The sequence below is a fragment of the Bacteroides sp. AM07-18 genome (assembly GCF_003602695.1).
In the GTDB taxonomy this organism is placed as follows: domain Bacteria; phylum Bacteroidota; class Bacteroidia; order Bacteroidales; family Bacteroidaceae; genus Bacteroides; species Bacteroides uniformis.
The window spans coordinates 1-57671 of sequence record NZ_QTLM01000008.1; the positions used below are offsets into that span (position 1 = coordinate 1).

General features: G+C 48.8%; 41 protein-coding genes and 1 tRNA gene (1 of these 42 running past the window's edge). 12 read left to right on the forward strand and 30 right to left on the reverse strand.

What is annotated here, in order from left to right; genetic code table 11:
- Window positions 1–76 precede the first annotated feature (76 nt).
- Window positions 77–517, reverse strand: a complete 441-nt coding sequence (locus DW096_RS11345) for a DUF6078 family protein (RefSeq protein WP_005834355.1) — start codon at window positions 515–517, stop codon at window positions 77–79.
- Window positions 518–763: 246 nt separating this feature from the next.
- Here DW096_RS11345 and DW096_RS11355 point away from each other — a divergent pair, with 246 nt between their 5' ends.
- The 3 genes from DW096_RS11355 (at window position 764) to DW096_RS11365 (ending at window position 3524) form a co-directional block, all read left to right on the forward strand.
- Window positions 764–1672 (forward strand): DUF6268 family outer membrane beta-barrel protein, encoded by a 909-nt coding sequence (locus tag DW096_RS11355; RefSeq protein ID WP_118931117.1) that lies wholly within the window; start codon window positions 764–766, stop codon window positions 1670–1672.
- 63 nt (window positions 1673–1735) lie between these two features.
- Window positions 1736–2494 carry a LytTR family DNA-binding domain-containing protein gene (locus DW096_RS11360; protein WP_005834358.1) on the forward strand — a complete coding sequence of 253 codons (759 nt, stop codon included), beginning with the start codon at window positions 1736–1738 and terminating at the stop codon, window positions 2492–2494.
- Between the two features lie 10 nt (window positions 2495–2504).
- Window positions 2505–3524: a sensor histidine kinase gene (locus DW096_RS11365; protein ID WP_057088721.1), complete on the forward strand. Its 1020-nt coding sequence runs from the start codon at window positions 2505–2507 to the stop codon at window positions 3522–3524.
- Here DW096_RS11365 and DW096_RS11370 read toward each other — a convergent pair.
- On the reverse strand, window positions 3511–4443 hold the full coding sequence (locus DW096_RS11370) for an acyltransferase (protein WP_035447239.1): 933 nt from the start codon (window positions 4441–4443) through the stop codon (window positions 3511–3513). The two genes, DW096_RS11365 and DW096_RS11370, sit on opposite strands and share 14 nt — an antisense overlap.
- 168 nt (window positions 4444–4611) lie before the next feature.
- Here DW096_RS11370 and DW096_RS11375 point away from each other — a divergent pair, with 168 nt between their 5' ends.
- A complete protein-coding gene (locus DW096_RS11375) occupies window positions 4612–6675 on the forward strand; it encodes an acetate--CoA ligase family protein (protein ID WP_120028763.1) in 2064 nt (687 codons plus the stop codon).
- A 63-nt stretch (window positions 6676–6738) separates the two neighbouring features.
- On the opposite strand, the gene DW096_RS11380 is transcribed toward DW096_RS11375, so the two are convergent.
- From DW096_RS11380 to xerD, 4 genes are all read right to left on the reverse strand, one after another.
- Window positions 6739–8277: a YifB family Mg chelatase-like AAA ATPase gene (locus DW096_RS11380; protein WP_005830774.1), complete on the reverse strand. Its 1539-nt coding sequence runs from the start codon at window positions 8275–8277 to the stop codon at window positions 6739–6741.
- A 37-nt stretch (window positions 8278–8314) separates the two neighbouring features.
- Entirely contained in the window at window positions 8315–9388 is a 1074-nt protein-coding gene (locus DW096_RS11385; protein WP_117878805.1) for a TlpA disulfide reductase family protein, read from the reverse strand.
- Window positions 9389–9499: 111 nt separating this feature from the next.
- Entirely contained in the window at window positions 9500–11194 is a 1695-nt protein-coding gene (locus tag DW096_RS11390; protein WP_005834370.1) for a tetratricopeptide repeat protein, read from the reverse strand.
- 136 nt (window positions 11195–11330) lie between these two features.
- The gene (xerD, locus tag DW096_RS11395) at window positions 11331–12284 is read right to left on the reverse strand and encodes a site-specific tyrosine recombinase XerD (RefSeq protein WP_005830767.1); all 954 of its coding nucleotides are present in this window, start codon (window positions 12282–12284) and stop codon (window positions 11331–11333) included.
- Window positions 12285–12402: 118 nt separating this feature from the next.
- Here xerD and aroQ point away from each other — a divergent pair, with 118 nt between their 5' ends.
- From aroQ to DW096_RS11410, 3 genes are all read left to right on the forward strand, one after another.
- Window positions 12403–12822: a type II 3-dehydroquinate dehydratase gene (aroQ, locus tag DW096_RS11400; RefSeq protein WP_005834372.1), complete on the forward strand. Its 420-nt coding sequence runs from the start codon at window positions 12403–12405 to the stop codon at window positions 12820–12822.
- A 20-nt stretch (window positions 12823–12842) separates the two neighbouring features.
- A complete protein-coding gene (gene pyk / locus DW096_RS11405) occupies window positions 12843–14300 on the forward strand; it encodes a pyruvate kinase (protein WP_005830765.1) in 1458 nt (485 codons plus the stop codon).
- A 118-nt stretch (window positions 14301–14418) separates the two neighbouring features.
- Window positions 14419–15048, forward strand: coding sequence for an O-methyltransferase (locus DW096_RS11410; RefSeq protein WP_005830764.1), 630 nt, complete (start codon window positions 14419–14421; stop codon window positions 15046–15048).
- A gap of 8 nt (window positions 15049–15056) precedes the next feature.
- Here DW096_RS11410 and DW096_RS11415 read toward each other — a convergent pair whose 3' ends face one another.
- The 3 genes from DW096_RS11415 to DW096_RS11425 form a co-directional block, all read right to left on the reverse strand.
- Window positions 15057–16292, reverse strand: coding sequence for an FtsX-like permease family protein (locus DW096_RS11415; protein WP_005830763.1), 1236 nt, complete (start codon window positions 16290–16292; stop codon window positions 15057–15059).
- Window positions 16292–16624: a 30S ribosome-binding factor RbfA gene (gene rbfA / locus DW096_RS11420; RefSeq protein ID WP_005834378.1), complete on the reverse strand. Its 333-nt coding sequence runs from the start codon at window positions 16622–16624 to the stop codon at window positions 16292–16294. The genes DW096_RS11415 and rbfA overlap by 1 nt, the downstream gene beginning before the upstream one ends.
- 692 nt (window positions 16625–17316) lie before the next feature.
- Complete coding sequence (locus tag DW096_RS11425) at window positions 17317–19827, reverse strand: YfhO family protein (protein WP_117963208.1); 2511 nt, start codon at window positions 19825–19827, stop codon at window positions 17317–17319.
- A 244-nt stretch (window positions 19828–20071) separates the two neighbouring features.
- Here DW096_RS11425 and DW096_RS11430 point away from each other — a divergent pair, with 244 nt between their 5' ends.
- Both DW096_RS11430 and DW096_RS11435 read left to right on the forward strand, forming a co-directional pair.
- The gene (locus DW096_RS11430) at window positions 20072–20776 is read left to right on the forward strand and encodes a 5'-methylthioadenosine/adenosylhomocysteine nucleosidase (protein WP_005830756.1); all 705 of its coding nucleotides are present in this window, start codon (window positions 20072–20074) and stop codon (window positions 20774–20776) included.
- Window positions 20777–20800: 24 nt separating this feature from the next.
- Entirely contained in the window at window positions 20801–21292 is a 492-nt protein-coding gene (locus tag DW096_RS11435; RefSeq protein WP_008662549.1) for an S-ribosylhomocysteine lyase, read from the forward strand.
- A 105-nt stretch (window positions 21293–21397) separates the two neighbouring features.
- Here the strand turns inward: DW096_RS11435 and DW096_RS11440 are convergent, their stop codons facing one another.
- The 6 genes from DW096_RS11440 to rpsO form a co-directional block, all read right to left on the reverse strand.
- Window positions 21398–23044 (reverse strand): AMP-binding protein, encoded by a 1647-nt coding sequence (locus tag DW096_RS11440; RefSeq protein ID WP_009037622.1) that lies wholly within the window; start codon window positions 23042–23044, stop codon window positions 21398–21400.
- An 87-nt stretch (window positions 23045–23131) separates the two neighbouring features.
- Entirely contained in the window at window positions 23132–23707 is a 576-nt protein-coding gene (locus tag DW096_RS11445) for a helix-turn-helix domain-containing protein (protein WP_005830747.1), read from the reverse strand.
- Between the two features lie 176 nt (window positions 23708–23883).
- Entirely contained in the window at window positions 23884–26208 is a 2325-nt protein-coding gene (locus tag DW096_RS11450) for an outer membrane beta-barrel family protein (RefSeq protein WP_118931118.1), read from the reverse strand.
- 143 nt (window positions 26209–26351) lie between these two features.
- Window positions 26352–26840, reverse strand: a complete 489-nt coding sequence (locus DW096_RS11455) for a DUF4251 domain-containing protein (protein ID WP_117963210.1) — start codon at window positions 26838–26840, stop codon at window positions 26352–26354.
- Between the two features lie 13 nt (window positions 26841–26853).
- Window positions 26854–27741 (reverse strand): helix-turn-helix domain-containing protein, encoded by an 888-nt coding sequence (locus DW096_RS11460; protein ID WP_005830741.1) that lies wholly within the window; start codon window positions 27739–27741, stop codon window positions 26854–26856.
- 92 nt (window positions 27742–27833) lie between these two features.
- A complete protein-coding gene (gene rpsO, locus DW096_RS11465) occupies window positions 27834–28103 on the reverse strand; it encodes a 30S ribosomal protein S15 (RefSeq protein ID WP_005830737.1) in 270 nt (89 codons plus the stop codon).
- 159 nt (window positions 28104–28262) lie between these two features.
- Between rpsO and typA the strand changes: the two genes are divergently transcribed.
- Window positions 28263–30062 (forward strand): translational GTPase TypA, encoded by a 1800-nt coding sequence (gene typA, locus DW096_RS11470; protein ID WP_005830735.1) that lies wholly within the window; start codon window positions 28263–28265, stop codon window positions 30060–30062.
- 90 nt (window positions 30063–30152) lie between these two features.
- On the opposite strand, the gene DW096_RS11475 is transcribed toward typA, so the two are convergent.
- Both DW096_RS11475 and pckA read right to left on the reverse strand, forming a co-directional pair.
- The gene (locus DW096_RS11475) at window positions 30153–30800 is read right to left on the reverse strand and encodes a nitroreductase (RefSeq protein ID WP_022400767.1); all 648 of its coding nucleotides are present in this window, start codon (window positions 30798–30800) and stop codon (window positions 30153–30155) included.
- A 137-nt stretch (window positions 30801–30937) separates the two neighbouring features.
- Window positions 30938–32545, reverse strand: a complete 1608-nt coding sequence (gene pckA / locus DW096_RS11480; RefSeq protein ID WP_008662559.1) for a phosphoenolpyruvate carboxykinase (ATP) — start codon at window positions 32543–32545, stop codon at window positions 30938–30940.
- Between the two features lie 293 nt (window positions 32546–32838).
- Here pckA and upp point away from each other — a divergent pair, with 293 nt between their 5' ends.
- On the forward strand, window positions 32839–33498 hold the full coding sequence (upp, locus tag DW096_RS11485; protein ID WP_005830723.1) for a uracil phosphoribosyltransferase: 660 nt from the start codon (window positions 32839–32841) through the stop codon (window positions 33496–33498).
- On the opposite strand, the gene DW096_RS11490 is transcribed toward upp, so the two are convergent.
- The 8 genes from DW096_RS11490 to DW096_RS11525 all read right to left on the reverse strand — a co-directional run bounded on the left by DW096_RS11490 (window position 33441) and on the right by DW096_RS11525 (window position 46670).
- Window positions 33441–34529 carry a hypothetical protein gene (locus tag DW096_RS11490; RefSeq protein WP_005830721.1) on the reverse strand — a complete coding sequence of 363 codons (1089 nt, stop codon included), beginning with the start codon at window positions 34527–34529 and terminating at the stop codon, window positions 33441–33443. The two genes, upp and DW096_RS11490, sit on opposite strands and share 58 nt — an antisense overlap.
- A 12-nt stretch (window positions 34530–34541) precedes the next feature.
- Window positions 34542–35930 (reverse strand): MBOAT family protein, encoded by a 1389-nt coding sequence (locus DW096_RS11495; RefSeq protein WP_008662563.1) that lies wholly within the window; start codon window positions 35928–35930, stop codon window positions 34542–34544.
- A gap of 3 nt (window positions 35931–35933) precedes the next feature.
- A complete protein-coding gene (locus DW096_RS11500; protein WP_005830717.1) occupies window positions 35934–36176 on the reverse strand; it encodes an acyl carrier protein in 243 nt (80 codons plus the stop codon).
- A gap of 8 nt (window positions 36177–36184) precedes the next feature.
- Complete coding sequence (locus DW096_RS11505) at window positions 36185–37693, reverse strand: amino acid adenylation domain-containing protein (RefSeq protein ID WP_008662567.1); 1509 nt, start codon at window positions 37691–37693, stop codon at window positions 36185–36187.
- Between the two features lie 301 nt (window positions 37694–37994).
- Complete coding sequence (locus DW096_RS11510; protein ID WP_008662569.1) at window positions 37995–39677, reverse strand: SusD/RagB family nutrient-binding outer membrane lipoprotein; 1683 nt, start codon at window positions 39675–39677, stop codon at window positions 37995–37997.
- 31 nt (window positions 39678–39708) lie between these two features.
- The gene (locus DW096_RS11515) at window positions 39709–43089 is read right to left on the reverse strand and encodes a SusC/RagA family TonB-linked outer membrane protein (RefSeq protein ID WP_369904476.1); all 3381 of its coding nucleotides are present in this window, start codon (window positions 43087–43089) and stop codon (window positions 39709–39711) included.
- Between the two features lie 629 nt (window positions 43090–43718).
- Window positions 43719–44723, reverse strand: coding sequence for a 2-oxoacid:ferredoxin oxidoreductase subunit beta (locus tag DW096_RS11520; protein ID WP_005834397.1), 1005 nt, complete (start codon window positions 44721–44723; stop codon window positions 43719–43721).
- Window positions 44724–44822: 99 nt separating this feature from the next.
- On the reverse strand, window positions 44823–46670 hold the full coding sequence (locus tag DW096_RS11525) for a 2-oxoacid:acceptor oxidoreductase subunit alpha (protein WP_057256557.1): 1848 nt from the start codon (window positions 46668–46670) through the stop codon (window positions 44823–44825).
- A 165-nt stretch (window positions 46671–46835) separates the two neighbouring features.
- Between DW096_RS11525 and DW096_RS11535 the strand changes: the two genes are divergently transcribed.
- Window positions 46836–46907: transfer RNA gene (locus DW096_RS11535), tRNA-Arg, on the forward strand.
- A gap of 246 nt (window positions 46908–47153) precedes the next feature.
- Here DW096_RS11535 and DW096_RS11540 read toward each other — a convergent pair.
- From DW096_RS11540 to DW096_RS11560, 5 genes are all read right to left on the reverse strand, one after another.
- A complete protein-coding gene (locus DW096_RS11540) occupies window positions 47154–49454 on the reverse strand; it encodes an alpha-L-rhamnosidase C-terminal domain-containing protein (protein ID WP_070101232.1) in 2301 nt (766 codons plus the stop codon).
- Window positions 49455–49459: 5 nt separating this feature from the next.
- Window positions 49460–51982: a glycoside hydrolase family 3 protein gene (locus tag DW096_RS11545; protein WP_057256555.1), complete on the reverse strand. Its 2523-nt coding sequence runs from the start codon at window positions 51980–51982 to the stop codon at window positions 49460–49462.
- A 22-nt stretch (window positions 51983–52004) separates the two neighbouring features.
- Window positions 52005–53417, reverse strand: a complete 1413-nt coding sequence (locus DW096_RS11550; protein ID WP_057256554.1) for a glycoside hydrolase family 5 protein — start codon at window positions 53415–53417, stop codon at window positions 52005–52007.
- Between the two features lie 25 nt (window positions 53418–53442).
- On the reverse strand, window positions 53443–55764 hold the full coding sequence (gene bglX, locus DW096_RS11555; RefSeq protein WP_057256553.1) for a beta-glucosidase BglX: 2322 nt from the start codon (window positions 55762–55764) through the stop codon (window positions 53443–53445).
- An 86-nt stretch (window positions 55765–55850) separates the two neighbouring features.
- Window positions 55851–57671, reverse strand: partial view of a glycoside hydrolase family 3 N-terminal domain-containing protein gene (locus tag DW096_RS11560; RefSeq protein WP_057256552.1) — the 3' portion only. The gene runs 570 nt beyond the window's last position; the window shows 1821 of its 2391 coding nt (coding positions 571–2391); the start codon falls outside the window, past its right edge; it ends in the stop codon at window positions 55851–55853.

A 57671-nucleotide genomic window follows, 5' to 3' on the forward strand; every position in this document is an offset into this window, starting at 1 on the left:
TATTAGTTTGTAAATGTGTCTACCTATATCAGGATAAGACAGTAACCGGAGTTATCATGTGAGGTGACCGGAGTCGTCATGTGAAGTCGTACTCTTCTACATAAGCGTCGAAGTACTCCGCCCGTTGGAGTCCTAAGTTACGGGCAATTGCAATGACTTGTTGCTGCTCGGTTGGTGAGAGCAAAGTTTCCCCTTTCCGCTTCTGATAATATCTTCGGATACCCCATAAGCCGATGAGCCGGTAGCGGAACGTGCCGGACTGGCCGACAGAGATGGCTTCTGCCGTATGGATAAAGCCTTTGGCATAGCGCACTTTCTTATTCGAGCAATAATATTTGCATTTTCCCGCTGTGGACTCTATTGCTTTCGGATTCAGTACATATAGGAAGATGTTGTTTGAGGGTGCATACGTATATGCAATCCGGCGCAGGCAGGTGTCAGTATAAGGGCATGTGTCAGTAGCGCATAAGCCGAAGTTATGGGGAACTTTGGAATAATCGAAAGTTTCTTCTTTCATCATTTTTTTGTTTAAAGTTCCGCAAAGGTACAATTAGTTTGGAGATTGATGGGTGCTTCACCTGATATTTGTTTTATCCCGAAAATATTATGTATTTTACGTAACGTGAAATGCGTAACGTAAAACATGGAATCATTCCGCCTTCCGGTTTCCGCATTTCGTCCTCCCCATTCCGCACCCCGTCCGTAAATGCTTCCCGCTTACTTGCCGCAGGACTATATTTGCAGAAAACATTTGCATATTCCCATGAAGACAAACTCTGTGATTCTATTGGTGTTGTGGCTTGCGGCGTGGCCGTTCTGCTGCCGGGGGCAAGGCTATATCAGTTACGACTATCTGCCCGAAAGTTCGTTGAAGGATGACCTCGGCAACGAGTATGGTTCGGGCAGCCTGATGATGGTATCGGGAAGGTATAACCTGCCGCTTTCCGTCAGGCATGACGACAAGGGCAGGCTGGTGGCGTGGTCGGCAACCGTCAATGCTGCCTATGGCGTATTCCATAATAAGGGGCAGGCGCGGGAGTTGAATCCGGACAATCTGCTGAATGCCAGTCTGAATATCTCCCACATCCGTCCCCTGTCCGACAAGTGGAGTATCATAGCCTCTGTGGGCGGCGGTGTCTATGCCCCGTTGGACGGGGTTTCCATGAAGACCCTACTGGCTAATGGAGCAATCATCTTTGTCTATAAACTGCGGAAGAACCTCGACTTGGGCATCGGTGCGGGGTTGACGAACTCTTACGGTATCCCGATGATACTGCCCATGATGTACTTCAGTTGGAGGAATGCCGGCAGGTATGAGCTGAAAGTGGATATGTCCAGCGGCATGAAAGTGTCCGTCGCCACCTGGCTGAACAAGAAGCTGAAGCTGGAACTGACCGCCCTCGATATGGACGGCATGTCTGCCGTGATGGAAGTCGACGGGAAATCGAAAATCTATTCTACCGTCATGCTGAGGTCATACATCAGTCCTTCGTACCAGTTGAGTAAGAAGACGGCTGTTTATCTGGGAGTGGGCGGTAACTGGATACGCGGAATAAGTATGTCGGACCGTAGTTTGAAAGGTTTTCTCAATAACTTCAAGAATGATGAGGACGAGCCCTGCTTCAGACCCACTCTGCGCCTGACGGCGGGATTCAGGTATACGTTGAAATGACAAATGCCATTTTAGTAAAGACGAGAGGGAAAATAGTATCTTTGTCGCAATAACAGACGTTTTATGGTAAAGTATTTATTAGTAGAAGATGAGCGCTTCGCCTACGAAGAGCTGAAGCGTATGATGCAACGGCTGCGCCCTTCCTGGCAGTTGGCGGGCTGGGCAGAGAGCGTGGAGCAGGCTGTACTGCTCTTGCGTCAGGGCAGCCTGGACTTGATGATTGTAGATATCCGCTTGTCCGACGGGTTGAGCTTTGAGATATTCGAGCAGTGTCCCGTCGATTTGCCCGTTATCTTCACCACCGCCTACGACGAATATGCCATCAAGGCTTTCAAGGTAAACAGTATCGACTATCTGCTGAAACCCATTGAAGAAAGCGACCTAGAAGCAGCCTTGTGCAAGTTCGAGCGCAACAGTGCCCTCCGTTCTGCGGCTCCCGAATATCGGCAACTGGAACTCGGCTACTTGGCAGCCAACAAGAAGAACCGTTTTCTGGTGCAGGTGGGCGATACCTTCCGCTACGTAGAAACTCCGGATGTCGCTTTCTTTTATAGTGAGGACAAGCTGACTTATCTGCACCTCTTCTCCGGGAAACGGTATATCATCAGCTACTCGCTGGACCAGTTGGAGGGAATGCTGGATAGGGATGTTTTCTTTAGGGTTTCAAGGAGCTGCATATCCAACATTAGGTCCATCCGGAAGAGTTCCAGGTACTTCGGCAGTCGCTTGAAGCTTTACTTCGAGCCAGAGTGCCCGCACGAGGTATTGGTGAGCCGCAGTCGCGTGGCCGATTTCTTGAAATGGGTGGACGGAGTGGTATGAGTTATAAGTTATGAGGCATAAGAGATACATATTCCTTTTTATACTGACGGTTTCCGTCTCGTTGCTTGTCATAGGGTGCGTTTATAACGTCATCAGCGGTAAGCCGTGGTATGCGAATATCATGGTGCAGTTCTTTCTGAATCTTCCTTTGTGCATAGGGCTGGGGTTCATCGACTTTGGGGTTATCAACTTGATATATAAAAGACTGAAACAGCGCAACAATGCGGTGAGGATTCTGGTGGATATCGTGTTGACCACTGCACTGGCTGTTCTGTTGACGTACATCTTGAACTTCCTGCTGATGGGCGGGCATGGAAATTTCTGGCATATCCTGAGAAACTCCCTGCCGGTAGTGCCGTGGAACTGGATTATCGTTCTGCAGATAGAGATATTCTTCTATAGCCTGCAACGTTCGGAGATGGAGAAGCAGATGGCTGTCATCGAGAAGGAGAAGGCGCTGTATCAGTTCGAGGTGCTGAAAAACCAGATTAATCCCCATTTCTTATTCAATAGTCTGAATGTCCTTGCCTCCCTTGCTTATCAGGATACCGAAAAGACGAACCGGTTTGCCAAGAAGCTGTCTACGGTGTACCGTTATCTGCTCACTACGCATGGCAGAGCTACGGTGACCGTGCAGGAAGAACTGTCGTTCGTAGAGTCGTATTTATACCTGGAGCATATCCGCTTTGGCGATGCGCTGCATGTGGAGATAGAAGATGATTTGCGGAATCATCATTGTCTCGTCATTCCTGCCAGCATACAGATGCTTGTGGAGAATGCCTTGAAGCATAATATCAGTACAAAGAAGTCGCCGCTGATAGTCCATATATCCATAGGAAACGAAGGGATTACGGTACGCAACAATCTTCAGTTGCGCAACTATGTGGCCAGTAATGGAGCGGGATTGAAGAACCTGCAACGGCAGTATGCCCTATACGGCACGCTGGTGGAGATTCTTAAGGACGAAAAGGAGTTTGTGGTGAAACTTCCCTTTGTGTGCGAAGACGTGAACCGTCTCAGCACAATATAGTCCTCTTCCCGAAGAAGAATCTGGAAACGTGCATCTTGTCCATAGCCCACGCCATACCCATGCAGCCGCTAAGAGTGAAGGCGGTGGCAGTGACAAGGAACAGCATCCCCGTAGGGTCGAAGGCGAACACGGGCAGAAACGCCTTGGACAGAATGGTGAAAATGGGTGAGAAAAGGAGTATGACCAGCGTATTGCGCCCTATAAAGAAGGAAAGCCGTTTGGCTTGTACCGGCAGATAGCCGTAGGCTGCCAACAGCAGGCTGATGGAAAGCCAGGTGATGGCGACTCCTGCCAGAGTACCCCTATCCAGATTGGCGGGAAAACAGCATAGTATTACGAATGGAACAATGGCGAAGGTTGTGGCGCGAAAGACTTGTGTAAAACGAAGCCCGCTTTGGCTCACTGTCATGCCGATAAGGAAATAGAGGGCATTGGAGAAGTTCATCAATCCTCCCCAATGGGAAAGGGCAAACAGGCAGACACCGGTCACAACCAGCCGGGAGACAACCGACAGCCTTACATAGCGGAATGTGATATAATAGATGAGGCTGCACAGAATCAGTGTATGCAAATACCAGTAAGGCCCCATCGGATGGAGGAATATCTTGTCGAGCAATACGGTAGGAGTAATGGCATCTACACTTTCGCGTACGGGCAGGAAATGCGACATCACCGTATAGGCCGCCTCCATGCAGGCATACGGAATGAAAATCCATAGAAACTTGCGGAGAAAGCTTCGGGCATCCTTCCGGTTATTGGCCAGATAGCCCGAAATAATCAGGAAAGCGGACATGTGGAACGTATAGACGATTTGTTTCGCATACGGATACTTGTCGCCTATATATACAAGGTGGAAGATAATCATCAGGGTGATGAAGATGCATTTCAGATAATCTATCTCTTTGACACGGCTTTCCATATAGGGTAGTTTTCTGCGTATTGTTATTGATGGCACAAATATATATACTTCCGTAAACTTATTTATATTTTGCAAAGGGATTAAGCTTATTTTCTCTTTTACCGATTGCTTTTATGTATGGAAAATGTATATTTGTGCATGAATCATTAACTTAATGTAAAACAGACTATGATAACAAGCCAATTACTTCACCCGGCCAGTATTGTGGTAGTGGGGGCATCCAACAATGTACACAAACCCGGAGGGGCTATCCTGAAAAATCTGCTTAGCGGCGGATATACCGGTGAGCTTCGTGCCGTGAATCCGAAAGAGACTGAAGTGCAGGGTGTTGCTGCCTTTGCGGATGTGAAGGACATTCCCGATACGGACCTAGCCATCCTTGCCATACCTGCCGCGCTTTGTCCCGATGCGGTGGAGATGCTTGCTGCGGAGAAGCAGGTGAAGGCGTTCATTATCCTTTCTGCCGGTTTTGGTGAGGAGACCCATGAGGGTGCTGTGCTGGAAGATCGCATACTGGAAACGGTGAACCGGTATGGAGCCTCTCTGATAGGCCCCAACTGTATCGGTTTTATGAACTCGTGGCATCACAGTGTATTCAGCCAGCCCATCCCGCAACTGCATCCGCAAGGGGTAGACCTGATTTCCAGCTCCGGTGCCACAGCGGTGTTCATATTGGAGAGCGCCGTGACCAAGGGATTGCAGTTCAACTCTGTATGGTCTGTGGGCAATGCCAAGCAAATCGGCGTGGAGGATGTGTTGCAATACATGGACGAACACTTCAATCCGGAAGCGGATTCCAGAATAAAACTTCTTTATATAGAGAGTATCGGTGACCCCGACCGTCTGCTGTTTCATGCATCCTCGCTCATCAAGAAGGGCTGCAAGATTGCGGCCATCAAGGCGGGCAGTAGCGAAAGCGGCAGCCGGGCGGCGAGTTCGCATACGGGGGCCATTGCCAGTAGCGATTCGGCGGTAGAGGCTTTGTTCCGTAAGGCGGGTATTGTGCGTTGCTATTCGCGCGAGGAGTTGACGACCGTAGGTTGTATCTTCACACTGCCGGAACTGAAAGGGAAAAACTTCGCCATCATTACCCATGCCGGCGGTCCGGGAGTGATGCTGACCGATGCATTGAGTAAGGGTGGACTGAATGTTCCGAAACTGGAAGGACCGGTGGCGGAGGAACTTAAGGGTAAGCTTTTCCCCGGTGCGGCTGTGGGGAATCCCATTGATATTCTGGCTACGGGTACGCCGGAACATCTGCGCCTCTGTCTGGAGTATTGTGAGGAGAAGTTTGACAATATTGATGCTGTAATGGCTATTTTCGGCACTCCGGGGCTGGTGACCATGTTTGAAATGTATGATGTGCTGCACGAGAAGATGCTGCATTGCAAGAAGCCGATTTTTCCGATTCTTCCTTCCATCAATACGGCAGGAGCCGAGGTTGCTGCTTTTCTGGCAAAGGGCCATGTGAACTTTGCCGATGAAGTGACTTTGGGTACGGCACTTTCGCGGATAATGAATGCCCCGCGGCCTGCCAATAATGAAATCGAGCTCTTTGGAGTGGATGTTCCCCGTATCCACCGGATTATAGATTCCATTCCTGCGGACGGTTATATCGCCCCGCACTATGTGCAGGCATTGCTCCGCTCTGCAGGTATTCCTATTGTGGAGGAGTTTGTTTCGGACAACAAGGAAGAAGTGCTTGCCTTTGCGCGTCGCACGGGGTTCCCGGTGGTGGCAAAGGTGGTGGGGCCGGTGCATAAGTCGGATGTGGGCGGTGTTGTGCTCAATATCAAGAGTGAACAGCATTTGGCATTGGAATTCGACCGTATGATGCAGATTCCCGAAGCTAGTGCTATCATGGTGCAGCCGATGTTGAAAGGGACGGAATTGTTTATCGGTGCCAAATATGAAGAGAAGTTCGGACATGTGGTACTCTGCGGCCTGGGCGGTATTTTTGTGGAGGTGCTGAAGGATATATCTTCCGGTCTTGCACCGTTGTCCTACGAGGAGGCTTACTCCATGATTCACTCGTTGCGTGCCTATAAGATTATCAAAGGTACGCGTGGGCAGAAGGGAGTGAATGAAGATAAATTTGCCGAAATTATTGTACGGCTTTCCACCTTGCTGCGCTTTGCAACGGAAATCAAGGAGATGGATATCAATCCATTGTTGGCGACTGAAAAGCAGGTGATAGCGGTGGATGCACGTATTCGGATAGAGAAACGATGATTAATGTTTAATGATTGCTCTCAATGAGCAGCCCATTAATCACTAATCATTAATCATTAACCGTCATCCTGCCCAATCCTCCCTATCCAGATTTCTATATCCGATAGCTTCCGCCAAGTGTGCCGGCTGTATCAATTCGCAGCCTTCCAGGTCGGCGATGGTGCGTGATACTTTCAATATACGGTCGTAGGCGCGGGCCGAAAGGTTTAGGCGGTTCATGGCAGTTTTGAGCATGGCAAGTCCTTTGTCATCCGGACGGGCGTGGCGAGCAAGCAGTTTACTGTTCATCTGGGCATTACAATATATGCCGGGAATGTCTGCATACCTTGCTTCTTGAATTTGTCGGGCACGTATCACACGCTCGCGTATGGTGGCGCTCGATTCGCCGGGGCGAGAATCTGCCATCTCTTCAAAGGGGAGTGGGGTGACTTCAATTTGCAGGTCGATACGGTCGAGCAAAGGTCCGGATATGCGGTTCAGGTACTTTTGTACTTGTCCAGGACTGCATACACAAGCCTTGGTGGGATGCGTGTAATACCCGCATGGACACGGATTCATAGAGGCTACCAGCATAAAACTTGCCGGGTACTCTACATTGCATCGGATGCGTGACACGGTAATCTTCCTATCTTCCAGCGGTTGGCGAAGAACCTCCAATACGTTACGGCTGTACTCTGGCAGTTCATCAAGATATAAAATTCCGTTATGTGCCAGACTGATTTCACCGGGCTGGGGGAAACTTCCTCCACCGGTCATCGCTACCGTAGAAATGGTGTGGTGAGGGGCGCGGAACGGGCGTTTCGAGATGAGTCCACCGTCTTTGCCCAACTTTCCGGCAACAGAATGAATCTTGGTCGTTTCCAGACTCTCTCCCAAAGAGAGGGGAGGAAGTATAGACGGCAGACGCTTGGCAAGCATGGACTTACCGCTGCCCGGCGAACCGATGAGAAGTATGTTGTGGCTGCCCGAAGCAGCTACCTCCAAGGCTCGTTTCACATTTTCCTGTCCTTTTACTTCTGCAAAGTCGAAATCAAAGTTGCTCTGCTGGGAATAGAATTCCTCGCGGGTGTTGACTAACGTAGGGGTTAATTCCTGCGTGCCATTAAAGAATTCTATAACTTCCTTGATGTTTCCCGCTCCGTACACTTTCAGATTGTTTACTACTGCCGCTTCGTGGGCATTCTGTTGCGGTACAATCATACCCTCAAACCCCAGTTCTCTGGCCTTGATGGCAATGGGGAGTGCTCCTTTGATAGGTTGCAGGCTGCCGTCAAGGCTTAGTTCACCCATCAGCAGATAGCGTTCCAGCTTATCGGACTGGATAACTTCGCTGGCGGCAAGTATGCCGATGGCTAAAGGTAAATCGTAAGCTGCACCTTCCTTGCGGATGTCAGCCGGAGCCATGTTGATGACAATATTGCTGGTCGGCATCCGGTAGCCGTTGACCTGCAAAGCAGATATGATACGTTGATGGCTTTCTTTGACCGCAGAGTCCGGCAAACCGACTAAATAGAACATACAGCCTCTGGAACTGTTGACTTCAATGGTGATGAGGGTTGCGTCAATACCTTGAACAGCCGCTCCAAAAACTTTTATGAGCACGTTTTTAGTGATTAGGGGTTAGTGATGGCAGGATAGGCTACCGTCGGTTTTGTTTTTTGAGTTTCTTTTCACTCTTTTTCTTCTCTTTTTCCTTTTGCTCTATCTCCTCCAGTTTCTTTTTGATGTCTTCCTCACTCATATTCTTCCCTTCAATTTTTCCGGAAGGGCTAAGGAACAGATTGGCAGGCAATGCTTGTATGGCGAGCTGTTTGATGGGCGCTGTGTTCCATCCGGAGAAATCACAACTCTGTTCCCACTTCAGGGTATCTCTTTTGATTGCTTCTTCCCATTCCTTTCTGTCGATATCCAAGGAAATGCCCCAGAGTGCGAATAGCTTGTTCTTTTCTTCTTTCTTGTAAATCCGACGCAGGGCAGCGTTGGCCTCCATGCTTTGTGGGTCCCAGGATGCCCAAAAATGTATCAACAGATATTTATCTTTAAAGCTAGTACGGCTGATTGATGTACCTTTGGCATTGGGCAGGTTGACGTAAGGGATGGTTTTCCCGACGGATACCTTCTCTTCTTCTTGGATAAGGTCAAGCAGTTCGTCCACATATGGGCGGTCTTTCAGGCCTCCGGTCATGTGTTCTGTCATTTCTTTGATTAAGGAGAAGTCCGGTTGCGGTTTTTGCACGAAATATTTCTCCAGCAGATAGATACTTACCAGTGAAGAAGGATGGCTGTTGATGAAGGCTTCTGCTTTTTCTTCCAATGCTTTCTCCGAGGGAGTACTCAAACCTTTCAACTCTTTCTGAAAGGCGGTCAGTTCTTCATTGGGAACATTCCCCGTGATTTCCAGTGAAGTAAGTTCGGCGGCAGAACCTTTTATCTTTATGTTGTCTCCTTTGTCCAGGTAAAGCGGATATTCCGTACCGTCACTGAATTGCAACCATGTAGAGGCAAGTGTGTCGGTGGTGAGGGTTGCAGAGAACTTGTCATCCTTGACAAGCAGAGTGTCCATACGGTTATAGAACTTGTCCGTACCATATATATAAAGGGTATCATTCCCCAGCCCTTTGATTTCACCATTTAGGTAGACTGAATTTGTATTTTTGCTGCCGCAGGCAGACAATATAATAAGCAGAAGGTATGCAAGATAGATTTTCTTCATTCCGGTTCTTTTTCTGATACTTCGTCGCGAAAATACTTCTTTTTGGTGTGAATAAAAAGAAATGCCCGACATATTTCTATGCCGGGCACGTTCTTTTCAATCTAACCTTTATTATTTGATGATATTCATAAAGTCAGTGTTAGTGAAGTATTTGGCGAATTCCAGGTCAGAAGCAGCCTTCTTTGCCAAAGCCGGTTCTTTTGCAATGGCATTCTTCAGACTGCTGGTTACCATAGATGTATTGTTGGTTCTTGCGCCAAGTACAGCCATCAGGTAGTCAGTATAAGCGTCTGGTCTTTCGATAGCAGCCAGTGTGTTCTTAGCCTTGTTGTAGTCCTTAGCCAGGATTTGTGCCAAAGCAGCGCTGTTAGTCTTAGTGTCGCCAAATGAGCTGACAGCCTTGTCGTACTGTCCTTGAGCAACATACAGATTACCCAATGCCTCGTTCAGTTCCTTAGAACCGGAAGCCTTGCTCAGATAGCTTTCTGCTGCTGTTCTGTCGCCCTTGGTCAAGGCAATCAGACCGAGATTCATGTTTGCTTCAGGAGCATCCTTGATGGAGAGAGCTTTCTTGAAGTAGCTTTCAGCCTTGTCAAGATCACCAGCCTGATAAGCCAGTTTACCTAAGTTGTTGTAAGCACGGAAATCGTTCGGGTAGATTTGAGTAGCTTTTGTGAAGATGGCTTCTTGCTTGGCAGCATCTTTAGTCAAGGTGGTGGCATACAGTAATTCTTCGATGTTCAGCTGCTTGGCATCGCTGTCGGCGAGGTTTGCGATTTCTTCGTCAGACTTACCGATGATTTCGTAATTCAAAGTCAGGCGTGAACGACGCAGTTGCGGCAGGATTTCGTCAGCCAAAGTTTTATAAACAGAAGAGATGTTCTTGATTTCTTGTTCTCTTTGTTCAGGATCCTGATACATGGAAAGAACGCGAAGAATCAATTCTTTATCTTGGATGTTTGATTTGGATACCAGTTCCTGGAAGCCTTCCCAGTCCTGAGCTGTATACTTGGTGTCTACTGCTGCATCGATTTTTGCTTTCTTCAAATCTCTGTTGATGATTTTAGCCGTGTTGTCCTGGCGGTTCTCAGCCAGTGTAGTATTCAAGCCTACACCACCATCGGGAGAAGCGTATGCGGAGATTTCGATGTTGCTGATTTTCTTGTTTTCAGCTTCGTCTATGTTTTTCACTTCTTTGCCGAATTCTTTGGCAGTCTTCAATTCGCTGGCGCGTACGTTGGCTTGTTGAATCAAGAACATGATGTTGGCGTCATGCTTTTCTTTGATGATACGTTGGAAAGCGTCGTCACCATTGGCGGGGTTAGCGCTGCCCAATGTTTGTTCCAGCATCTCAGAAGTGGAGATTACACCATCAGCTACTTTTACAGCAGGGATAGTGACAGTCTTTTTGCCTACTGTAGCCTTGAATTCCAGATACAGTTCGGATTTGGCCATTTCCGGTACATAGTCGAAAGATGTCTTCATAGTGTAGCTGCCGCCCATCTTGTAAGAGATAGTCTGGTCGTTACCTTCTACTTTTTCGCCCTGGAACACAGCCGACTGGCCTTTAGCTTCGCCGCCATTCCATTTCAGCACAGGGGTCACTTCTACCACAGCCTTCTTGTTGAAGTACTTTTCGGGGAATTTTCCGTTGATTGTAGCGGGAACTTTACCACCCACAGCTTCCAGAACTTGAGGAGTTACGGTGAAATAATCTGATGACAATTCACCCATCTTTTTGCTGCACGATGTCATTAATGCAACAACCATTGCCATTAAAAACGGCAGATACAATTTCTTAGTCATTTTAGGTATAAATTAATTGTTTGTAATTGAAATTTGTCTATTCCATTTTAGTGTGCTGTTTGGGCATGGACACAACAACGCAAAGATATTAAATCCTATTACAGTTTGTTAACTCGCGCAGCAATTTTATCATAATTTAATGAATTTCCCGCTCTTTGCGGTACTTTATATTGCGGGGATGATGTTCTATGATTTCACTGCGCAATCTGTGCCGGTCAATATGTGTGTAAATTTCTGTTGTAGCGATAGATTCGTGACCCAGCATACTTTGTATGGCGCGCAGGTTGGCGCCTCCTTCAAGCAGGTGGGTGGCAAAGGAATGGCGGAAGGTGTGCGGACTGATGTTTTTGGTGATGCCGGCCTTCTTCGCCAGTTCCTTGATGAGATGGAATACCATGATGCGCGAGATATTTTTGCCCCAGCGTGCCAGGAATACATAGTCCTCGAAGTCCTTCTTGATTTTCCAGCCTCCATTGCGGTCCACGAACCAGTTCCTTATCTCCTTGATGGCACGGGACGATATGGGTACAAGGCGCTGTTTGCTGCCCTTACCTTCTACCTTGATGAAGCCTTCGTCGAAATACAAGTCGGAGATTTTCAGGTTGCACAGTTCCGATACCCGTAGGCCGCAACTGTATAGAGTCTCGAGGATGGCCCGGTTGCGTTGCCCCTCGTTTGTGCCTAGGTCAATGGCGGAGATGATGCGGTCTATCTCTTCCACTGTCAGTACTTCTGGAAGCTTGAATCCGATTTTGGGTCCCTCCAACAGTTCGCTGGGGTCTCCCTCCAGGTAGTCGGCCATGACGAGGAAATGGAAGAATGACTTGATGCCCGACAAGATGCGTGCCTGCGAGCGGGGATGGATGCCGATGTCGTGCAGTCCGGAGGCAAAATGCTGCAAGTCATCCAGGGTAGTGTCAAGGATAGCGATACCCTCTCCTTCCAGAAAGTGCAGCAGCTTCTGTAAGTCTGTTTGGTAAGCATCCACTGTATTGGGTGAGAGTGCTTTTTCCAGTTTCAGATACTGGTGGTACTTTCTGATTATCAGCGTTTGTTTCTCCTTATTCGTGGATTTTTCTTCTGATTTCATTTCTTTTTTCTACCTTTGCTTCGCGAAAATAGGCTGCATTTCAGCAAATTGCAAATAAATTTGCATCTGCTTTCGGTTTGCACTATCTTTGCACCGCAAAGGTATAAAAAATTGTGTTATGAGGATACAGATTATTAACGGCCCCAATATAAATCTCTTGGGCAAACGTGAACCTTCCATTTACGGTAGCGTTACTTTTGAAGACTACCTTGCCGAACTCCGTAAGAAATATGCGGATGTACAGATTGACTATTTCCAGTCCAACATTGAGGGAGAGCTGATAGACAAGATTCAGCAGGTAGGTTTTGATGTGGACGGCATCATTTTGAATGCGGGTGCTTACACCCATACGTCCATCGCTCTGCAAGATGCTATCCGTTCGGTCACTTCTCCGGTGATTGAGGTGCATATCTCTAATGTACATGCCCGCGAGGCTTTTCGTCATGTGTCCATGATTTCCTGCGCTTGCAAGGGTGTCATTCTCGGTTTCGGGCTGAACTCCTACCGTCTGGCCATGGAGGCATTAAAAGATTATTAAATAAAATAGGTATATAGATTATGTTATTGAAGCAAACGAAGATTGTCGCAACGATTTCTGACCAGCGCTGTGATGTTGATTTTATAAAGCAGTTGTTCGATGCAGGTATGAATGTTGTACGTATGAATACTGCACATCTTGGCCGTGAAGGTGCCGAGAAGTTGATAAACAATGTGCGTACGGTTTCCAACCGCATCGCTATCCTGATGGATACGAAAGGACCGGAGGTCCGCACGACGGTTCTGGCTGAGCCCATTCCTTTCAAGGCGGGCGACCGCGTGAAGGTGGTAGGCAACCCGGAGCAGGAGACTACCCGTGAATGTATCTCGGTATCCTATCCCCATTTCGTCAAAGACTTGAATGTGGACGGCCATATCCTTATTGATGACGGTGACTTGGAGTTGGTTGTTGTAGAGAAGACCCCCGACTACCTGCTCTGCGAAGTACAGAATGAGGCTACTCTGGGCAGCCGCAAGAGCGTCAACGTTCCCGGCGTCCGCATCAATCTGCCTTCTCTGACGGAGAAGGACCGCACCAATATCCTTTATGCCATTGAGAAGAACATAGACTTCATTGCCCACTCCTTTGTGCGCAATAAGCAGGATATACTCGACATCAAGGCGATTCTTGACGCTCATAACAGCGATATCCGTATTGTTGCTAAGATTGAGAACCAGGAAGGCGTTGATAATATCGATGAAATCCTGGAAGTAGCCGACGGTGTGATGATAGCTCGCGGTGACCTCGGTATTGAAGTTCCGCAGGAACGTATTCCGGGCATCCAGCGTGTGCTCATCCGCAAGTGTATTCTTGCCAAGAAGCCGGTGATTGTTGCCACACAGATGCTTCATACCATGATTTCCAATCCGCGTCCCACCCGTGCGGAGGTAACGGACATTGCCAATGCCATCTATTATCGTACGGATGCCTTGATGTTGAGCGGTGAAACCGCCTATGGAAAGTATCCGGTAGAAGCGGTGAAGACGATGACCAAGATTGCCGCCCAAGCGGAGAAAGACAAGCTGTCTGACAACGATATCCGTATTCCGCTGGACGAGAACAGCAACGACGTGACTGCGTTCCTGGCCAAACAAGCGGTAAAGGCTACCACCAAACTGAAAATCCGTGCAATCATCACCGACAGTTACAGCGGCCGTACTGCCCGTAACCTTGCCGCTTTCCGTGGCAAATATCCGGTGTTGGCCATCTGCTACAAGGAAAAGACCATGCGGCACCTTGCCCTTTCCTACGGTGTGGAAGCTATCTATATGCCCGAACTTGCCAACGGGCAGGAATATTACTTTGCAGCCTTGCGTCGCTTGTTGAAGGAAGGCCGTTTATGTCCTACGGACATGGTGGGCTACCTGAGTAGCGGTAAGGAAGGCACACAGACCTCTTTCCTTGAAATCAATGTCGTAGAAGATGCCTTGAAGCATGCTGAAGATAGTGTGCTGCCTAACAGTAACAGATACTTGTAGGATAAGGGATTAAGGATAAGGGGTTAGGGATTAGCGGTTAATGATTAATTAATAATTGTGCGCAGAACTAACCCCTAACCCCTAATCCCTTATCCCTAACCTATAATCCATTAACAAAGTGACGATTGACGAATACATTTTGCAGCACATTGATGATGAGGGCGATTATCTGAAAGCGCTCTATCGCGACACGCATGTCAAGTTGCTATATCCCCGCATGGCTTCCGGACATTTGCAGGGGCGTATGCTCAAGATGTTTGTCCGGATGATTCGTCCCCGGCAGGTGCTGGAGATAGGGACTTATAGCGGGTATTCCGCACTTTGCATAGCAGAAGGACTGCCGGAGGGCGGGATGCTGCATACGTTTGAAATCAACGACGAGCAGGAGGACTTCACCCGTCCGTGGCTGGAGAATTCCGATTACGCGGATAAAATCAGGTTCTACATTGGCGATGCCTTGGAGCGGGTACCGCAACTGGACCTCACTTTCGACCTTGCCTTTATTGACGGAGATAAGCGTAAATACATAGAGTATTATGAAATGGTGCTCGCCCGCCTTTCCGGCGGTGGATATATCATTGCCGACAATACCTTGTGGGATGGCCATGTGCTGGAAGAACAACCCCATCGCACAGACCTGCAAACAATCAGTATCAAAGCCTTCAATGATTTGGTGGCGCGGGATGCGCGTGTGGAGAAAGTCATTCTTCCCCTGCGTGACGGATTGACGATTATCCGTAAGAAGTAACTGTTTTTTTATCTTTTTCTCAGCAGCCGCTTGCTGAGGTATCTCACCGGATACCATACGGACAAGAAGCCTACAGTGATGACCGTTAAGAATACCAGAATAATATCCGTGGCATGTACACTTACCGGATAAGCGTCCACTACAAAACTTCCATTGCCTCCCCCCAATGAAATCAACCCGAAACGTTGCTGCAGAAAGCACAGCAACAATCCTAAAACGATGCCGGAGAGGGCGCCGAACACAGAAATCATCCTGCCTTCGAACAAGAAGATGCGCGCTATGAGCCGGTCATCGGCACCCAGGTTGCGCAGTGTCTCCACGTCCTCCCGTTTGTCCAGTATCAGCATGGACAGCGAACCGATGACATTGAAGCATGCGATACCCAGAATGAAGGTGAGGAAGAGATAAGAGATGAGTTTCTCTATTTCCATGATGCGGAAAACATCGGCCTGCTGCTCGTAGCGGTTCTGTACAATGAACCGGTCGCCGAGAATGCCTGCTATTTTCTTTTGTACGGAGCCGATGTTGGAACCGGGTTTCAGTTTCATCTCAATGGCAGAAACTTCCGTGTCATAATTGAACAGACGGCGGGCAAAGTCGAGTGACGTCAGTATGTAGCGTGAATCGTATTTTTGCTGGTTGACGGCAAAGATGGCGCCGGGCGAGAAGAGATACTCCCGGTTGAAAGCCGCAGTGGGGTTGGCTATGTTTACCCGTACGTTCCGTTTGGGGGCATAGACCTGCAACGGGTCCACGAACTGAATGCCGGTGCCCAACTCGGATATAAGTTCCACACCCAGAAAACCATAGTCCACCACCGAGTCGCTCAGTAGGAACTTTCCCGTCCCATAGAGCAAGCTGTCGATGGATGTAAGCTGTTCGAAATTGTCCTCCACTCCCTTGATGACGGCCATTGCCTGGCGGTCCTTGTACTGCACCATGGCATTCTCTTCCAGTGTTTCCGTCCACACGTCAATCTCGGACAGGGCGTGTACTTGCCGGATGCACGCTTCGTGCGGGTCGAAAACCTTACCTTCGCGGACGGTGATTTTCAGTTCCGGGTCGAAGGCTGTGAAAAAGCCTGCCACCATGTCCTGAAAACCGTTGAACACGGACAAGGTGCATACCAACGCCAACGTAGCCAATGCCACCCCACACACCGAAATACCGGAGATGATATTAATGGCATTGTGTTTCTTCTTGGAGAAGAGGTAGCGGCGGGCTATAAAGAAGGGAAGGGACATTATTTCAGCAGTTCATCAATTCGTTCCAGATAGTCCAGTGAGTCGTCTACGAAGAACTTCAGTTCGGGGATAATGCGTAGTTGGTGGCGTACGCGGGTACCCAGTTCAAAGCGTATGGACTTCATGTTTCCGTTGATGTTCTTGACTATTTCTTCGCTTTTCTCCGAGGGGAATATACTGAGATAAGCGCGTGCCACGCTCATGTCGGGGCTGATGCGTACGGCACTGACGGAAATCAGTATGCCGGGCATGGACTTGGTTTGCAACAAGAAGATATCACTCAGTTCCTTCTGCAGGAGACGGGCTATTTTATTTTGTCTGGTAGTTTCCATACTGTTTATTTTTTTATGCTGGGGTGCAGCCTGTTTTCACGTTAGCAAAGTTACTGAAATATATCGTTCTGCCGACTGTTTATAGCTTTTTTTTCATTCTTTTCCCTATTGTAGGGTTCATTCTTTTCCGTTCTGTCGATGAGATATGCCTTTTCGTAGATTCTATTTGTTGTTCTTGTTATGCTTCCCTAACTTTGATGTCAGTTCGGAGAACTGCTGATGATGAGTGAAGAAGGAAGAGAACCATTCCGTTATAGAAGAGACTCTCTCTAAATAGCGTTTTTTCATGTATTATTGACTTGAACCGTTTTTACCCGGGAGGGTAGAAACGGTTTTTTGCGCATCTGACCGGGCTTTCTTGTCTCTTGCATAGGCTTCCGTTGTGTGTTACATAGGCTTCTGTTGTGTTTTGCACGGTGGTTTGTCTTGAGAAGCCTTTGGGTTTATCATGTGCGCACGGCTGTGGTACGCCTTTTCCACAGTCGTGAAGAAGACGTGCCACAGCTGTGAAGAATATGCTTCACAGCCGTGGTTTTTCATCAATATATAGGGGTTGACAGAACAGACATAAGGGAATGACAGAACAAACATGAGGGGATAACGGAATGGACATAAGCACTCGACGCATTCCGTATCAGGGTATGAATAGCGGAATGCGTCGGGTGCTTATGGGGGAATGATATGATATTTTTTTATGCCTTTACATACTTCCTTTTGGCTATCAGCACTGCCACGATGATACCTATCACCAGCAGTGCCAGTGCTCCGTAGGCGATGCCTTCCGTCACGTGCAGGCTGGTGGGGTCAAAGCGCATTTCGATGGTGTGCTGTCCGGCAGGAACATGCATTGTGCGCAGGATATAGTCGGCGCGTGCCAGTTCGGCAGGCTGTCCGTCGATGGTTACGTGCCAGCCGTCCGGATAATAGATTTCGGAGAATACGGCAATACCGTCTTGGGCATTGTTCGTTTCGTACGTCAGGCGGTTAGGTGCGTAACTTGTCAGGCGGATGCTGGAGAGGCTGTCTTTATAACTTTCCGTGGTACCTTTCAGTACATCCTTGAAGCGGGCATCCACTACGGCTGTCTCTGTGGGTATGATGCTGTCCAGGGCGTCAATCTCTTCGTTGGCGTTGTTCACATACTGCACCTTGTTTACAAACCATGCATTGCCGTAGGCGTGCGGGTTGAGGATGGGAACGGTTTGTCTTTGCTGTCCTGCAGGGAAGATGAAGTATTTGGTGTTCAGCATGTTCAGTACGCGGAACTTATTGGCATCCACGCTGTCCATCTCACCTCCGGCGGTGGCAATGGCCTTGTAGGCCGCCTGCATTTCGGGAGAGATGTGATGCTCTATCATTTCCTGGTAGCGGCGCAGCTTGGCCGGGTGATAACCGCCGACGCTTTTGTGCCAGTAGGAGGTGTTGTTGTCATCGAAGGTGCTGGTGGCAAAGTTCAATACACGATAGTCCAAGCTGGTATCTTGCAGTATCAGCTCGTCTGTATTCGTCTTGGTGAAGGTTTCCGTACGGATGGAGTGGGGCACGAACTGGGCATCATTCAGATAGCGCTTGTTGACCCCCCACATATCTGCCAGGCAGAGTATGGTGATACCTGCAATGGTCAGCGAGCTGCGCAGCTTGCCGCTTGCATAGAGCCAGAGCAGGCTGCAGCCGATGCCTATGATGATGAAGCTACGCAGGGCGTCGCTGCTGACGAGTTCGGCACGCATCTCTTCCAAGTTGGCAAGGATGCCGGAGAGTTCGTTGGCGGGTATCATCTGCTGGTTGACGGCATTCTGCAGCATCTGTGCTTCTTGGGCGGGCACGTAGCCGGAGCCGATGCTGCCCGGGGCAACGGCAAGCAGCAGGGCGATGCCTGCAGTGAGCAGCAGGCTGATGCCGAGGGGCTTCTTTTCCTGTTTTAAGATTTCCGGCTCTTCGAGCAGGCGTTTCAGGGCAAAGATAGCTAGCAAAGGTATCGTGAACTCTGCTATGACAAGGATGGAGGACACGGCGCGGAACTTGTTGTACAACGGGACGTAATCGATGAAGAAATCCGTCAGCGGCATGAAGTTCTTGCCCCAGGACAAGACGATGGAGAAGAAGGTGGCTCCTATCAATGCCCACTTCAACGGTCCTTTTACGATGAAGCATCCCAGTACGAACAGAAACAAGACGAATGCTCCGACGTAGACGGGACCCGACGTCATGGGCTGGGTACCGAAATATTGTGTCAGTGAGCCGTACAGACTGCTGTACATCGGGTTTGCCTTGCTCATGGCAGTTTCACTCTGGCTGAGGGCGGCAGATGCTCCGCCTTTGAAGTTGGGCACCAGCAGAGTCAGTGTTTCGTCGATGCCGTAGCTCCACTGGGTGATGTAGTCGCGGTCCAGCCCGCTACTGGTCTGCTTGGCAGCGTCGCCGGTCTGCACCAGTTCGCTCTTGCCGCGCATGGTTTCTTTGCTGTAAGCATAGGTGTGATAGAGGTTGGATACGTTGGCGGCTATGCCGACGAGGGCTGCTACAATCAGTACGGCACTTGCCTTGAAGAACTGGGGCAATGTCTTGGTACGCCATGCTTTCTCGAAGTAGGCTCCCACAAAGAAAAGGATGACGAAGAAGAAGTAATAGGACATCTGCACGTGGTTCGAGGTGATTTGCAGGGCCACGAACAAGGCGGTGAGGATGCCTCCCCACAGCAGTTTCCCACGATAGGCGAGCACAATGCCTGCTATGGTGGGCGGCACGTAGGCAAGGGTGATGAACTTCCAGATGTGTCCGGCAGATATCAGGATGAAGAAATAGGACGAGAATGCCCACATGATACCGCCCAGTCCGGCCAGCCAGACCGGTATGCCGAAGACGCGCAGCAGGATGTAGAAGCCGAGCATCAGCATGAATGTGAGGCACACATAGTCGGGCAGGAAGAGTTGGTAGGCTTTCTGTACCCACTGCAGTGACTTGGTGGAGTCATACGAAGGGGCTATCTGATACATGGGCATACCGCCGAACAGCGAGTTTGTCCAACGGCTGCGTTCGCCCGTCTGTTCGTAATACTCCTTGACTTCTTGTCCTGCCCCTGCTCCTGCAGCCGTGTCGTGCTGAAAGAGAATACGGTTTTCTATATCCGCCGGGAAGAAGTAGGCGAAGGAAAGGAGGACGAATGCCAAGATGGCAATAAGGTCGGGAAGAAGCTTCTTCATGAGTTATAAGTTATGAGTTATCAATTAATCAATTGTGGGGCAAAGATAGTGCAAACCGAATACAGAACTTTCATGCTTGCGTGAAAAAGTTTTGTTGAGGTGCAGCCTATCTTCGCTTTTGTGGCAAAGATACATAAATGCAGATTGTTATTGTCACGTTATCGGCAGAATGTTGTACCTTTGCCTTTCCAAAAAAAGATTAAAGTGCTTTAATGGTAATATGCAAGCTTAAATTATTATAGATATGACAATAGGGATAATCAGTGCAATGGACAGCGAACACCGCCGGTTGGTGGAGCGCTTGCAGGATAAGAATACGTCGGGCGATGGTAGTTTCCGCTATGTGGAAGGTACATTGGGCGGTAACCATGTAATCTTGACGCAATGCGGCATCGGTAAGGTGAGTGCAGCGGTAGGAGCTTCGGAACTGATACGGCGCTTTTCTCCGGACTGCATCGTCAGCACCGGTGTGGCGGGCGGCATTGATGCTTGCCTGAAGGTGACGGATGTAGTGGCAAGCCAACGTCTGGTGTATCACGACGTCTGGTGCGGCGACGGTAACGAGTACGGACAAGTGCAAGGTTTTCCCGCCTCTTACGAGGGATGTTCCTCTCTGTTGAAACATGCCTTGTCGCTGAACGAAGCCGGAATGGAAAGCCGCATCCACAGCGGACTTGTCTGTACCGGCGACCAGTTCATCACCAACCGTACGGAGCTGGATACCATCAAGCAACGTTTCCCCGACGGTCTTGCCGTTGATATGGAGTCTGCCGCCATTGCGCAGACTTGCTATCTGTACAATGTTCCTTTTCTCAGCTTCCGCATCATCAGCGACACACCCGGAGTAGAGGACCATGCTTCGCAGTATGCCGATTTCTGGGGAACCATGGCAGAGCGTTCGTTCCTCACGATATGGACCTTCCTCTCCACCCTTCCCAGCAATTTATAACTCATAACTTATAACTCATAACTCATGAAGAAGATTCCCAGTTTTACAATTGACCACATCCGCTTGTTGCGCGGTATTTACGTATCCCGCCAGGATGAAGTGAACGGAGAAACAGTCACTACTTTCGACATCCGTATGAAAGAGCCCAACCGTGAGCCTGCCTTGGGACAAGGTGCTCTGCATACTATCGAACATCTTGCCGCCACCTACCTGCGTAATGACCCGCAGTGGCAGGACAAGATTATCTATTGGGGCCCCATGGGCTGCCTCACCGGCAATTATCTGCTGATGAAAGGCGACTTGAAACCACAGGACATACTGGCACTGATGCAGGATACCTTCCGTTTTGTTGCCGAGTATGAAGGTGAAGTTCCCGGTGCCGCTCCGCAAGATTGCGGCAACTACCTGCTCCACGACCTGCCAATGGCTAAGTGGGAGTCTGCCAAATACCTGCATGAGGTATTGGAACAGATGAAAGAGGAGAATATGAAGTATCCGGAAAAAGAAGAAAAATAAGGGGGTTAGCGATTAGGGATTAAGGATGGGTTTATGCCTATATTAAAGTCTATGCGGCCCCAAATAATCCCTAATCGCTAACCCCTTATCTCTTATCCTTTATTATCACACAATCTCAATCCCCTGCTCCTTGCAAAGCTGTAATCCCAGGTCTTTCAGCTTGAATTTCTGTATCTTGCCACTTCCCGTCATGGGGAATTCTTTGATGAAGAAGATATACTTGGGTATCTTGTAGCGGGATATTTTGCCGATGCAGAAGTCTCGTACATCCGATTCGTGCATATCCACTCCTTCGTGCAGGATGATGAAAGCGCCTACGGCTTCACCGTACTTCTTAGAGGGAATACCGGCTACCTGCACGTCTTTTACGCCTTCCAGTTGATAGAGGAACTCTTCTATCTCGCGGGGATAGATATTCTCACCACCGCGGATAATCATGTCCTTGATGCGTCCTGTGATGCGGTAATTGCCGTCCTCGTCCTTCACTCCAAGGTCTCCCGAGTGCAGGAAACCGTTCTCGTCAATGACTTCGGCCGTGGCTTCCGGGTTTTTGTAGTAACCCTTCATGGTGTTGTATCCGCGGTTGCACATTTCACCTTGTACGCCTACGGGACACTCTTCTCCGGTTTCGGGGTCGATAACCTTTACTTCCGTATGTTCAAAGTCGTGTCCTACAGTGTTGCAACGTACGTCGAATGGGTCATCTATCCGGGTGGCGGTCATTCCGGGAGCAGCTTCGGTCAGCCCGTAAACGCTGGTTACCTTCATGTACATTTTCTCTTCCACCTGCTTCATCAGCTCTACCGGGCAGAGGGAACCTGCCATGATACCCGTACGGAGGCTGGACATGTCGAACATGTCGAACATCGGATGGTTCAGTTCGGCAATGAACATGGTGGGTACGCCGTAAAGTGCCGTGCAGCGCTCCTTGTGGATAGAGGCGAGCACTACCAGTGGGTTGAAGCGTTCCACCATTACTTCCGTACAGCCGTGTGTCAGGCAGTTCATGGTGGCAAGTACCACGCCAAAGCAGTGGAACAATGGTACGCAGACGCAGAGCTTGTCATCGGCGGTAAACTTCATGTGCTCACCGGTAAGGAAACCGTTGTTGGCAATGTTGTAGTGGGTAAGCATGACGCCTTTCGGGAATCCCGTAGTGCCGGAGGTGTATTGCATGTTCACTACATCGTGGCAAGTGACCTGACTTTTGAGCTCATTCAGGCGGCTGTCTTCTATATTGTCGCCCAAGAGAAGTATTTCGGCCGTGTTGTACATGCCCCGGTGCTTCTCCTGCCCCACGTAGATGACGTTTTTCATATAAGGGAAACGTTCGCTTTTCAAGTGTCCGCGTTGGCAAGTCTTCAGTTCCGGAAGCATGGTATAGGTCATTTGCACAAAGTCACTGTCCTTTTCGCCATTGACGATGCAGAGGGTATGCATGTCGGAGTTCTGGCAGAGATATTCCAGCTCGGACTGTTTGTAGTTGGTGTTTACCGTTACGTAGACGGCACCTATCTTGGCGCAAGCGTATAATAGAGTCAGCCAGTCGGGTACATTGGCTGCCCAGATACCTACGTGTGTTCCCCGTTCCACGCCGATGGCGATAAGTCCTTTGGCCATGTCGTCCACCCGGCGGTTGAACTGGCTCCAGGTGAAGCGCAGGTTGCGGTCAGAGTAAACGATATATTCTTTGTCTGGTGTTGTTTCGGCCCAATGTTCCAACCATTGGCCGAGGGTACGTTCGTATAACATGATGTGGAAGTTGAAAGTGGAAAGTTGAAAGGTGAAAATAGAAAGTATTTATCATTTTCCATTTTCACCTTTTAATTTTCCATTAATTTAAATTGGTGTATAAACTACTGCAAGTATCTTGGCTGCCTGCCCTTCATAGGCGTGTACGTGGTGCGGAACGATGGAATCGTAATAGATGCTGTCACCTTCTTCGAGCAGGTAGGTATTTTTGCCGTAACTGATTTCCATGGTCCCTTCCATCACCATGATGAATTCTTCGCCTTCGTGTGAGGAGAGTACAAAGTCACTGTCGTCCGTAGCGGCCACATCAATGATAAACGGCTCCATATGGCGGTCGGCTTTGGATTTGGAGAGTGAATGATACTCCATATGCTTGCGGCTGTGGATGGCATTGTTGGAGAAGCTGATACTGTTCTGCGACTCGTCCTTACGGCAGACCACGGGACCGTTCTCATCCTGGTCGTCAAGAAAAGTTCCCAAACGTACACCCAGCACACGAGCTATCTTGATGAGGGGAGCCAGTGACGGGAGGTCGATGTTGTTTTCTATACGTTCAATCTGTTCGATAGCAAGTCCCGAACGCTGTGCCAGTTCTTCCATACTGATGGATTGGCTTTCACGGAGTGATTTTATTTTTTCTCCTACGATTTTGCTGGTATCCATAATGATAGTATTTTCTGTCTAAAGGTTATAATTTATAGCTGTTAAACCGCAAAAATAAGAGAAACTTTTACTTGATGCAACATTCTGAGGGAAAATATTGCTGAAATATCTCCGGTGGTCGGCTTATTTGTATAATATTCTTCTGTTCTGTTTCTCTTTCTTCCCCAAAGTTCTGTTTATAGCCGCTTCAAGTCTTGTTCCGATACGTGCTTTCCTTTGTACGCTTTGCCTGCTGCATTGAAACGATAGCTTAGGTTCAGGGAGAAGCTGCGCGAGTCCGGGTTTGCCTTTTTCGTATAGGTCAGCCGGGGACCGAACAGCATGAAGGAGCCATACCGGGAATTCCACAGGTCATTGGCTTGCAGTCCGAGCGTCAGCCTTTTGTTGAAGAATGTTTTGCGGATGCCAGCGTCTATGCCCCAATAGGAACGTTGCAGCATGGCGCCGAAGTTGCCTTCGCTCTGGTAGTCGGCATCAAGGGAGAGAGTCCACTCGTCCGGAAGCTGGAGACTGTTTTGCAGAAAGAGGTAAATGCTGCCGCGGTTCATATTCTTGCTACTGCCTTGATTGGTGACTTTGAAGAACGGTTGGGCGAAGTAAATGCCGAGCTCCGGTTTCCAGATGCCGACGGTGGGTGACAGATGGGCAGAGGCGGTGAGATACTGCATCCGTTTGAAATTTCCGGTAGTGAAGATGACAACATCCGGATTGTCCTCGTATTCTTTGGTCATGAAGGCAATGGCATTGCGGCGGTATTGGTAGTTAAGTCCGAATTGTACCCACTTGTAAAGGGCCGTGAACAGCAGGTCGTGGTTGGTTTCGGGGGTGAGTAGCGGGTTTCCGCCTTCGTAGATGAAACGGTTGTTATAACTCAGTGTGCTACGTAGCTGGAAGAAGCTGGGGCGGTTGCTTTTGGCTGTATAGCTGAGATTGGCTTGGGCTTTGCCGAGAGGAAAGTCTACCGATAGGTTGGGGCACCAGTCATTGTAAGTACGACTTTGACCGGACACGTACTTTTCCTGCTCCCAATAGTCGGAGACGGCATGCTCGAAGCGCAGTCCTGCAAGAAGGCTGATTTTTCCTAATGTCAGTGAGTATTCGGCAAAGACGGCGGACTTGCTTTCGTCGATTCGACTGTCTGTATCGGGAAGTATGTGCTGCCGGTTCAGGAAATTGTCATTTCGCCGGATGAAGGTGTAATCGGCACCGGTCTTCAGTTCACCTTTCCAAAGGGGATGGGTCAGAATCAACTTGGCGGCATAAAGGCGGTTGTCGGCGTGGTTGAAAGAGCTGATGTCGCGATTGCCTTCGGTCTGGCTTTCTTCTTGAGCCTCCTGGTGATTATAACTTTTGCCGTATACCAGGTCGGTGTTGAAGTTTATGTGGAGTTGCTTTATGCTGCCCTGATAGTAGGCATTCAGCTGGTGCCGGTTGGTTTGCTGCAAGTTTTGGGAGGAATGTATGGTGTGATCGGCCAATTCTTCATTTGCCCGGACGGTATATGCCGAATGGTCACTGCTGTGATAATCGGGGGTACGATGAAACTCATAGGAGGCACCGAGGCTGTGTTGGGGGTTGAAGTCGTAACTGGCGCTTGCTTTTCCTCCGGCAAGTAGTCTCTTATTATATAAGTGAACCCGGTTATTTACATCCCATTGTATTTCGGACGGTATCTGGTAGCGAACCTCCTGGTGGCGTTTTCTGTTTTCATAATTGGTGTACAGCATGCCCAGCAGGGACAGTCCTTTCTTCTGATAATTCAGATTGACTTGTCCGTAATGGCTGTTGCGTCTCCGTTGGGTGATTCCTGCACGGAAATTACCGCCAAAACTGTCTCTTTTGTTACGTACGGTGCGTATGCGTACAACGGCTTTAACGGTAGCATCGTACTCTGCACCCGGGTTGGTGATGAGCTCCACTTTTTCAATATCGGCGGCAGAGAGGCGTTGCAGCTCGGAGTTGTCTTGCAGAAGGCGGTTGTCTATATAGATGACCGGTGTCCCTTTGCCAAAAACGGTATACCCCTCATCAGAGGAGCGTAGTCCGGGGATATGTTTCAATACGTCGTTGGCATCATTCAAGGATACGAGCAGGGTTTGCCGTACGCTTGTCTCCAACTTTCCGCCCTTTAGTCGGAAAACGGGACAGGCGGCGGTGATGACGGTTTCCGCAAGTAGCACGGCATCGGTTTGCAATATCCAGTTGTGGGTACTCCCGGTGGGGCAAGGCTGGCAAAGGGTTTTGTAACCGATGGAAGAAATTTGTAGTAGATAGTTTCCGGGAGCGGGAGGGAGAAGTTCAAAACTACCGTCGCTTCGGCTACACGTTCCTTGTATGAAGGTGGAATCTTCGGAAAGGAGGGCGATGTTGGCAAACTCTATCGGTTGCTTTTCCTCTGTGAGAATTTTACCTTGGATGGAGGGTGTTGCCGGGCTGGTTTGTGCTTTTGTTGTCGTGACGCTCATTAGGAGCAGGGCAAGAATACATATTATCTGTTTCATGTTCCGGTTGTTGTTTGATTTCGGGACACGAAGGTATCCGCTTTCTGCCGGGATGGAAGAAACAAAAAGCGGATAGTTGTCTGACATTTGCCTGACAATAGACTGACAATACTTTCTTTTGTCCTTTTAAAGGGGGAAGATGATTACTTTTCTGTATCCATCTCTCCGGTGAACGAGATGGACTGTTTGTTCATGGGTTGCACATGGATACTGGTAGAACCATCGGGAAAGATGGTGAGGCGGTACTCATAATTGTCTTCATCACTACGGGTCTTGAAGTCTATTTGGATTTTGCCTTTTTTGAGTGCTCTAGTTGTGTATGCGGTGATGGATGCATTGAAATTCAGGCTCTTGCCTCCTCCATACGGAGCATTGTAGGCCACTCCAAAGTAAGGCAGGTAAGAGAAAACGGAGTCGTTTCTGATTTCCAGTGTGTAGTTGGTGGTCAGGTTACGGCTACCGCCTCTCATCGGTTGCATCCGATCTACGTTGATTTTGTATTGTTTAGCAGCAATAGCTTCTTTTACAGCACGTTCAGTGCGCGCTTTCTTTTCGTTACGGTTTTGGGCGGTTGTCGGCATTGCGACAGTCAGGCAGATTAGCCCTAATAGGATAAGTTTGTTAGTCTTCATGATTCTATAATGTTTAGGTTTTTATTTCCAGTCCGTAGGCGCGGCCACGATCTGTTGTTATTCTGAGGTTGCTGTTGTCCTCGACAATGGGCTTCAGACGCCGTATCAATGTGTAAAGCGTTTCGTCTGCATTGTCTTTTCCCGGCCATAGCGATTGGCAGATGTCGGATTTGAAAAGTAGGTGTGAGGAAGAAAGGTAGAACATCTCCATCAGTGTGTACTGCATGGGGGTGAGTTTTAGCTTTTCCTGCTGTTCGTTATAGAAGCAGGCTTCCTGGAGGGAAAGCGAAAGGTTGCCGAAGGTAATGAAGTTTTCTTGTTGCTGCCCGTTACTGGCATTAGTCTTTGTGCGCCGACGGAAATAGAAAAAGGTGAATCCTCCCCACAGCAGGGCGGCCAATAGCAATGTTGCCGGAATTGTCTGCTTGGATAAGCTGAACAGCATGGTAGCTGAGCAACGGGCATATCCCCGGAAGGAAAGTGTCAGTCCAGATGCATCGGCTGTGGTGGAGAGCCATACCAATGTGTCGCTGGCAAGACATCCGGCAGGAATCTCATTGAATACGGTGGCGGGAGAGTTCTTTTTCAGTATATGCAGCGAAAGGGTAGAGACATCTTTCAATCCGGTGATGGACAATGCTTCGGTAAAGGCTCTGTGGGAACCGTTTACAGAAACGGGGGCACCTATCACTTCTTGTAGTTTGGCATAAGTCTGGATTGTGTCCGCATTCAACCATAATCCCTTGTTCTGCAATACTGTGCGTTGCAGTGCCTGGTTCAGGTCAGAGACCACACGTTGTTCTGCCTGCGAATAGCTGCGATAACCGAAGCCGAATGATAGCAGTATCAATAGAAAAGTGATTGCTATCGAAAGATTTGCTGCTGATACTTTTCTTTTCATGGATACAAAATTAGGTATAAATCGGATTATGAACAAAAAAGGAAGTTTCCTTTTGGAAAACTTCCTTTTTTAATGGTTTTGCCGCAAGTAGATTACTTACGCAAGCCGAGTTCTTTGACGATAGCACGATATCTGGTGATGTCGCGGTCCTTCAGATAAGTCAGCAACGCACGGCGTTTACCTACCAACATAGTCAAAGCTCTTTCTGTACTATAATCCTTTCTGTTGAGCTTAAGGTGCTCAGTCAGACGAGCAATACGGTAGGAAAACAAAGCTATCTGAGCCTCAGCTGAGCCAGTATCAGTGTTAGACTTTCCGTATTTGCCGAAGATTTCTTGCTTTTTAGCAGCGTCTAAATACATAATGTTTAATTAAAAGTTATTATAAATTATTCCCTTTCGGGGCTGCAAAGATAGGGATAAACTTTTATATCACAATGATATTCAGCAAAAAAATCATATCTATACTGCATATCTAATCCAAAATCACTAACTTTGTCGCCTGAAAATAATAGGTATTATATGCAAAAGATTAGAAACATTGCAATTATTGCCCATGTGGACCATGGGAAAACGACGCTCGTTGACAAGATGCTTTTGGCCGGAAACCTTTTCCGCAGCAACCAGAGCACAGGTGAATTAATGTTGGATAACAATGACCTGGAGCGTGAACGAGGTATAACGATTCTCTCAAAGAACGTTTCTATCAACTACAAAGACACCAAGATTAACATTATTGATACTCCGGGACACAGTGACTTCGGAGGTGAAGTGGAGCGTGTATTGAATATGGCGGATGGATGCATTCTGCTTGTGGATGCTTTCGAAGGTCCTATGCCGCAGACACGGTTTGTATTGCAGAAAGCTCTGCAGATTGGTCTGAAACCTATCGTTGTTGTGAATAAGGTGGATAAGCCAAATTGCCGTCCCGAAGAAGTGTACGAGATGGTGTTCGACTTGATGTTCAGCCTGAATGCAACCGAGGACCAGCTGGATTTCCCCGTTATCTACGGTTCTGCCAAGAATAATTGGATGAGTACCGACTGGCAGCAGCCGACTGATAACATTTATCCGCTTCTGGACTGTATCTTGGAGAATATTCCTGCCCCCGAACAGTTGGAGGGTACACCGCAAATGCTGGTTACTTCGCTGGATTATTCTTCGTATACCGGGCGTATTGCTGTGGGCCGCGTACACCGTGGCATATTGAAAGAAGGCATGAATGTGTCTTTGGCAAAGCGTGACGGGAGTATCGTGAAATCAAAAATCAAGGAATTGCATACATTCGAAGGTATGGGCCGTGTAAAGGTGCAGGAAGTGTCTTCCGGTGACATCTGTGCGTTGGTAGGTATCGAAGGATTCGAAATCGGAGATACGGTCTGCGATTACGAAAATCCGGAAGCGTTGCCGCCTATTGCCATTGATGAACCTACGATGAGTATGCTCTTCACCATTAATGACTCTCCGTTCTTCGGTAAGGAAGGTAAGTTTGTTACTTCCCGCCACATCCACGACCGTTTGATGAAGGAGTTGGATAAGAATCTTGCACTTCGCGTGCGCAAGAGCGAGGAAGACGGCAAGTGGATTGTTTCCGGCCGTGGCGTGCTTCATCTTTCCGTACTGATTGAGACCATGCGTCGTGAAGGGTATGAGTTGCAGGTAGGGCAACCGCAGGTAATCTTCAAGGAGATTGACGGCGTGAAATGCGAACCTATTGAAGAGCTTACCATCAATGTTCCCGAAGAATATGCCAGCAAGATGATTGATATGGTGACCCGTCGTAAAGGTGAAATGGTGAAGATGGAAAGTGCCGGCGAACGTGTAAATCTTGAGTTCGACATGCCGTCGCGCGGTATCATCGGTCTGCGTACCAATGTGTTGACCGCTTCTGCCGGCGAGGCTATCATGGCACACCGTTTTAAGGAATATCAACCGTATAAGGGTGAGATTGAACGGCGTACCAACGGTTCTATGATTGCCATGGAGTCCGGTACGGCTTTTGCCTATGCCATTGACAAGTTGCAGGACCGCGGCAAATTCTTCATTTTCCCGCAGGAAGAGGTTTATGCAGGCCAGGTAGTGGGCGAGCATTCCCATGACAACGACTTGGTGATTAATGTAACGAAGTCCAAGAAGCTTACCAATATGCGTGCCAGTGGTTCGGATGACAAGGCACGTCTGATTCCTCCCGTACAGTTCTCTCTTGAGGAGGCACTGGAGTACATCAAGGAGGATGAATATGTGGAAGTTACTCCTAAATCAATGCGTATGCGTAAGGTTATCCTCGATGAGCTTGAGCGTAAACGCGCAAACAAGAACTGATAAACAGAAGAGTTTTAGTTGTTATATATGAAAGGAGTGCCCCGCCGAAAGGTGAGGCACTCCTTTTTATTGTCGTCATTCAAACGAAAGTCAATCGATGAATTTTACCTTTGCCGCATTACGGGGTTTGGCAGTGGGCGTTTCGTCCGGATAGCCGAAAGCGATACAGTAAAGTAGCTGATAGCCTTCCGGAATATCCAGTTTCTTCAGGTATTCGGCAGCAGCCGGAGTAGAGGTCATGAAGCGCGTGGGACCGCCCAAGCAGCAAGAACCGATTCCCATGGACCAGGCTGATAGAATCATATTCTCACCCAGCAGTCCGCAGTCAATCTGCGAAAGGTCATAAGACGGGTCATTGGCAATAAATACTACTGTAGAAGCGTTGCGAAACATGTTCTTGAATTTCGGGTCTTCGGCGGCTTTGGGATTTTCCTTCTTGTAGATTTCCGTGATGCCGTTGATGAAATCCGGGTTATCCACTACACGCACTTCCCACGATTGCTTGTTCTGTCCGTTGGGTGCATTGATACCGCAATCCAGGATAATCTGCATGGTGTCGCGATTCACGGCTTGCGGTTTGTACTGGCGGATGCTGCGGCGTGACATGATGGTTTCAATCACCGCATTCTCTTTGCTTTCATTTGCATTGGCAACTTGGGTCTCTTTCTGGACCTGGGCACCGCAACTGCAGAGCAGTAACAAACTTGCGCCTGCCAACATCAATCTGATACTTTTCATATTGCTTTATTTGAATAATGGTTTCTGCAAAACTACTAAAACTTTCGGATTATCAATGAGATAGAGATATTAAAAAAGAAAAAAGGCATCTCCCGGAGGAGATACCTTTTCCATATGTTTCTAACTTTATTGTCAGATTAGAGCTTCGGACCAGCAGCAACCAAAGCCTTACCAGCTTCGTTGCCAGTGAACTTAGCGAAGTTCTTGATGAAGCGACCAGCCAGGTCTTTTGCTTTTTCTTCCCATTGGCAAGCGCATTCGTAAGTATCGCGAGGATCAAGAATCTTCGGATCTACATTAGGCAATTCAGTAGGAACCACGAAGTCGAAGAAAGGAATAACCTTCGTCGGAGCCTTGTCGATAGAACCGTCGAGGATAGCGTCGATGATACCACGAGTATCTTTGATAGAGATACGTTTGCCGCTACCGTTCCAACCAGTGTTAACCAAGTATGCCTTAGCACCAACCTTGTTCATCTTCTTAACCAATTCTTCTGCATATTTAGTAGGATGCAAGCTCAAGAAAGCAGCACCGAAGCAAGCAGAGAATGTCGGAGTCGGTTCAGTGATGCCACGTTCTGTACCAGCCAACTTAGCAGTAAAGCCAGACAAGAAGTAGTACTGAGCTTGTTCAGGGTTCAGGATAGATACCGGAGGTAATACACCGAATGCGTCGGCAGACAAGAAAATTACCTGGTGAGCGTGAGGACCCTTGGAAACCGGCTTAACGATGTTATTGATGTGGTAGATAGGATAAGAAACACGAGTGTTTTCAGTTACGCTCTTGTCAGCGAAGTCAATCTTACCGTCAGCAGCTACTGTAACATTCTCCAACAGAGCGTCACGCTTGATGGCAGCGTAGATATCGGGTTCGCTTTCTTTATCCAGGTTGATAACCTTAGCATAGCAACCACCTTCGTAGTTGAATACACCTTCGTCATCCCATCCGTGTTCGTCGTCACCGATCAACAGACGTTTCGGGTCAGTTGACAAGGTAGTCTTACCAGTACCGGACAGACCGAAGAAGATAGCAGAGTCAGTACCTTCCATGTTAGTGTTGGCAGAGCAGTGCATAGAAGCGATACCACGCAACGGGTTCTTGTAGTTCATGATAGAGAACATACCCTTCTTCATTTCACCGCCGTACCAAGTGTTCAAGATAACCTGTTCGTTGGTCTTCAAGTTGAATACAGTAGCTGTTTCAGAGTTCAGACCCAGTTCCTTGTAGTTGTCAACTTTTGCCTTAGAAGCGTTGAATGATACGAAATCGGGTTCTCCGTAGTTAGCCAGTTCTTCAGCAGTCGGGCGGATGAACATGTTAGTTACGAAGTGAGCCTGCCATGCCACTTCCATGATGAAACGTACTTTCATACGAGTAGCGGGGTTGGCACCACAGAAGGTATCAACAACAAACAGACGCTTGCCGCTCAGCTGCTTAACAGCTTTAGCTTTCAAGTCAGCCCAAGCTTCTTCAGAGCAAGGTTTGTTGTCGTTTTTGTATTCTTCAGAAGTCCACCATACAGAATCCTTGCTGGCTTCATTCATTACGAAGAATTTATCTTTAGGAGAACGACCGGTATAGATACCTGTCATTACATTTACAGCACCCAGTTCAGTTACCTGACCTTTTTCAAAACCTTCCAAACCTGGTTTGGTTTCTTCTGCGAACAGTACATCGTAAGACGGGTTGTGGATAATTTCCTTCACGTCTTGGATACCGTACTTGCTTAAATCTAAATTTGCCATTTCTTTTAATGATTTAAAATGTTGGTATTTGGTTTATAATCTCTTTCCTTAATCTCTTTTTACCTTTGATTTACAAGGAAAAACGGGTGTAGAAAAGCTCTTTTTTTCCTGCTTTTCAGCAGGTCCCTTGTTTTTCGCCTACAAAAGTAATACTTTCTTTTTAAAGAAAAGCTCTATTAGAGAAATTTTTCTCTAATAGGAAATCTTTTATAAAACCATAACAATATCTGCTAACTGAATGTTGCAAATTGGGTGAAATTCGTTTACTTTGCACATCAAAACATTCTATAATTATGAAGGTTATCAACTTTGCCGAGACAAATTCTGTCTTGAACCAATACGTGGCGGAAATTCGTGATGTAGCAGTCCAGGGCGACCGTATGCGCTTCCGCCGTAATATTGAACGCATTGGAGAGATAATGGCGTATGAAATGAGTAAGGAACTGACGTATTCTGTCAAGCAGGTACAGACTCCCTTGGGGGTGGCGTCGGTCAGCACACCCGATGACGAGGTGGTGATTGCCACTGTTTTCCGTGCCGGATTGCCTTTGCATACTGGATTCTTGAATATGTTCGACCATGCCGGGAACGCTTTTGTTTCCGCTTACCGTTATTATAAGGATAAGGAATGCCGTACGGTGGATGTACACATCGAATACATCGCTACTCCGGATTTGTCCAAGAAGACATTATTGATTGTAGACCCGATGCTTGCCACGGGAGAAAGTATGGAATTGGCCTGGAAGGCCTTCGTCACCAAGGGGATGCCGGCCAAGTTGCAGATAGCTTGTGTCATAGCCAGCCAGCAGGGCGTAGAGCATCTGGAAAAGCTGTTCCCTGGAGATGAAGTGACCTTGTGGTGTGCAGCAATCGACCCGGAGATGAACGAGCATTCCTATATCGTTCCCGGGCTGGGAGATGCCGGAGATTTGGCGTTCGGTGACAAGATATAAGGTTCATATATCTTTTCCATCAGCCTTTTCCCAAGTGCGGGCCTATAATGACCCGGTTCATAATAATTGTGGATGTCTTCCGTGTATTCGTTGATACCGGTGAAATCAAATACATTCCGTTTTCCGAAGAAGCGCTTCAGTGTCTTTACGTCGGCAGGGTTTATGTTGACTTGCAGGTAGTCGGGACTGATAATGATTTTTACATCGGTATCATGTTTCCGGCAAATCCACTTTATTTCCTGCAACAGATTGATTTGCTTTTCCCTGAGCACTTGGGGGGCTTCCCGGTATTTCCCGTCTCTATAATTCTTCATTTTCTCTTTGGTGAATTCTCCTTTCCGGTTTTCCCAGTACTTATCTCCCTCTTCCTTTATCATTTTCTCTCTGGGATTTAACACGTCATTGGTTACCGGGTTTCGGGTGGAGCCATAGGGGTTTATAACCCCTTTCATGTAAGGGCGATAGGTATGGAACAGCTTGTAGTCCAGATAGGGGAAGAGAAAGTTCGGGTAGAAGAAGGCTTGGCAGAATTCCTTCTGAAACTTGAAGCTGCTTATTCCCGATATGGCGGGTGGCAGAATGTTGGAATGTCCGGTCAGGCAACGGTCGTTGTGCAATGATTCCTTGTCGATAATCAGCAGCAGGTTCTTGATTGTTGCACCTGCCTTGTCCAGTGCCTTCAGCTTCAGGCAGACGGCGGCAAGGCTTTCGGCATTTCCGAATAGCCGTACGGCTCTTCCGCCGTGGAGGTATTTCTCCCATTCATGGCATTGATAAGCCATAGTGCAGGAGTTTCCCATGATATAGGAGTCGATGGGGATGGTATCCCGGTTGTTCAGATACATCTGCCACCCCACGTGCCCTTCGTTTAGTACAACCGGGGTTTGGTCGTATCGTTCATAGTTCTTCAGGACCATGAAAGGGTCGTCCAGGAAATAGACTGCCAGTAGGGCTATAAAAGGGATAAAAAGGATAAAGAGCTTTTTCATGAAACGTATGGCTGCGTTCCGTTCGCTGTTTTTCTTCATCATGTGTCTTTATTGTCAAAATTGTAAATATATGAAGCTGTCCGAGTTGAACTGTCCCAGTGTGAAAAGTATTATGGCGAGCAGATAATAGATACTCCATCTTACGGCTGCCGGCTGTCGTCCGAGGGCTTCTAGCAAATCATGCTTGGACATGAAATATTCGTAAACCAATATCAGTACGAGTGCGCTTCCTGCCACAATGCTGTTGTGGTCCGGCATTCCGATGTTCATTTCCTTCCAACTGTAATGTACGCCGAAGGAGAGGTGGCTGATGTAGTGGAACGCTTCGGCCATAGAACTTGCCCGGAAGAATATCAGAGATACGGCAAAAAGTAGGTAGGTCCTTACGACGGATAATGTGGCATATAAGCGGCTTCCCAATTGGGCTTTCAGTCTGCGGTGAAATGCTGTGGTCTTCATCTCGTAGAAGATGATGACACCTTGAATTAGTCCGTAGACAGCGAAGTTCCATCCGGCACCATGCCAGATACCCAGTCCCGTGAAGGTCAGCGCCAGACTTAGAAATACGCCCCATTGTCCCCATCCACGCAGGTTCGAGGACAACGGGAGGTACAGATAGTCGCGTACCCAGAATGAAAGCGACATGTGCCATCGGCGCCAGAAGTCGGCAGTGGTCTGTGCAATGAACGGCCGGTTGAAGTTTGGGCTGAGCTTGAATCCCAGCATGCGCGCTCCTCCCAATGCGATGTCGGTATATCCGGAGAAGTCGGCATACAGCTCTATCGGATATAGGAGGCATGCCATCAGCAATTGCACGCCCGAGGCTGTGTATACCGACCCGAAGACACCGTCTATGTATGGGGCGATGGAGTCGGCCAGTATCAGTTTCTTTATTAGTCCCACGACAATCAGTCTCATTCCGTAGACCATGGATGTATAGTCCGTGGCTTTGCAGGACTTCAGTTGGGGGAGCATGTCACTTGCTCTTTCTATGGGACCGGAAAGGAACTTCATGAAGAAGAGCATGTATATCATGAAGTCGGGCAGGCTCTTTTCCGGTTCTTCTTCTTGCCAGTAGATTTCTGTCAGGTACGAAATGGCCTGGAAAGTATAGAAAGAGATTCCCAGTGGAAAGAGAATGTGGCAGTTTGTAAGCCGGTCAGCATACCGGAATGCCAACCAGCTTACAACCAGAAAACACACACCTGAAAAATAAATTCCCTTCATGCCGCTTTCCCGCTTGGCCTGTCCTATCCATTTGCCAAGGTAGAAGGTGGTAAGCGTGAGGATGAGGGCCGTTATCAGAAAAGCGAGGTGGTAGAAGCCTATGAAGAGGCAGCTGGCTGTCAGTAAGGTCGCTTTTCTGAATCGTGAAGGAAGCGTATGGTATAGAATGAAAGTACACGCAAACAGTACGACGAAGTTCAGGGATATGAATGACATTTCCTAGTTGGTTTTGGTTAAAATGGCATGGCAGATGTCTCCCACGTTTTTGAGTTTTACAATATCTCTGAAGGTGAAGCGTACATTGAATTTCTTCTCTATCTTGTTTATCAGTTGCATGTTGGTCAGTGAATCCCATCCTTCCACATCCTGGGCGGTGGTCTCATTGTCAAGTACAATGTTCTCTCTTTTCAGTACCTCCCGAAAGATGAGGCTCATTTCATTCAAAATAGTCTGTGTATCCATTGTCAAGTTTAAATTAGTTCTTGTATTTTCTTTCTGTCTGTTTTGCTACTGGTGTTCAGCGGAAACTGTTCCAGGCAATGCATATGCTTGGGAATCATGTAGTAGGGAAGCCTGCTATACAGATATTCCTCCATCTGCTGTTTGTCGAGCTGTTTCTTCTCTACGACGAGATGTAGTTCGCACTGATTGCCGTTGTCGTATTTGGGAATGACGACTACACGGCATTCACCGTTGAAAAAGTTTTTTGCCACATGTTCAATCTCGCTCAGCTCGATGCGAAATCCTTGTATCTTTATCTGTGAGTCTTTTCGTCCGCAATAGATGATGTCACCGTCGGCATCCATCCGGCAGAGGTCTCCCGTCTTGTAGTATACTTTTCCATTGGCGGTCTCTACGAGGCATTCCCCGTTTTTTTCGGGAGCATTCCAGTATCCACCCATCACTTGATTGCCGCTAATCCATAGTTCGCCGGTTTCTCCGGTAGGCAGCGGGCGACCGTCGTTATCCATAATTAGGGCATCGATGCCTTCGAAAGGCCTTCCGATAGCGGTCATGCCGTTGTGATGCTTGCAGGAGGTGACGGGTATCCGGTAGGCAGTGCAGTAGATGGTTCCCTCTGTCGGTCCGTATAGGTTTATGAAAGAGGCATTGGGGACACATTTTCTGAAAGCATCCAACAGCTCCGCGTCAGAAGCCTCGGCAGTAACCACTAGATATCTAAGTGCGGGGAGGTGTATCTCCGGAAAATAGGGACGTAGCAGCTGGAGCAGTGAAGGGGCCACGGCAGCGAAGGTCAGGTCGTATTTTTCCAGAGTTTCAATTACGTTGATGTATTTCACGCCTTCCGGAGAAACGGTGTATATGCAAGCACCCAGCGTCAGCGGATATAGAAAGGATACGATGGAAACGTCAAAAGTGAGTTCGAACATCTGCAGCATCCGGTCGTTCTCGTCCAGTTGCCAGCCGAGGCGGTGGTAGGCGGTATAGAAAGCATTCAGGTTACGGCGGGAGATGGGTACTCCTTTGGGTTCGCCCGTGCTTCCGGAGGTAAAGATGATGTAGGCATTTTCCTCTTCTGCCGTATGGAGGATGTCTTCTGCGGCATGGAACGTGGCGGAGTTCTCTGCCTGCTCTATTTCGGAGGTACATATCAGTTCCAGATTCCGGGTGTCGAGGTTCAAGACATGGATATTCTCGGTATGCAGCACGAGGCGAATGCCTGCCGAGTCGGCAATTCTGTCGTTCCTATGTTTGGGGTAGGAAGGATGCAGGATGACGTATGTCTTTCCGCAAATCAGTGCAGATAGTATGGATGCGTATGTTTCCAGTCTGTTTTCTGCGACGATGCCGATAATTTTGTCTTCTCTGTCCTTGAATAGGGAGGATATTTTCTGTACGCAAGTTGCCAGCTCTCCATAAGTGCAGGCCGTGTCTTCGATGACGAATGCCGGTCGGTCGGCATATTTGCCGAAGGCTTTCATGATGTCGCCAATCAAGTCATTTGGATACTTTTTCATTTAGTCCGTTATGTTATAGTTCAGTTTTTGCGGAAGCGATGTTTGTCCGTCGTTCATTAAAGACAGTGGTTTCCCGCAATCTCCCTACCGGGAAATCCTTAAGATTTCTAAAAAAGGAGGGATACTGTTCGGAATAAAAGAAACAGAGGGGGCAAATACATACTCACCACAGGATAACACGGATTAACACTGCTAAAAGCTCTTTATTATCAGAACTCCTAAGGCAATCTGTGTTAATCCGTGTTATTCTGTGGTGAGTATGATATACTCTTCGGGCAAAATGGGTTTGCGAACAAAGTCCTTATTTTGCCCAGAACAGTTTGTGGTAGTAAGTGTCTTCGGCTGACACCTCTTTATAGTAGGGATTGTAGTTGACTTCCGTATTCGGGTATCTCCAGCGGTTCGGCACATTTGTGATGGTACCGGCCACTTCGGGGAAGGCCAGGCCGGACGGATAGCCGGTACGTCGGATATCACTCCATGCCTCACGACTGGCTAGGAAACCGAAATGCAGCCACTTTTGGGTAATGATAGCATCCAGCTTGTCTGCATATTCCGTGCTGTTCCATTTGGCAGCAGCGAAAGAGGCTGTTTCTTCGGCAGTGGGGGCATTATACCGGCGTGCGTTTTCACCCGTACTTACCGAGTCGTAATAGTAGTAAAGCGTGATGGACTGGCTGACAGCCTTTTTGAACTCTTCTTCCGCTTTTGCTTCATTCTTTGCCACTCCATACCCCATTTCATAGGATTCCGCTTTCAGGAAATGGATTTCGGGTGAGGCCATTATCAGCATGTCGAATTTATCGTTTTCCCAAAAGAAACCTTTCTGCGTGATTTGTGAGAAACCGGTGTTGCTGGTATTGACTTCGTCTTGTGCCTGCGAGTTGTAATATTCCGTCAGCTCATCTGCCACGGTAAGGTCTGTGCCCAGATAACGGTGTTCGTCCAATTGACCGGTGTTTTGGTTGGTAATCTTCACGGGATTGAAGTTGAGCAGGATGCGCGGGTCGTCTTCTCCTTTCACATAAACGCCGCTCAGTGGGTCATTGCTGGTCATATCATAGTTGCCATGGCCCAGCATGCGGTCGATGATGGCGCCCGAAGCAAGTCGGTTAGTTACCCAGTCACCCAGTCCGTGGCCTGCGGTGAAGTTCAGTTGCCCAGACTTCTGGTTGACAATGAGAATGTTGTTTTCTTGTTCCTCTATCAACGGATAGGCTGACGGATTTTCCAGGATTTCCTTGATGGCGGTACGGCCTTCCGCCTGCAAGTCTCCTTGCGCGGCTACGCGCATGGCAAGGCGCAGTCGCAAGGAGTTTGCATAGCGTTCCCATTTGTCCATGTCCCCGTTGTTGATAAAGTCTTGTGTATTGAAGTTCCTCGGTGTGGGGATGGAACGGAACCGTGGAGCAATTTCTTTGAGCTCATCAAGAATGGTTTTATAAATATCCTCGGCCTTGTCATAATGAGCATACGATTTACCTACATCGTTGGTAAGCGGCAGCGTACAAGCTTCCGAGAAAGGCATATCCCCGAAAACGTCCACTGTGGCGGCAAAGAAATCGTACAACTGTACTTTGGCGGCAAGATAGAATGCCTCGTCCTGGGCTTGTTCTGCCGCGCTTTCTTCCTCGTAGAGAGATTCCAGCTTACGGAACTGGGCCAGTGCCGAATACACATTGTCCCACTGTCCGTCAATAGCGGGTATATAGCCGGGGGTATACATATCCGTAGTGTTGGAGTAGCCGAAGGTTTGTGCATACTTGCCCGTAAACTGTGAATCGAATCCGAAGAACCGGTTGTATTCGTAAACATCATAGTCCTTTACTTTTTGGAAGACTCCTACCATCAGATTACTGATGGTGACTTGGGTTACTTTGGAGGGGTCTTCGTATTTGCTGTCGAAGTCATAATCCGTACAGCCTGATGTTGTCAGGAGGAATGCTCCCAATGAAACAAGAGATAATATCTTTGTCTTTTTCATACTCTTTTTTGTTTTTTGGATGGTTGTTTTGTCAGAAACTTGCACGAAGTGAAACACCGAAACTGCGGGTAGCTGTGGTAGAACTTCCCACGGTAGCCTGGTTGGCCCAGGATGTTCCGACGGACGACTCCGCATCGTAGTTTTTCAGTGCTTTGTAGAAGTAGAAGAGATTACGTCCGAAGACCGACACACTCAGCCGGCCCAGTCCCAGTTTGGAGATCATCTTTTCGGGAAATTGGTAGCCGATGGTCAATTCACGCAGTTTGACATAAGAATTGTCGAATACCGAATGGCGGTATGTCAGCTGTTCGGCCTCCGTTCCCCAATTATAGGTGGTGTTGTAGTAATAGCCTGCCGGAATGATACGTGTGTTTCTTTCGCCAGTGGAGGCCACTACACCCGGAAGAATGATGCCGTCGTGGTAGATTATCTCTCCGTTGGGGCCGACACCCGTGGAAGGGTCTACTTGTACCGGAATTCCGCTGGAACTGTTGTCGCCCGGATAGTAATAGGATAGTCCGCCGTGTTCCGTATCACGGTACTTCAGGGATTCGGGTGTCAGACCCACTGCGGTGGCATATTGGTTCATTTCGTTGATAACATCTCCTCCGATGCGGAAGTCGATACTGAAATCGAGGAATACATTCTTGTAGGAGAAAGAGTTGAATAGACCTCCTACGCCTGCCGGATTGATGTTGCCGACTTTCTGCAATTCGGTTTGGTTGAGGTAAAGACCTTTATCGGAAACGAGGTACTCACCGTTTTCGTTCACCTGGGGAACCTGCGCATAGATGTCACCCATTGGCTGGCCTTCCACAGCTTGTATTTTTATTCCACTACCTCCGGAGTTGAGTATTTCCAGATAGGGCACTCCATCGGCCAGTTTCACTACTTTGTTCTTATATACACCATAGTTGGCTGTCAGGTCCCAGCGGAAATCTCTGGTCAGTATGGGAGTGGCACTGATTGATATATCCCAGCCGTGGTTGGCTACCTCGCCCACATTCATCAACACATTCTTTACGCCTGATGTGGAAGGTTGCGGCGTGGAGAGTATCTGGTCCTTTACACGGTTGTTGTAGTAAGATACATCTATACCCAACCGGTTGTTTAAGAACTTGCTTTCCAGACCTATCTCGTATTCGTACTTCTTTTCCGGACGGATATCTGCATTCCCCCATGAAGAGGGAATGGTGTTCCAGGTGAATCCGTTGTCCGAACCTTGCTCGTAGACGATATTGGCGGTATAGGTTTCAGGAGCATTTCCTACGATACCGTATGAGAGGCGCAGTTTTCCATAGTTCCACCATGACGGCATGTGGAAGGCTTGGGTGAAGAGGAAACTCAGATTGGCGGAAGGATAGAAAAAACTTTGGTCTTTTAGGGTAGACGAGCGTTCCTGGCGTCCGGTCAGTTCAAGGAATAGATAGTTGTCCCATCCCAGGCTCAGTGTACCCATATAGCCGGTTTTCAGTAGTTCCATACGTTGCAGGGTACTGCTTGGCGTGTAGCGGCTGGCATTGAGGTCGAACCAGTTTTCCGTGACAAGCCCGCCATTGGTGGAGACCCTGATATTGTTCATATTTTCGTAGCGTCCGGTCCAGCCTACGGTGGCGGCAATGTCGAAGCGGTTGATATTATAGTTGAAGTTCAACATAACATCTCCATAGACAATGTCGTAACGGCGGTTGATGGACTGGAAGCTACCGTTGGGGTCGTATAGGGAATTGGGTTGTTCGCTTTCATATTTCAGTGTTTGCTTCACATCTGTGATATCAGTTGAAACCTGGGCGCGCAGACTCAGCCAGTTGGTTATCTGCCAGGTGGGGCGAATCATACCGATGAGCCGGTTCTCTGTCTCGTCGCTATGGTGATGGTACATATTCCACAGCATGTTGTTCACTCCGGTGGCGTAACTGGGGTCGTAGGCCCATGATTCCTCAGGAGTCAGCGTGGCGTTTCCTCCGACAAAGGTATTACGGTATCCCAGACTGGTGACGTAACTTTGTTTCAGATAGGGAATGTCCAGGAAGGTGGAGAACATGTTGCCGAAACCGCTGTATAGGTTGAGCGAGGTTTGCGGGCGGTCTTCTACATTCTGTACGATGTAGTTAAGGGAGTATTCCAGTTTCAGCGGTTTCGCCAGTTGATACGAACCGGTCAGCTTGAAGTTGTGTTTGGTGAAGCTTCCGGTCAGGGCATTGGGAATCTCGTCCATGAATGTGTAGGAGAAGCGGTTGCTGGTGGTTTCCGTCCCTTGTGAGATGGCGAGATTGTAAGTCTGGGTCCAGCCGGTGCGAAACAACTCTTTCCACGGGTTGTCGGTCAGTGCCTGGTAGGGGCGCATCTTCCCGTCCCAGTAAAGTACCTCGCTGCCGTCGTATTTCGGGCCGAAGGACAAGGTGGTGGAACGGAGGCTTTTGTAGCTTTGTCCGTTTAGGGTTCTCTGATAGAAGCCTCCCGTCTGTTTCTCATAATCGCTGTATGCGGTGTTGTAGGTTCCCGGCCCGTATACGGTCTGTACTTTTGGTAGATAAGCCGGTAAGTTTGCCATGACTTGGGCATTGAAGTCCACCGTCAGCTTGCCGCTTTTGGTGCGCTTGCTAGTGATGACTACCGCACCGTTTGCAGCCTCCGAGCCGTAGAGAGCTGTGGCGGAAGCTCCTTTCAGAATACTGAGGCTCTCGATGTCCTCTGGGTTGATGTCTACCAGACCATTGGAACGGATTTGTCCGTCGTTGCCAAATTCGGCGAAGTCCGTGCTTTTACCCGTGCCGCCGTTGCGGATGGGTACACCGTCCAGAATGATGAGTGGCTGGTTATTTCCAGTGATGGAAGTCAGTCCGCGTACGTTGATGGAGACAGCTCCGGCAGAACCGCCTTGTGTCTGTGTGATGCGGACTCCCGGTGCTTTACCGTACATGGCAGAGGCAAAGTTGGGTGCTCCTGCCTTTACCAATTCGTCTGCACTGATGGTACTGATGGCATAGCCGACACGTTTCGTGTCTTTTTTGATACCCATTGCCGTTACTACGACTTCTTTCAGTTGCTGGGTATCTTCGCTGAGTGTAATCTTCAGGTCGCCTTGCTTTTTTCGTTTTGCCAGGTTTATCTCCCGAGTAGCATAGCCCATGTAAGCGATAGAGAGTGTTGCATCTGCAGGAACGGTCAGTGTGAAGTTGCCGTCCACATCGGTAATGACGCCGTTGTTGGTGCCTTTCTGTATGACGCTGGCACCGATAAGCGGTTCTCCCGTTACATCTCTTACAATGCCTGTAATGGTTCGGTTCTCTTGTGCAAAGGCTGTTCCGGTGAAAAGAAATGTTAATAACCAACTTGCAATAATCAAACTTTTTTGGAAGTGCGACGCTGAATGTGGAATGTCACACCGTTTTCTCATCCTGATTTTCATACTACTGAAAAATAATTGATTTATCTTATTATAAATGTTACGTCCTTTCGGCAGATATTTTAGCAAGAGGTATGCCAAACGAAAGGCAGACTATCCTTTTAAGGATGAATAATGTTGATAATCAATTGCTTATTTTCTATCGGGAAAAAGGGAAGTTCGGGTGTTTGTGGTGTGGAGATGTGGAAAAAATCCACAGTAGGTATTCCACAATTTCCCTCTCTTCCCTTGAAGTCTTGTTGTCGACCCTTATTGGTAGCCTTGTTCATCGGAGGTATGCTCTATCACTACAATAAAATCTGGTGCAGTTGCAGTGGTTGCATTTTTTTTCAGGGTGGGAGTGTTTTTGACCTTTATCCGGGAAGGATTACTCGAACGAAAGAGCTATCAGCCTGCGGTTTGTGAGATTGATATTAAGCCAGTATAAATCAGAGAATTACTTTCAAAATGTGACTACTATGGTTACTGTGGCAAATATAGTTATTCTTGATGGAAGAACTGCATGTTTGGCGTAATAAGTATCTATGTTTGGGAGAGAAAGGATAGGGAGGTACTCTTACTTTTAGGAAATTAATATCATGTTTGCACCTTATTTGTTTCGTGCAAACATGATATTAATAAATCTTAGTGGTTTATTTTACTTCCCACGTATCATTCGTCATCAATAACTCCTCGAAGTTGTGATACTTCTTCTTGGCAGACACCTCTTCGATTTGTTCATGAACAGCATCGTCGTAAGTAGGAGCTTCCACATCGCGGATAACACCGAGTGCAATCGGGAAGTCGGGACCTTCCATCAGGGCAAGCTTCAGTTGCAGGGTGTTGTCCATGCAGTGGGCATCGTGGATGAGGATATCCTTCTCTGTAATGCCGTTCTCACCGAGTTTCACGACTTTTAGACCAAAGCCTTCCTGCATCAGTCCGTATTCGTTGTTCTCGCCGAAGAGCATTGGTTCGCCGTGTTTCAAGTAGATAGCATTCTTGGCGCGGTCTTCCTTTTTGGCTACGGAGTCATGCGTACCGTTATTGAAGATAACGCAGTTTTGCAGAATCTCGCAAACGGAAGCCCCTTTGTGAGCCATGGCTGCCTTCAATATTTCCACTGTCCCCGGAGCATCGGTAGCTACCGCGCGGGCAAAGAAACGGCCGCGGGCACCGAAGCAAAGCTCTGCCGGGTGGAATGGATCTTCTACCGTACCATAGGGAGACGACTTGCTGACGAAACCACGTGGAGAGGTCGGAGAATATTGACCTTTGGTCAGACCGTAGATGCGGTTGTTCAGCAGAATCATGTTCAGGTCGATGTTACGGCGTACGGCGTGGATGAAGTGATTACCGCCGATGGCCAGACCGTCACCGTCGCCGGAGATTTGCCATACCGTCAGGTTGGGATTGGCAACCTTGGCACCTGTAGAGATGGCAGCAGCACGTCCGTGGATGGTCTGCATCGCATACGTATTCATGTAATAGGGCAGACGGCTGGAGCAGCCGATACCTGAGATGACGGCATTCTCCCAAGGAGCTTTGCCGATTTCTGCCATTGCTTTGTGCAGTGAAGCCAGAAAGAAGTGGTCACCACAACCCGGACACCAACGGGGTTGTCCTTTTTTATAGTCTTTTGCTGTATATTCGCACATAATCTTTTTTAATTGATAGTTGATAATTGATAGTTGATAATTGGTGGCTGGTCATTGATAATCCGCATATTACGCATGGTTATTATCAATTGTCAACTGTCAATTATCAATTAATTTATTGAACGCTGCGACCAGCTCGGCAACGACGAACGGTTGTCCTTTGACTTCGTTGAACTGGTACGGGGTGAAGTTGTCTATCTTCATACGTAGATAACCTGCAAATTGTCCGAGATTCTGTTCGGCAACTACCACCTTCTTGTACTTCTTCAGAACGGTTTCCGTGTTCTTGGGGAGCGGATTCAGATAAGTGAAGTGGGCGAGGGCAACCTTCTTGCCTGCCTTGTTCATCTCTTCCATGGCCGAATACAAGTGGCCGTATGTGCCGCCGAAACCGACAATCAGCAAATCGGCATCGTCTGCACAGCCTTGCACTTCTACATCAGGTACGGGGATTTTGGCAACCTTCTCGGCACGCAGGTGGCACATCAAGTCATGGTTTTCGGGATCGGTGGAGATGGCACCGGTATTGCTGTCTTTCTCCAGACCGCCGAGGATGTGCATATAACCTTCTTGTCCGGGGATGGCCCAATAGCGGACACCTGTTTCGGGATTGCGTTTGTACGGAGTATAGTTGTCCTTCATTTCGGAAGTCACGTAGGGAGGGGTGATGGCGGGATAGTCTGCCAGTTTGGGCAGCTTCCAGGCGCCGGAGCCATTGGCTACAAAGCCGTCGGTCAGCAATACGACCGGGGTCATATGCTCCAGTGCAATTTTGCTTGCCATGTAGGCTGCGTCGAAACAGCTTGTGGGTGAAGAGGCGGCAATGACGGGCATTGGGCTTTCACCGTTGCGGCCGAACAATGCCTGCAACAAGTCTGTCTGCTCTGACTTGGTGGGCAGACCGGTAGAAGGACCGCCACGTTGCACGTCGAGCACAACCAGCGGAAGTTCTGTAATGACTGCCAGGTTCATGGCTTCCGATTTCAGGCAGACACCGGGACCGGAAGTGGAGGTCACAGCCAGCGCACCTGCAAAAGCGGCGCCGATAGAAGTGGCGCAACCGGAAATCTCGTCTTCGCACTGCACGGTCATCACGCCCAGAGACTTGTGCTTGGAGAGTTCGTGCAGTACATCGGTTGCCGGAGTAATGGGATAGGAGCCGAGGAATAGCTTCAAGCCAGCCTTTTCAGCTGCGGCGATGAAACCGTAAGCAGTCGCTTTGTTCCCCGTGATATCCATGTATCTGCCGGGAACGGTGGTTTTGCTTTCAATCTTATATGTGTGGGCTACGGAAGCATGGGTGTTGTGTCCATAGTCATATCCTGCATGGATGACCTTGATGTTTGCTTCGGCAATTTCGGGCTTTTTGGCGAATTTCTCGCGGATGAAATCTTCGGCTATCTTCAAGTCGCGGTTGAACAGCCAGCATACCAGGCCTACTGCAAACATATTGCGGCATTTCAGCATGGATTTGTTGTCCATTCCGGTGTCGGCAAGGCAGTCTTTCACCATCTTTGAGATGGGGGCGGCGATGACATCCTGCTTAATACCCATTTCCTCTATCGGATTATCGGTCTTGAAAGCGGCCTTTTCCAAATCTGACTTCTGGAAAGCATCTGTATCGATGATGATGCAAGCAGTGGATTTAGCAAACTTATATTGGGTTTTCAGTGCGGCGGCGTTCATCGCTACCAATACGTCGCATTTGTCACCCGGGGTATAGACTTTCTCTGCACCGATATGTACCTGAAAACCGGAAACACCGGTAAGTGAGCCTTGCGGGGCGCGGATATCTGCCGGATAGTCGGGGAATGTACTGATATCATTGCCCACGGTAGCCGAAACTGTTGAAAAGATGTTGCCGGCGAGCTGCATACCATCGCCGGAGTCTCCGGAGAAGCGGACTACCACTTGCTCCAGTTCTTTGACCATCATGTCGTTTGCCATAACTTACGAATTACTATAGATTAATTTTTGGGGGTTACTGTATTCTATCACTGACCGACAAATTTCGTAAAGTTAATCGGATTAACAAAACTTTTTTCGGAAAATCGACAGAATACATTATCTTTGCATCCGCAATCTACTGCAATATGCAGAATCTATGCAAAAGCCCTTGTAGTTCAACGGATAGAACAAGCGTTTCCTAAACGTTAAATAGCAGTTCGATTCTGCTCAGGGGTACAAAATAACAGATTTAGATAGTGTGGAGTTTCCGCAGAATCCGCAAAATAAGGCTACTTTTGCAGTAAGATGTTCTACAAATAAAGATATGGCTACATTTAAAGCGGAGGTTTTTTCGGTCCAATTCATCATCCATTACTGTCCGGTAAAAAATGAGCGAATAGCCTATAGCTATCCGCTCAGAAGTTATCTTGGTATTTTTTTCATTCGAACGTATTGAGATTTTGATAAAACATAAATAAGTTTTTATTCTGCTATAACTAACTCCTGCGAATGTTCTACTTCCACGCATTGACCTTTCCATTCAAGGGTAGCGTGGACTCCTTCCGGAAGCACAATCCGGGCATGCAAGGTTTGGCCCGTCTTTAGGTATGCTACAGAGATGCTACCCAACGGATGGGGTATGGAGCCTGATGCCTCCGACAGGTGACCAAGAGCAGGAGTCAGACGAACTTTGGCAAACCCCGGAGCGGCAGAGTGAATGCCCAACAACATACGATAGAACTCGATATTGAGATGGGCACTCCAGGCATGACAGTCGGAGCGCGACGGTTCGGGATTTTCTGCCCAGGTGGTGAGCCCGATGGCAAGCTGGTCTCGCCAGGGCTGCAGGGTATCGAGCAAGCGGTTGGCCATGCCGACCTTATCCATGGCTTGCTGTACGAAATAGCGGAAATAGAAAGTGGCTTGGATGAGTGTAGTATCATCAAGCATCTTGCGGCACACCTCTTGCGCTTCGTGTTCTTCAAGCACCTCAGCCAGTATGGCCAGGGCATTGACGTGTTGTGAATAAACATCGTGTTCAGGAGTATCGGCCAACAATCCGCGCGCGCTGTTCCAGTATTTGACTTTGATGGCGGCGGTTATCTGACGAGCTAAATCATGGTAATAATTTCCCAAAACTTCTAAGCCGAAAGCCTTTTCCATAGCGGCCTGTTCGCGCAGTGCCATAACAAACACCAGATTTTGATAGGCCGAGCTGCCGTCTTGACCGTAGTTGGGTTCTCCATAGTCGAAACCCATGGCCCAATCGGCAAAGAACCAATGGGGCATACGCGCCAGACTCTTGTCGGTCCGCAAGTATTCCTCGTAGCAGCCTATGATGTGACGAGCGGCGGGCAGGTATTGACGGAGCCACTGATGTCCGTCGCGCATCATCCAGTAGTCGTAGAGCATACCTATCCAACTGAGCGAATAGGAGGATATCATCTGTGGCGAGGCCGAAGGGTAACGGCTTTGTGTCAGCCCGTCGGCGGTCATCGACATGCGTCCCTGCTCGATGGCGTGCCGGGGCAGGAGTGTGTCGCGGGTGTTGTACAGGGTGAGCATGGCCTGAATCCGGGCGTCGCCAAAATATTGAAGCTGTTCGTAATAGGGGCAGTCCATATAGGTTTCGTTGGCACAGAGGCGGGCGGTGCGCCAGCCTATCTTCTCCATTTGCTCCAGTTCCCGACCTGCGCGCAGGTGACTCTCCTTCTTTAGCGGATAGGCCGTGAAGGTGGCTCCCAGGCATTCGATAGTTAATGCTTCGTCGGCTGTTTCCACCGTCAGTTCCAGATAACGCCAGGTACGCCACCAAAGTGTAGTCGTCTGCCGATGCGTACCCCCATCCATCAGGAACTGGTCTTTCACTCCCATCATAACTTTGCCTGTTGTCTCATCGCGATGTGGTTTGGTGGCATGCCAGATGTCGGGCATATCGGGATTGAACAGTGCCTCGGCGTAACATACTTCCACACTAGCCCCCTTGCCGCCTGAAGTGGTCAGGTGGAGATAGGCATTGGTGAGCGAGTCGCGATCAATCAATACCGACGTTCTTGTATGTGGAGCAACGGTCAGTGGCAAGTTGATATCGCCTGCCGACACCTCGCGCATCTCCATTTGTGGTATGGAGCGAGGCACAAGGAGGCGGCCTCCACGGTCGCGTGTACCCTTGTCGGCTGCCGCATCCAGGTTCCGGGCTTGCTTCCAATCGAATCCGGGGGCTTCTTGCTCTGTTTGCCATCCCCAGGGGTAGTTGTTGGCGTCAAACCGCTCACCGCGGTCGGCCGCATAGTAGCCGGGCACTACAAAGTCGTCGAGCGATGAATAGGATTCGCCCGTCAGCACCTGCCAATTCCAATCGGTGTTGAACACCGGGTCTGCTCCGTCGGCACATACCAATAGGGCAATCTCGTTGGTTCCCATTTGTGCCATCGGACGCTTCTCTCCATAGTTCCATACTACGGCTGCCAGGGTGTTTTTCCCTTGGCGAAGGTAGGGTGCGATATCCACCGTTTCGTAATTCCAGTTGCTGAGATCGCTGCGCGCCGGTCCCAGAGAAACAAGTACTCCATTGACAAAGAGTTTATACCTATTGTCTGCCGATACGCGTATCAGGTGCGCGTCGGGCACCGTGTTTAACTGCGCGCTTTTACGGAAATAGGCGACACGCAGATCCGCGCCCGATTTTTCTGCGTGGCAACCAATCCATACAGCCGGCCATACAGACGCGTCGCAGGATAGTGCCAGGCAAAGAGAAAATAAAACGAAAACACTCTTCTTCATATTCATCAGTTATCAGGTATATTTTCTTCTTCCCAGGTATAGTCTTCCGTGCAGTGGATGTTCACCGACTGGTCTCCGCAGGCGATATTGAATTCGCCAGCCTCGAGTGTCCACTTCTTGCCGGTTCCCATAAAGGCGAGGTCGCTTGCCTTGATGCGGAAAGTTACTGTTTTGCTTTCATCCGGGGCGAGTACAATCTTCTCGAACCCGCGCAGGCGGCGATTGTCGGGCATGAGCGAAGCATAGAGATCGGAAGCATAGAGCATTACTGTTTCCTTGCCCGCCATGGCGCCTGTGTTTTTTACATCGACTGTGAAAGTGAGCACATCGTCTTTCGTGAAACTATTCTTATCGGCACGGAGGTTGCTGTAGGTATAGGTGGTATAGCTCATACCGGCTCCAAACCACCACTGTTCGTAGGTCTTGGCATTATAGTCGTATACACCGCTGATGGTCTCGCGCACTTCGCTCGCCTTATAGTCGTAGTTGACCATTGCATTCGGCTGAGCGCTGTAGGTATATGGCAGACGGCCGGAGAAGTTTTCATTGCCCGCTAAGAGTTCGGCCAGCGCATCTCCTCCATAATTGCCAGGCAGCATGGTGTGTACTACGGCCTTTGCCAAAGGTTCGATGTCGCTGATGGCGCGTCCGCGCGACTCGTTCAGCACCAGGATGATGGGCTTGCCCGTAGCAGCCAGTGCCTTCACCAGATTTTTCTGATTGGTACTGAGATTGATATCGGCAATGTTGCCCCGGGTCTCGGCGTAGGTATTCTCTCCGATGCACACTATCACATAGTCGTTGTCGGCAGCAGCAGCCACGGCATCGCCGATATTATCGGCATGATCCATTGCCCAGCGTTTCGAGTCGTAACTCACGCCCTCTACCAATGTCACATGATTGCTTCCGAACTTGTTTCGCAGGGCTTCATAGATGGTATTGAAATGCCCGGTAAATTCCTCGCGGTCGGCACCGTCGCCCTGCCAGGTATAGCTCCAGCCGCCGTTGAGTGTACGCATGCTGTTGGCATTAGGTCCACATACCAGCAGTCGGGTGCCTTGCTTTATGGGCAATAAGCGACTTTGGCTGTCTACAGAGTCGTTCTTCAATAAAACGATGGATTCCAATGCGGCCTGCCGGCTGTATGCTGCAAACTCCTCACTACCGAATTTGGGATAATCTTTAGCAAAGGTGTTAGGCTGTTCGAAAAGTCCCACCCGGTGTTTCAGGCGCAGGATGCGTCGCACGGCATCGTCAATGCGTTCCATGCTGACGCCACCCTCTTCTACCAGTTCTTTGAGTAAGCCGTTGTAAGTGAATTGCGAGGGAACCATCATCATATCTACACCGGCATTGATGGCTAGCCGGATTGCCTCCTTGGCAGTAGGGACCACGCGGTCGCTGGTAACGGCTCCATCGATGTCTCCCCAGTCGGTTACCACCATTCCGTCCCAGCCAAGCCCTTCCTTGAGCCAGTCGGTGATAAATTCCCGGTTGACCGTGCCCTTCACTCCATTTACGTTGGAACTGTTGGTCATGATGCTTAAGGCTCCTTCCCGGATTCCCCGCAGAAAGGGCGCAAACTGCTTCTCGCGCAGTTCCTCGTAGCTCAATCTGGCCGGTGAACGATCCAGTCCGTTGTATGGTGCTCCGTAGGCAAAGTAATGCTTTAGGCAGCCTGCCACGTGGTATGCATCGATATGGTTAGGATTATCACCTTGCATGCCGCGAAGAGCGGCTGCCCCCATCTCGCTGGAGAGGAATACATCTTCGCCAAATGATTCATACTGCCGACTCCAGGCTTGCATTCTGCCGAGGTCGATACACGGGCCGTAAATCCAGGGTACATTACAGGCACGAGTCTCGTAGGCCACTATTTCGCCCATCTTATATACAAGGTCGCGGTTGAAAGTGGCCGCCATGTTGATGGCACCCGGGAAAAGCGTACCACCGGCGGAGTAGGTGGTGCCATGCATCTGGTCGAGACCATACACGGTGGGGATACCGAGATGTTTTATTGACACATTCTGAATGGTCTTTACCACCTGATTCCACATAGCAGGGGTCTGGGCGGTAGTTTGTGGCGCATTGAGAATGGAGCCGACTTTATATTTGCCCACTACGGAATCGAGCGCCGCCTCATCCAACCGGAAGGGAAGCTTCGACTGGATATCGTTGGACACCCAGTAGAGCCTCATTAGCTTTTCCCTGTTTTGCTTATCTTCGGGCGTTGTCAGTGCCAACTGGGCTGCATTGTGCTGCTTGTCGAGCCCAAAGCGGCGTAAGGTGTCGGCAAGTTCCTGCTCCGACATCCGGGCAAGCTTCTCCACGACGTAACGCGGGTCTCGATAGGTAATCATGCCTATCTCCAGTTCCACCATCTGCCCGATTTTCTCATCGAGGCTCATCTGCTCCAACAGTTTCTCTATCTTGGCTTCTATGGCGGCATCACGTGGCAACATGGGCGGTTGTTGCGCCACAGTGCTCCCGTAAGCCAGCAAGAAAAGTAGGCTAAATAAATATCTCATAGGAATAAATAATCTTTTATAATTAGAAATTGGTCAGCGCCTGAATACTTTCCTGATTCCATTTCTTTGTTTGGAGATCATAGAGGCCGAACAGCCCGCGGTATGCCCAGATGTGGCTGCTGAATCCGCGCAATTGGAACTGCTCTTGCATGAAGGAGAAGTAGCGGTTCATCGATTGCTGGTCGGCTTTGAGGCAGACACCGTATTCGCCGATGTTGAGCGGACGACTGCTCTGTTCGCTCCAGCGTTGGCAGAAGTCGAGGTCGCGAATAATGGGCGCCTTCTCATTTTCGGTTCCGTGCCACTCTACCTGATGTCCTACCATCGCACTCGGCACATACTCCAGATTCTGATGGGTGAAGGTATGAGGCAGGTAGTAGTGACCCTGAACGATGATATTCCATTCGTTTTCCGGGAATTTTAGTTCGCCCAGTGTCCAGGTCTGTCCCAGATTGGGAGTGCCTATAATCAGTGTACGGCCCGGGTTGGTCCGGCGGATGATGGCAATGAGTTCGGCATGCAGCTTGTTCAAACCATCGGCTCCAAGGCGCATGTTGGGTTCGTTTAGCAAGTCGAAGAAGAGCATGTCGTTGGGGTAATCCTTGTAATGCTCGGCAATCTGTGTCCAGAGCGACTTAATTCGGTCGAGGTTCTGTTCCCATGTGAGGTCAGGGTCGTCTTCGCCCATATTGATGGCCGGGTAGTAGTGTTGGTCGATGGAGACAGCGAGGTTGTTTTTCAAACACTGCTCAATGGTCCAGTCCATCTTTTGGAAGAAGTCCGCATCGATGGTATAGGGAGCCTCTTTGGCGCAGTGCTTCACCCAAGTCGTCGGGATACGTACGCTTTGGAATCCGGCTTCGGCAATGCCCTGGAAATCAGCTTCGGTCATGGGGGCATCGTTACCATCTACGGGGTTGGCATCCACATATCCATTCATGTTGAGCCCTCTACCCAGACGCTTGTTCCGTTCGAAGGGAATAGCCGCCTCTGCCGGAGCCTCTACCTTGGTGTCGAGCACGGAGATTACCTTGGTGGGATCCCGATAAAGATCCAGCATCAGATTTCCATGTGTCGAATTGGCATCTTCATACTTCTGCGGACGGGGAGCATACTGTTCCGGACCGAACACGATACCAATCTGCAGATGGTCTGCGCCATCGAAGAGGGCGATACCGCGATTCTCCATACCCATCTTAAGGTCGAAATGATAGCCATCGGCCTGGGGGGAAACTACATAGCCCACGGTCATGTTGGCAGCGGAGTTGGCCTCGCTGCTGATGGTGATGGTGCTGTCTTCGTTGAAGTGGACTACGCTGCGACAACCGTACTGCGAGGCATACCAAGTGCCGGTAAACGATGGTTTTTGGGTTTTGCCGGTGGTGCAGCCAACCAGCAACGCTACCGAGAGGAGTAAGAAAAGTATTTTTTTCATGATTATATTTTTTCAGTGTTAATTTTCAATTTACAGTCAGTTTTGCTTTGTTTACATGCTGACTATCATGTCCAATCATTATCTCGAAGTCGCCTGGCTCAACGGTCAGTTGCAACGCATGGTTGTAGTACTCCAGTTGCTTGCGGCCAATCTCAAACGATACGGTCTTGCTCTCGCCGGCTTTGAGACTGATTTTCTCGAAACCTTTCAGCTCCTTCACCGGGCGTGAACTGGTGGCATAGATGTCCCTTACATAGAGTTGTACCACCTCCTTGCCATCCCGTTTGCCGGTGTTGGTCACCGTCACCGATGCCTTCACCTGACCGTCGGCAGTCATCTCATTGTTTGATAGTGTGACGTCGCTGTATTCGAAGGTCGTGTAGCTCAATCCGTGCCCAAAAGCATAGAGTGGCCCGTGGATGCAGTCGAGATAGTTGCTGTTGAAGCGAGAATAGGCTGCACCATCCTGATGCGGACGTCCCGTGTTCTTGTGGTTGTAGTAGATAGGGCACTGACCCACGTTGCGCGGGAAAGAGGTGGACAGACGGGCACTCGGATTGACATCGCCAAAGACCACATCGGCCATGGCACGACCTGCCTGGTCGCCCAACGACCATGTATAAAGTATGGCATCGGCCAGCGGTTCGGTCTCGGTGAGCGCCAGCGGTCGGCCGGCGGTCAAGATGAGAATTACCGGCTTGCCGGTAGCCTTCAGCGCTTTGAGAAGTTCTACCTGCGGGAGCCCCAGGGTAATGTCGGAACGTGACACGCCTTCGCCGTTCATGTTGTTCAGCTCACCCAAGGCAGCCACCACCACATCGCTCCGGCGGGCCAGGGCCACAGCCTCTGCCACGAGTTGCTCGTTTGGACGAGTATGTACAGGTTTGATGACCTGTCCCGGCTTGTAGGCGCCCAGATATTGGTTGACCATATCTTGTTCCAGTTGCTTGTCTTCAAGCACCCAACAGCCTTCGGCGTATGTAACCGAACCGCCATGACCTGTTACAGCTTCTTGCATACCTTCCAAAAAAGTTACACAGCCATCGGCAAACCTGGAGAAGGACCAACTGCCCTGCATCTCTTTGGCTGCCACCGCAAACGGACCCACCAGGGCAATCTTGGCCGATTTGGAGAGAGGCAGCACATTGGCTTCATTCTTGAGCAACACCTGGCATTCTCTGGCTATCTCACGGCTGAGCTGACGCGCCTCATCGGTGTGAATCTCGCGCTGGTAACGCTGTAGATTCAGGTAGCGATAGGGGTCTTCAAAGAGTCCCAGCTTGTATTTGGCTTCCAACACCCGGCGACAAGCCACCTCAATATCTTTTTCCGATAAACGTCCCTGCTTGACGAGGTTCTCTAGATTGTCCATATAGGCACTTCCGTTGAGGTCCATATCTACCGAAGCCTCTATGGCCAGTGCAGTAACCTCCTCAATATCGCCTATGCCGTGGTTCACACATTCGTTGATGCCTTCATAATCGGAGGTGATGAATCCCTTGAATCCCCATTCTTCGCGCAACAGGTCGTTGAGCAGATAGCGGTTGATGTGTGCAGGGATACCCTCGAAATCGTTGAAAGAAGCCATAAAACTGCCGGCACCCTCGTAGGCAGATTCACGATAAGGTGGAAGGAATCCGTTAAGAGCCTCCTGGCGTCCCATGTTCACAATGTTGTAGTCGCGGCCACCCTCTACCGCTCCATAGAGCGCATAGTGTTTCACGCAGGCCATTACCGTGGTATTGTCGGCAAGGTCAGTACCCTGATAACCGCGTACCATTGCCTTGCCAAGTTCACCGCACAGAAAAGGGTCTTCTCCAAATGTTTCAGCAATGCGTCCCCAACGGGCATCCCGGCAGATATCCAGCATCGGCGAATAGACCCAGTTGATGCCGGAAGCCGTAGCCTCAAGGGAAGCAGCGCGGGCTCCCCGCTCTATCAGTTCCGGATTCCATGAGGTGGACATAGCTAGCGGTATAGGCTGCACCGTTTGCAAACCATGAATAACATCGTAGCCGAACATCAGTGGAATGCCCAGGCGACTCTTCTCTACTGCCAGTTTCTGTGCTGCCAGCAGATCTTCTGCCACATAGCTGCCATACATGGCGCCAAGTTTGCCATCGACTATGAGTTGTTCGCGGCTGTCGTTATCGTCAGATGCGTTGCCCGATACAAACGAAGGCACCGCCAGAAGATTCAACTGTCCTACCTTTTCTGTGAGCGTCATCTTTGCCATCAGGTCATCGATAAACGCATCCATCTCTCCATTAGCAGAGGGAGGGGGAGTATAACTGGTCAGAGTCAATACTCCACATGCTAAAGCAATCAATTTGCTATATTTCATCATATTCACTTAAATTTATTATTTAGAGTTCTAAAATTGTAGAGGATTCACCACTCCACATTAGACTTTGTTAACGACTCTTAAGATTGTTAATTATCAATAGTTTTCATCTCCGAAAAGTAAACTGTGCGCAATGGCATAGTGTGAGCATCACCGATGAGACAGATACTATCAGTAAGGCGAATATCGTTGGATGCTGCACCAACTTTTATAATGAAATCACCCTTTTCTATAGCCCATATTCCATCATTATAATAACCCAATTGTTGCGGTGACATGATAAAGTCTATTTTTTTAGTTTCGCCCGGCTTAAGTGATACTCGACCAAACCCGGCGAGTTTAATGGGTTTCAATGGTTGACTTGCTGAAGTAGGTGATATATATATCTGTACGATTTCGTCACCTTCGCGCGACCCGGTATTAGTCACATTGAAGGAAATATTGAATAACTCATCAGTCGTGAAAACTGATTTGTCAACTACTAGGTCTGAATAATCAAAAGTAGTGTAATTCAGTCCGTACCCGAAGTGATATTGAATACGCTCATCAGGAGTACTGGAATAATTATAGCAGATGTTTTCGTTAAGTTCTACTTTTGGATAACTCACACTCAACTTTCCTGATGGCGCAACATTACCGTAAATAATATCGGCTAGAGCATTACCCCCTTCTTCACCGGGGTACCACGCCTGAATCACGGCTGCACATTTATCCGCAAGGTCGCCAATAACCTGTGCACGCCCACCGAACATAACCAATACAACAGGCTTACCTGTAACTATTAATTGTCTGACAAATTCCTCTTGTTTTCCTGGTAACCGTAAACTTCCGCGGTCTCGATTTTCTCCACACAGTAAAGTATTCTCCCCCATTGCAGCAATGATTATGTCGCTATTGGCAGCTAACGAAAGCGCTTCTTTAGCATCTATTTTCTCATCGCGGGCTATATGGCGATTCTTATCGAGCCATATTGCACGATCATCCCCGCCTTTTGAAATGGATGTCTCAGTTTTGTCAACCCAATCCACACCACAGGAATAGTTCAAAGTGCATCCATCTGGTAGTTTTTTTTCCAGACCTTCTTTCAAAGTTATAATCTGATTATTTGTGTTTCCGGTATTAATGCCTCGCCAAAAATAGTGCAAGCCTTGATATGTGTAATCGCCAAGCATAGCCCACATTGTGTTGGCATTAGGTCCCACAAGAGCTATCTTCCTAGGATGTTCGATAGGGAGGATGTTATCATTCTTAAGAAGTACTACTGATTGTGTAGCAAGTTCATAAGCGGTTTGACGCTCCTCGGCGGTGTCGAATTCTATATCGCCTTCTGCACAGAATGCCGGATTTTTATCAAACAGACCCACTGCAGCTTTTAGCCTCAGAACTCGTTTGACAGCGCCCTCGAATGTCGCCTCACTAACAAGTCCTTGCTTTATTGCTTCGGGAAGGTATTGATAATTGTCACGGTTTTGAAATTCCACATCGTTCCCAGCATTTATGGCAGCCACTCCACGATGCAACGCATCTTCTTCTGTGTCAATCTGGTTAATCGAGCCATAGTCACTTACTGTTATGCCGTCAAATCCGAGATAATTACGCAAAATATCCTGCATAAGATATTTATTGGCAACGGCTTTCACACCATGGAAGTAGTGATAACCGGTCATTATCACTTTACTACCCTTAGTTCGAATCATTGTTTCGTGAGGCAAGAGTATTTCTTCAAAAAGTTCTTTTCTCCTATCGGTATTGCATCCGCCACCATAGCCCAAAAAATGTTTTGAACATGCCGCGACTCCACTTTTCATCCCTCCGTCCTGCAAACCTTCAACAAAAGCAGAACCCATAGCAGCACTTAGATAAGCATCTTCGCCATACGATTCCTCCAAACGGTTGAAATATGGATTCCG

What these genes read in the sequence shown, in the direction of transcription:
- DW096_RS11345 (WP_005834355.1), bottom strand. Translation starts at nt 517, where the DNA reads ATGAAAGAAGAAACTTTCGATTATTCCAAAGTTCCCCATAACTTCGGC.
- DW096_RS11490 (WP_005830721.1), bottom strand. Translation starts at nt 34,529, where the DNA reads ATGATGAAGAAAAACAGCGAACGGAACGCAGCCATACGTTTCATGAAA.
- DW096_RS11550 (WP_057256554.1), bottom strand. Translation starts at nt 53,417, where the DNA reads ATGAAAAAAATACTTTTCTTACTCCTCTCGGTAGCGTTGCTGGTTGGC.
- DW096_RS11495 (WP_008662563.1), bottom strand. Translation starts at nt 35,930, where the DNA reads ATGTCATTCATATCCCTGAACTTCGTCGTACTGTTTGCGTGTACTTTC.
- DW096_RS11475 (WP_022400767.1), bottom strand. Translation starts at nt 30,800, where the DNA reads ATGAAAAGTATCAGATTGATGTTGGCAGGCGCAAGTTTGTTACTGCTC.
- DW096_RS11355 (WP_118931117.1), top strand. Translation starts at nt 764, where the DNA reads ATGAAGACAAACTCTGTGATTCTATTGGTGTTGTGGCTTGCGGCGTGG.
- DW096_RS11370 (WP_035447239.1), bottom strand. Translation starts at nt 4,443, where the DNA reads ATGGAAAGCCGTGTCAAAGAGATAGATTATCTGAAATGCATCTTCATC.
- upp (WP_005830723.1), top strand. Translation starts at nt 32,839, where the DNA reads ATGAAGGTTATCAACTTTGCCGAGACAAATTCTGTCTTGAACCAATAC.
- DW096_RS11435 (WP_008662549.1), top strand. Translation starts at nt 20,801, where the DNA reads ATGAAGAAGATTCCCAGTTTTACAATTGACCACATCCGCTTGTTGCGC.
- DW096_RS11455 (WP_117963210.1), bottom strand. Translation starts at nt 26,840, where the DNA reads ATGAAGACTAACAAACTTATCCTATTAGGGCTAATCTGCCTGACTGTC.
- typA (WP_005830735.1), top strand. Translation starts at nt 28,263, where the DNA reads ATGCAAAAGATTAGAAACATTGCAATTATTGCCCATGTGGACCATGGG.
- DW096_RS11360 (WP_005834358.1), top strand. Translation starts at nt 1,736, where the DNA reads ATGGTAAAGTATTTATTAGTAGAAGATGAGCGCTTCGCCTACGAAGAG.
- DW096_RS11540 (WP_070101232.1), bottom strand. Translation starts at nt 49,454, where the DNA reads ATGAAGAAGAGTGTTTTCGTTTTATTTTCTCTTTGCCTGGCACTATCC.
- DW096_RS11505 (WP_008662567.1), bottom strand. Translation starts at nt 37,693, where the DNA reads ATGAAAAAGTATCCAAATGACTTGATTGGCGACATCATGAAAGCCTTC.
- DW096_RS11445 (WP_005830747.1), bottom strand. Translation starts at nt 23,707, where the DNA reads ATGGATACCAGCAAAATCGTAGGAGAAAAAATAAAATCACTCCGTGAA.
- DW096_RS11515 (WP_369904476.1), bottom strand. Translation starts at nt 43,089, where the DNA reads ATGAAAATCAGGATGAGAAAACGGTGTGACATTCCACATTCAGCGTCG.
- DW096_RS11460 (WP_005830741.1), bottom strand. Translation starts at nt 27,741, where the DNA reads ATGAAAAGAAAAGTATCAGCAGCAAATCTTTCGATAGCAATCACTTTT.
- DW096_RS11525 (WP_057256557.1), bottom strand. Translation starts at nt 46,670, where the DNA reads ATGGCAAACGACATGATGGTCAAAGAACTGGAGCAAGTGGTAGTCCGC.
- bglX (WP_057256553.1), bottom strand. Translation starts at nt 55,764, where the DNA reads ATGATGAAATATAGCAAATTGATTGCTTTAGCATGTGGAGTATTGACT.
- rpsO (WP_005830737.1), bottom strand. Translation starts at nt 28,103, where the DNA reads ATGTATTTAGACGCTGCTAAAAAGCAAGAAATCTTCGGCAAATACGGA.
- DW096_RS11385 (WP_117878805.1), bottom strand. Translation starts at nt 9,388, where the DNA reads ATGAAGAAAATCTATCTTGCATACCTTCTGCTTATTATATTGTCTGCC.
- DW096_RS11500 (WP_005830717.1), bottom strand. Translation starts at nt 36,176, where the DNA reads ATGGATACACAGACTATTTTGAATGAAATGAGCCTCATCTTTCGGGAG.
- DW096_RS11425 (WP_117963208.1), bottom strand. Translation starts at nt 19,827, where the DNA reads ATGAAGAAGCTTCTTCCCGACCTTATTGCCATCTTGGCATTCGTCCTC.
- DW096_RS11365 (WP_057088721.1), top strand. Translation starts at nt 2,505, where the DNA reads ATGAGGCATAAGAGATACATATTCCTTTTTATACTGACGGTTTCCGTC.
- rbfA (WP_005834378.1), bottom strand. Translation starts at nt 16,624, where the DNA reads ATGGAAACTACCAGACAAAATAAAATAGCCCGTCTCCTGCAGAAGGAA.
- DW096_RS11545 (WP_057256555.1), bottom strand. Translation starts at nt 51,982, where the DNA reads ATGAGATATTTATTTAGCCTACTTTTCTTGCTGGCTTACGGGAGCACT.
- DW096_RS11375 (WP_120028763.1), top strand. Translation starts at nt 4,612, where the DNA reads ATGATAACAAGCCAATTACTTCACCCGGCCAGTATTGTGGTAGTGGGG.
- DW096_RS11430 (WP_005830756.1), top strand. Translation starts at nt 20,072, where the DNA reads ATGACAATAGGGATAATCAGTGCAATGGACAGCGAACACCGCCGGTTG.
- pckA (WP_008662559.1), bottom strand. Translation starts at nt 32,545, where the DNA reads ATGGCAAATTTAGATTTAAGCAAGTACGGTATCCAAGACGTGAAGGAA.
- DW096_RS11415 (WP_005830763.1), bottom strand. Translation starts at nt 16,292, where the DNA reads ATGTCCCTTCCCTTCTTTATAGCCCGCCGCTACCTCTTCTCCAAGAAG.
- DW096_RS11450 (WP_118931118.1), bottom strand. Translation starts at nt 26,208, where the DNA reads ATGAAACAGATAATATGTATTCTTGCCCTGCTCCTAATGAGCGTCACG.
- DW096_RS11390 (WP_005834370.1), bottom strand. Translation starts at nt 11,194, where the DNA reads ATGACTAAGAAATTGTATCTGCCGTTTTTAATGGCAATGGTTGTTGCA.
- pyk (WP_005830765.1), top strand. Translation starts at nt 12,843, where the DNA reads ATGTTATTGAAGCAAACGAAGATTGTCGCAACGATTTCTGACCAGCGC.
- xerD (WP_005830767.1), bottom strand. Translation starts at nt 12,284, where the DNA reads ATGAAATCAGAAGAAAAATCCACGAATAAGGAGAAACAAACGCTGATA.
- DW096_RS11520 (WP_005834397.1), bottom strand. Translation starts at nt 44,723, where the DNA reads ATGTGCGAATATACAGCAAAAGACTATAAAAAAGGACAACCCCGTTGG.
- DW096_RS11440 (WP_009037622.1), bottom strand. Translation starts at nt 23,044, where the DNA reads ATGTTATACGAACGTACCCTCGGCCAATGGTTGGAACATTGGGCCGAA.
- aroQ (WP_005834372.1), top strand. Translation starts at nt 12,403, where the DNA reads ATGAGGATACAGATTATTAACGGCCCCAATATAAATCTCTTGGGCAAA.
- DW096_RS11510 (WP_008662569.1), bottom strand. Translation starts at nt 39,677, where the DNA reads ATGAAAAAGACAAAGATATTATCTCTTGTTTCATTGGGAGCATTCCTC.